At 37.8% G+C, this 51,390-nt stretch carries 44 protein-coding genes, 1 tRNA gene and 1 pseudogene; 30 read left to right on the forward strand and 16 right to left on the reverse strand.

The genetic code is table 11. The annotated features are described in order from the left end of the window. Nucleotides 1-1,482 precede the first annotated feature (1,482 nt). Nucleotides 1,483-1,785, forward strand: coding sequence for a helix-turn-helix domain-containing protein (locus ACYUCW_RS12730; protein ID WP_004243781.1), 303 nt, complete (start codon nucleotides 1,483-1,485; stop codon nucleotides 1,783-1,785). A gap of 574 nt (nucleotides 1,786-2,359) precedes the next feature. On the opposite strand, the gene phsC is transcribed toward ACYUCW_RS12730, so the two are convergent. From phsC to ACYUCW_RS12760, 6 genes are all read right to left on the reverse strand, one after another. Then, the gene (gene phsC, locus ACYUCW_RS12735) at nucleotides 2,360-3,127 is read right to left on the reverse strand and encodes a thiosulfate reductase cytochrome B subunit (protein ID WP_004248413.1); all 768 of its coding nucleotides are present in this window, start codon (nucleotides 3,125-3,127) and stop codon (nucleotides 2,360-2,362) included. Further along, nucleotides 3,124-3,675, reverse strand: coding sequence for a 4Fe-4S dicluster domain-containing protein (locus tag ACYUCW_RS12740; RefSeq protein WP_151252924.1), 552 nt, complete (start codon nucleotides 3,673-3,675; stop codon nucleotides 3,124-3,126). Before ACYUCW_RS12740 ends, phsC begins: the two co-directional genes overlap by 4 nt. Before the next feature lie 41 nt (nucleotides 3,676-3,716). Beyond that, nucleotides 3,717-5,996, reverse strand: a complete 2,280-nt coding sequence (phsA, locus tag ACYUCW_RS12745) for a thiosulfate reductase PhsA (RefSeq protein ID WP_196559085.1) — start codon at nucleotides 5,994-5,996, stop codon at nucleotides 3,717-3,719. Between the two features lie 781 nt (nucleotides 5,997-6,777). Then, nucleotides 6,778-7,581 (reverse strand): sulfite exporter TauE/SafE family protein, encoded by an 804-nt coding sequence (locus ACYUCW_RS12750; RefSeq protein WP_017827876.1) that lies wholly within the window; start codon nucleotides 7,579-7,581, stop codon nucleotides 6,778-6,780. A gap of 228 nt (nucleotides 7,582-7,809) precedes the next feature. Next, nucleotides 7,810-7,884 (reverse strand) — tRNA-Arg (locus ACYUCW_RS12755). Between the two features lie 326 nt (nucleotides 7,885-8,210). Continuing rightward, nucleotides 8,211-8,906 (reverse strand): fimbrial protein, encoded by a 696-nt coding sequence (locus tag ACYUCW_RS12760; RefSeq protein ID WP_004243775.1) that lies wholly within the window; start codon nucleotides 8,904-8,906, stop codon nucleotides 8,211-8,213. Between the two features lie 1,322 nt (nucleotides 8,907-10,228). Between ACYUCW_RS12760 and mlaA the strand changes: the two genes are divergently transcribed. Further along, nucleotides 10,229-10,972: a phospholipid-binding lipoprotein MlaA gene (gene mlaA, locus ACYUCW_RS12765; RefSeq protein ID WP_004248410.1), complete on the forward strand. Its 744-nt coding sequence runs from the start codon at nucleotides 10,229-10,231 to the stop codon at nucleotides 10,970-10,972. Between the two features lie 75 nt (nucleotides 10,973-11,047). Here mlaA and fadL read toward each other — a convergent pair whose 3' ends face one another. Beyond that, entirely contained in the window at nucleotides 11,048-12,409 is a 1,362-nt protein-coding gene (gene fadL, locus ACYUCW_RS12770; RefSeq protein ID WP_004248409.1) for a long-chain fatty acid transporter FadL, read from the reverse strand. A 345-nt stretch (nucleotides 12,410-12,754) separates the two neighbouring features. On the opposite strand from fadL, the gene ACYUCW_RS12775 reads away from it, so the two are divergent. The 4 genes from ACYUCW_RS12775 (at nucleotide 12,755) to sixA (ending at nucleotide 17,680) form a co-directional block, all read left to right on the forward strand. Further along, nucleotides 12,755-13,051 (forward strand): YfcZ/YiiS family protein, encoded by a 297-nt coding sequence (locus ACYUCW_RS12775; RefSeq protein ID WP_004243769.1) that lies wholly within the window; start codon nucleotides 12,755-12,757, stop codon nucleotides 13,049-13,051. Nucleotides 13,052-13,287: 236 nt separating this feature from the next. Beyond that, a complete protein-coding gene (gene fadI, locus ACYUCW_RS12780) occupies nucleotides 13,288-14,592 on the forward strand; it encodes an acetyl-CoA C-acyltransferase FadI (RefSeq protein WP_004243765.1) in 1,305 nt (434 codons plus the stop codon). Further along, a complete protein-coding gene (fadJ, locus tag ACYUCW_RS12785; protein WP_020945936.1) occupies nucleotides 14,592-16,760 on the forward strand; it encodes a fatty acid oxidation complex subunit alpha FadJ in 2,169 nt (722 codons plus the stop codon). Before fadI ends, fadJ begins: the two co-directional genes overlap by 1 nt. A gap of 434 nt (nucleotides 16,761-17,194) precedes the next feature. Then, entirely contained in the window at nucleotides 17,195-17,680 is a 486-nt protein-coding gene (gene sixA / locus ACYUCW_RS12790) for a phosphohistidine phosphatase SixA (protein ID WP_049203530.1), read from the forward strand. A 42-nt stretch (nucleotides 17,681-17,722) separates the two neighbouring features. Here the strand turns inward: sixA and smrB are convergent, their stop codons facing one another. Together smrB and ACYUCW_RS12800 are read right to left on the reverse strand one after the other, a co-directional pair. After that, nucleotides 17,723-18,265: an endonuclease SmrB gene (smrB, locus tag ACYUCW_RS12795; RefSeq protein WP_460408742.1), complete on the reverse strand. Its 543-nt coding sequence runs from the start codon at nucleotides 18,263-18,265 to the stop codon at nucleotides 17,723-17,725. Between the two features lie 151 nt (nucleotides 18,266-18,416). Beyond that, nucleotides 18,417-18,971 (reverse strand): Dps family protein, encoded by a 555-nt coding sequence (locus ACYUCW_RS12800; protein ID WP_004250672.1) that lies wholly within the window; start codon nucleotides 18,969-18,971, stop codon nucleotides 18,417-18,419. A 448-nt stretch (nucleotides 18,972-19,419) separates the two neighbouring features. Here ACYUCW_RS12800 and prmB point away from each other — a divergent pair, with 448 nt between their 5' ends. From prmB to ACYUCW_RS12835, 7 genes are all read left to right on the forward strand, one after another. After that, complete coding sequence (prmB, locus tag ACYUCW_RS12805; protein ID WP_046334445.1) at nucleotides 19,420-20,298, forward strand: 50S ribosomal protein L3 N(5)-glutamine methyltransferase; 879 nt, start codon at nucleotides 19,420-19,422, stop codon at nucleotides 20,296-20,298. Nucleotides 20,299-20,386: 88 nt separating this feature from the next. After that, the gene (gene aroC / locus ACYUCW_RS12810; RefSeq protein WP_460408744.1) at nucleotides 20,387-21,472 is read left to right on the forward strand and encodes a chorismate synthase; all 1,086 of its coding nucleotides are present in this window, start codon (nucleotides 20,387-20,389) and stop codon (nucleotides 21,470-21,472) included. A 170-nt stretch (nucleotides 21,473-21,642) separates the two neighbouring features. Then, a complete protein-coding gene (locus ACYUCW_RS12815) occupies nucleotides 21,643-22,443 on the forward strand; it encodes a sulfite exporter TauE/SafE family protein (RefSeq protein WP_004243750.1) in 801 nt (266 codons plus the stop codon). A gap of 16 nt (nucleotides 22,444-22,459) precedes the next feature. Next, nucleotides 22,460-23,014, forward strand: a complete 555-nt coding sequence (locus ACYUCW_RS12820; protein WP_004243749.1) for an elongation factor P hydroxylase — start codon at nucleotides 22,460-22,462, stop codon at nucleotides 23,012-23,014. A gap of 136 nt (nucleotides 23,015-23,150) precedes the next feature. Then, entirely contained in the window at nucleotides 23,151-23,423 is a 273-nt protein-coding gene (locus ACYUCW_RS12825; protein WP_004243748.1) for a YfcL family protein, read from the forward strand. A gap of 321 nt (nucleotides 23,424-23,744) precedes the next feature. Then, nucleotides 23,745-24,641, forward strand: coding sequence for a hypothetical protein (locus ACYUCW_RS12830; protein WP_004243747.1), 897 nt, complete (start codon nucleotides 23,745-23,747; stop codon nucleotides 24,639-24,641). 101 nt (nucleotides 24,642-24,742) lie between these two features. Beyond that, nucleotides 24,743-25,291 carry a GNAT family N-acetyltransferase gene (locus ACYUCW_RS12835; protein WP_004248403.1) on the forward strand — a complete coding sequence of 183 codons (549 nt, stop codon included), beginning with the start codon at nucleotides 24,743-24,745 and terminating at the stop codon, nucleotides 25,289-25,291. Between the two features lie 87 nt (nucleotides 25,292-25,378). Here ACYUCW_RS12835 and mnmC read toward each other — a convergent pair whose 3' ends face one another. Beyond that, nucleotides 25,379-27,418 (reverse strand): bifunctional tRNA (5-methylaminomethyl-2-thiouridine)(34)-methyltransferase MnmC2/FAD-dependent 5-carboxymethylaminomethyl-2-thiouridine(34) oxidoreductase MnmC1, encoded by a 2,040-nt coding sequence (mnmC, locus tag ACYUCW_RS12840; RefSeq protein ID WP_163748767.1) that lies wholly within the window; start codon nucleotides 27,416-27,418, stop codon nucleotides 25,379-25,381. Between the two features lie 204 nt (nucleotides 27,419-27,622). On the opposite strand from mnmC, the gene fabB reads away from it, so the two are divergent. After that, nucleotides 27,623-28,834 (forward strand): beta-ketoacyl-ACP synthase I, encoded by a 1,212-nt coding sequence (fabB, locus tag ACYUCW_RS12845; protein WP_004243743.1) that lies wholly within the window; start codon nucleotides 27,623-27,625, stop codon nucleotides 28,832-28,834. Nucleotides 28,835-29,402: 568 nt separating this feature from the next. Here fabB and ACYUCW_RS12850 read toward each other — a convergent pair. Beyond that, nucleotides 29,403-30,323, reverse strand: a complete 921-nt coding sequence (locus ACYUCW_RS12850) for a DMT family transporter (protein WP_004243742.1) — start codon at nucleotides 30,321-30,323, stop codon at nucleotides 29,403-29,405. Nucleotides 30,324-30,444: 121 nt separating this feature from the next. Here ACYUCW_RS12850 and ACYUCW_RS12855 point away from each other — a divergent pair, with 121 nt between their 5' ends. The 11 genes from ACYUCW_RS12855 to ACYUCW_RS12905 all read left to right on the forward strand — a co-directional run bounded on the left by ACYUCW_RS12855 (nucleotide 30,445) and on the right by ACYUCW_RS12905 (nucleotide 41,274). Then, the gene (locus ACYUCW_RS12855; RefSeq protein ID WP_004248400.1) at nucleotides 30,445-31,230 is read left to right on the forward strand and encodes an AraC family transcriptional regulator; all 786 of its coding nucleotides are present in this window, start codon (nucleotides 30,445-30,447) and stop codon (nucleotides 31,228-31,230) included. A gap of 148 nt (nucleotides 31,231-31,378) precedes the next feature. Then, a complete protein-coding gene (pdxB, locus tag ACYUCW_RS12860) occupies nucleotides 31,379-32,506 on the forward strand; it encodes a 4-phosphoerythronate dehydrogenase PdxB (protein WP_161741917.1) in 1,128 nt (375 codons plus the stop codon). Nucleotides 32,507-32,550: 44 nt separating this feature from the next. Further along, complete coding sequence (locus tag ACYUCW_RS12865; RefSeq protein ID WP_004243737.1) at nucleotides 32,551-33,561, forward strand: aspartate-semialdehyde dehydrogenase; 1,011 nt, start codon at nucleotides 32,551-32,553, stop codon at nucleotides 33,559-33,561. Next, nucleotides 33,561-34,430: a tRNA pseudouridine(38-40) synthase TruA gene (gene truA, locus ACYUCW_RS12870; RefSeq protein ID WP_004243736.1), complete on the forward strand. Its 870-nt coding sequence runs from the start codon at nucleotides 33,561-33,563 to the stop codon at nucleotides 34,428-34,430. Before ACYUCW_RS12865 ends, truA begins: the two co-directional genes overlap by 1 nt. Before the next feature lie 39 nt (nucleotides 34,431-34,469). Further along, nucleotides 34,470-35,171 (forward strand): DedA family protein, encoded by a 702-nt coding sequence (locus tag ACYUCW_RS12875; protein ID WP_004243735.1) that lies wholly within the window; start codon nucleotides 34,470-34,472, stop codon nucleotides 35,169-35,171. A gap of 296 nt (nucleotides 35,172-35,467) precedes the next feature. Further along, nucleotides 35,468-36,430: an acetyl-CoA carboxylase, carboxyltransferase subunit beta gene (accD, locus tag ACYUCW_RS12880; protein ID WP_004243734.1), complete on the forward strand. Its 963-nt coding sequence runs from the start codon at nucleotides 35,468-35,470 to the stop codon at nucleotides 36,428-36,430. After that, nucleotides 36,423-37,721 (forward strand): bifunctional tetrahydrofolate synthase/dihydrofolate synthase, encoded by a 1,299-nt coding sequence (gene folC / locus ACYUCW_RS12885; protein WP_004248398.1) that lies wholly within the window; start codon nucleotides 36,423-36,425, stop codon nucleotides 37,719-37,721. The genes accD and folC overlap by 8 nt, the downstream gene beginning before the upstream one ends. Beyond that, nucleotides 37,711-38,349 (forward strand): cell division protein DedD, encoded by a 639-nt coding sequence (gene dedD, locus ACYUCW_RS12890; protein ID WP_460408746.1) that lies wholly within the window; start codon nucleotides 37,711-37,713, stop codon nucleotides 38,347-38,349. Before folC ends, dedD begins: the two co-directional genes overlap by 11 nt. 182 nt (nucleotides 38,350-38,531) lie before the next feature. Further along, entirely contained in the window at nucleotides 38,532-39,023 is a 492-nt protein-coding gene (gene cvpA, locus ACYUCW_RS12895) for a colicin V production protein (protein WP_460408747.1), read from the forward strand. Nucleotides 39,024-39,053: 30 nt separating this feature from the next. Continuing rightward, nucleotides 39,054-40,571 (forward strand): amidophosphoribosyltransferase, encoded by a 1,518-nt coding sequence (purF, locus tag ACYUCW_RS12900; RefSeq protein WP_460408748.1) that lies wholly within the window; start codon nucleotides 39,054-39,056, stop codon nucleotides 40,569-40,571. Between the two features lie 121 nt (nucleotides 40,572-40,692). Further along, nucleotides 40,693-41,274 (forward strand): UbiX family flavin prenyltransferase, encoded by a 582-nt coding sequence (locus ACYUCW_RS12905; protein ID WP_163748466.1) that lies wholly within the window; start codon nucleotides 40,693-40,695, stop codon nucleotides 41,272-41,274. Between the two features lie 19 nt (nucleotides 41,275-41,293). Here the strand turns inward: ACYUCW_RS12905 and ACYUCW_RS12910 are convergent, their stop codons facing one another. Further along, nucleotides 41,294-42,199 (reverse strand): TIGR01777 family oxidoreductase, encoded by a 906-nt coding sequence (locus ACYUCW_RS12910; RefSeq protein WP_049211269.1) that lies wholly within the window; start codon nucleotides 42,197-42,199, stop codon nucleotides 41,294-41,296. 64 nt (nucleotides 42,200-42,263) lie between these two features. Next, nucleotides 42,264-42,878 carry a glutathione binding-like protein gene (locus tag ACYUCW_RS12915; RefSeq protein WP_004243727.1) on the reverse strand — a complete coding sequence of 205 codons (615 nt, stop codon included), beginning with the start codon at nucleotides 42,876-42,878 and terminating at the stop codon, nucleotides 42,264-42,266. Between the two features lie 195 nt (nucleotides 42,879-43,073). On the opposite strand from ACYUCW_RS12915, the gene yfcD reads away from it, so the two are divergent. Next, complete coding sequence (gene yfcD / locus ACYUCW_RS12920; RefSeq protein WP_004243726.1) at nucleotides 43,074-43,616, forward strand: NUDIX hydrolase YfcD; 543 nt, start codon at nucleotides 43,074-43,076, stop codon at nucleotides 43,614-43,616. Here yfcD and ACYUCW_RS12925 read toward each other — a convergent pair. Beyond that, nucleotides 43,613-44,659, reverse strand: a complete 1,047-nt coding sequence (locus tag ACYUCW_RS12925; RefSeq protein ID WP_163748471.1) for a LacI family DNA-binding transcriptional regulator — start codon at nucleotides 44,657-44,659, stop codon at nucleotides 43,613-43,615. The two genes, yfcD and ACYUCW_RS12925, sit on opposite strands and share 4 nt — an antisense overlap. A 226-nt stretch (nucleotides 44,660-44,885) precedes the next feature. Here ACYUCW_RS12925 and ACYUCW_RS12930 point away from each other — a divergent pair, with 226 nt between their 5' ends. The 4 genes from ACYUCW_RS12930 to alr all read left to right on the forward strand — a co-directional run bounded on the left by ACYUCW_RS12930 (nucleotide 44,886) and on the right by alr (nucleotide 48,394). Beyond that, nucleotides 44,886-45,329 (forward strand): PTS sugar transporter subunit IIA, encoded by a 444-nt coding sequence (locus ACYUCW_RS12930; protein WP_004243724.1) that lies wholly within the window; start codon nucleotides 44,886-44,888, stop codon nucleotides 45,327-45,329. Between the two features lie 29 nt (nucleotides 45,330-45,358). Continuing rightward, nucleotides 45,359-45,646 carry a PTS sugar transporter subunit IIB gene (locus tag ACYUCW_RS12935; RefSeq protein ID WP_012368108.1) on the forward strand — a complete coding sequence of 96 codons (288 nt, stop codon included), beginning with the start codon at nucleotides 45,359-45,361 and terminating at the stop codon, nucleotides 45,644-45,646. 10 nt (nucleotides 45,647-45,656) lie between these two features. After that, entirely contained in the window at nucleotides 45,657-46,913 is a 1,257-nt protein-coding gene (locus ACYUCW_RS12940; RefSeq protein WP_004243721.1) for a PTS ascorbate transporter subunit IIC, read from the forward strand. 257 nt (nucleotides 46,914-47,170) lie between these two features. Then, the gene (alr, locus tag ACYUCW_RS12945; protein ID WP_017627994.1) at nucleotides 47,171-48,394 is read left to right on the forward strand and encodes an alanine racemase; all 1,224 of its coding nucleotides are present in this window, start codon (nucleotides 47,171-47,173) and stop codon (nucleotides 48,392-48,394) included. Nucleotides 48,395-48,471: 77 nt separating this feature from the next. Here alr and ACYUCW_RS12950 read toward each other — a convergent pair. Both ACYUCW_RS12950 and ACYUCW_RS12955 read right to left on the reverse strand, forming a co-directional pair. Continuing rightward, a pseudogene (locus ACYUCW_RS12950) lies at nucleotides 48,472-50,871 on the reverse strand (membrane-bound PQQ-dependent dehydrogenase, glucose/quinate/shikimate family). A 237-nt stretch (nucleotides 50,872-51,108) separates the two neighbouring features. Then, nucleotides 51,109-51,252 (reverse strand): Hok/Gef family protein, encoded by a 144-nt coding sequence (locus ACYUCW_RS12955; protein ID WP_004247166.1) that lies wholly within the window; start codon nucleotides 51,250-51,252, stop codon nucleotides 51,109-51,111. Nucleotides 51,253-51,390 lie beyond the last annotated feature (138 nt).

Here is a 51,390-nt window from a genome sequence, read left to right on the forward strand (position 1 = left end):
ATTATACGTATTATGGTTTTTATATGGGTTAAAATAAAAATAATTCAAAATTATCCTTTACAGTAAACACCCTTAATATTTTTATGTGGTTTGTAACCAAATTATCTTTTTAATTAAAAATTATTATGTGTTTTTTCTGAAATATCGTTTTTTTTGGTGCTATTTTTTGAACAAAATTTTTATATTAATTTGTTGATTTTAAACGTTTATTTTAATTATTGATTTTTATCAAATCGCTATCCTTATGAATTCAAAAGAAAATGATCTATGCCAATAAACGACATTTTCATTTGTTTAGATGTTGTCTTAAAGGGGGAAATTCCTTTTTTACACGAAAAAAGAGAAAATTGTGTATATAGCAGAAAGATAAATTATATAAAAATATTAATGTTTGCAGAGAGGCAAAAATACACTTTATAAGAAATAAGTATTTACACTTAGGATTAAAGGATTATCTAATTTTGAATTTTTAACAAAATGAGATCATTGTTAAATGGTCATTTAACAGCTTAATATAGCAAATATTTACCCTAAGTTACAATAACTGATAAGAAGTTCTTTTGTTTAAATATGTGGTTTGCGGAAGGTGGCAAAAAGCTATGCTGGCATGTTTTTAGTAGAACATTAGATGTTCTATAAATTAAGAAATGTATTATAACCATATGATATAAAATAGTTTTTATCATTTATTCTTCTTTTTATGGTCTTTTTCTATTTGGATTCTCTTTAATAAGAGAACAAGAAAAAATATAAATAAATAATAATCCATAACTGAAATTATAATTCAAATTATAGTAAATAATAATTGGAAATTTATTTAAATTTAATAAGTACTCTAACGCTAAGTGTTTATGCTTATATAAATTAATTAACAAATGTTTAAAATTAGATCGAGTTCTATTACTTTATGAAAATCATGTAACTAATTGTTTCTATTAGTTTTAATCTGTGTCATTTTGTATTAATTAGAATTTATTGAGATTGCTCAATATTTTTTGTAAAAATGTAAAAAATGTTCTATTAACGAGGTTAATTCACAAATTTAAATAAATTAGACTGAAATTTATTGATTATTTTTTTGTCAATTTGATATATTTATTCGTAAATTATTGCATTGATAGAATATAAATCTAATGCATGAGTAATTCTAAAGATAAAAAAAGACTATATTTATATTTAATATATTATAACCTATTGATTAATATTGGATTTGTGACTTATCCTAGGTATTAATAACTAGTGAGAGTAAAGGTGTAAGTTATTATTGTCATTTTTTGACTGGTTGAAAGTGTTTAAATGCGTAGTATATTATTTACATATGATAAGTGTTGTTATGAATTGTAATACTCTTATCAAGTCAAAATATTATTTTAATAAAATTAAAAAAGGTGCCCATGATATTATATTTTTTCATATATTATTAATGATGGCCCGCACTATTATAAATTAGATATCAATCAAAGTGAAAAGCGAGAACATATTATGAGTAACAAGTATCCAGTTGCTTACGCTGTTGGACAAAAAATAAAATCATTAAGAAAATCTCAAGGTTATACCGTATTTCAGTTAGCAAAAGAAATCGATATTAGTGAACAGCAATTATTTCGCTACGAACGTGGAGTTAATCGTATCGACATTGATTGCTTAGTTAAAGTCCTTGATGTGTTAGGCATTAATATAGGTAACTTCTTTGAAGATGTTATGGGGGGTATGGTTGATGTTCCTGAGAATAATGAACAACATATCCCAGCTCATTTCGACAATAAGGCTCTTTCTATTTTCTGATTGCAAGCTTTTAATTAGAAAGTTAGCTAGTATACAAATAATTAGATAAATAAGATGATTCTTATGAGAGTGTTAATCTAATTATTTAATAATAAGAATTATCTTATTATTAATTTACGCCTTGAATCTAAATAAAATGCCCTTAATGGGCATTTTTATTTTTTAACAGTAATAAGAATATCTAAATTATTCCATTAGTATAATAATATTGACTGTTACCTATAACATATCTTTTTTGTTGCTATTTCTACTGTTATTTATGACTAAAATTTTTTATATAAAAGATTGGTTAATTATATTTTTTAATATATAAAAAATTTCAGTAAAAATAAAATTAAAACTAGCTAGTTCAAAAAAACACTAATTTAGTAGAATATCATCATAAAAAGATTCATTTTTAGAAAATTAAGCTATATCAATTTTGTTCTGTTAATAATAAATAAAAAAATCGTAGTGAATAGGAGAATAATCTGTATTTTTACGTATCAGTGATCTTAGCTAAAAATACCAATACGTAAAAATGCCTGCTCGATAAGCAGGCATGAGGATATTAATAATTATCAACAAGGGATAATCAATTTTTTGTTGTTGTGCTTTCACCATGTTTTTGATGTCGATGATGCCCATCAATCATGCTGTGGAATGTTTGTGTAAAGGTATCGCCTAAAGTACATAAGTAGAAGTGTGCACAAATAAACATGAGTGCAACGATGCCTAATATAAAGTGTACTTTTAACATCCAATAGCCATAACCTAGGACTTCAGGGTATAAGCATAGTACGCCTGTGATAAGAAGTAGTGGAACTAACCCAAACATAACACCTAAGTAAGCAAGTTGTTGGAGAGGGTTAAATTTATCTGTTGCAGTCGCGGCAAAAGGATGTGGTTCACCTTTCATAATACCATAAAGATAAAAGCGAGCTTGCTTGATACAGCGTCCAATTAATCCTTGTGGTCTGACTTTGTAATGTACACCATTATTTGTGGTTAGGTTAATTACAACAAAACCTATCCAAAAAGCGATGAGAATAAAACCACAGATTTTATGTAGTAGTACCATCGATGGAACATTACCGATAGAAAAATGGCCTAACAATCCACTGATTAATAGAAGAATGAACAGTAAGGCATTACCCCAATGCCAAAAACGAATGGCTTTAGAGTATAAGTAAACACGCTCTTCTTCATAGTGACCACTTTGCTTAGGTGCCAGTGCATAACGTAAAAAACCATGTAGCACCAATATGGCTATCATGGCGACAATGATCAAACCTGCTGCAATTAACCATACAGGCCAGTAATCTGGCGTATAATAGAGTTCGGCTCCCCAGATACTTGTCATGCTTTATCTCCCTGATGGATCTCTTTACGGCGGAATAAATTTGGTTTTCCGACATTATCTAATTGGTATTGATAAACGGATTTCTGTTTGATCCAAGCTTGGATCTCGGGTGAGTCAATGCGACCAAATGCCAATGCATCAGTTGGACATACCGTTACACAAGCGGGTAACTCACCTTCTGTTAGTCGAGTATCAGCACAGAAATTACATTTATCGGCAATGTGTGTTAATGGATTGATATATCGAACGTGATAAGGACAAGCACCAACACAGTAATCACAGCCAATACAGAGCTCTTTTTTAACCTGTACAATGCCATTTTCATCAATAAATGAAGCACCTGTAGGGCAGACAGAAACGCAAGGCGCATCTTCACAATGTTGACAGGAAACTCGGAAAAATTGGTAATGTGGATCTCCTGCCTCATCATTATGAGGGCCTTGAATTTGTACTTGTAGTCGGCTGTATCCTTCAGGAATATCATTGATGACTTTACATGCTACGGTACAAGCTTGGCAGCCAATGCAACGTTTTTCATCGTGCAGCATGACAAATTGTTTAGAGTTGCTATTCGTCGTTATTTTTTTCCTTAAGCCAGACTAATTTTGACGCCTGAAGTATGTACATCAGTGCCTGAAACAGGGCTAATTTCATGAGGTAATAAACTACTGCAGTGGATCCCATTTGTGGTTGCTGGCGTTTTTTCGCCGGTCTTAGAGCCTGAACCCATATAGACAAACACTGTGTCAGGACGAATACCTGTGGTAATTAAGGCATGGGCTTTTTCTTTGCCTACGCTATTTTCTAAAATGATCTCATCACCATGCTTAATTCCATGACTTTTTGCAGTATCAGGATGTAACCAGACAGGATTTTTCCACATTAGCTCTGCTAATAAAGGTACATATTGAGTCGCACCATTGGTATGTACTGCGACTTTTCCTTGGATAAAATAGAGTTCATCTTTTTGTTTTAATGGGAAGTTATGGAAACGAGGAATACCATAATTCTCTAATAGACTTTCTAACTCTTCCGAATAGATCTCAATAAGACCACTTGGTGATTTAAAAGAAAGAGATTTTTCCATCATATTGTTACTATCAACATGTTTGATAGCATCTGGGTATTGTGCAACAAAGGCTTTTACATAGGATGGTTCACGTAAAAGTAGCGGAATACCATAAGATAAATAGCCTTTTTGGTGGATCTCTTTATAGAGATTTTCATCCCCTTTAACTTGATAAAGTTGACGAACTCCCATGTTTTCCCAAGGATAATAACTTGCTAACCCCAGTTTTTTTCCTAATTCCATCCAGATTAACCAACTTGGTTTAGTATCACCAATAGGTTCGACAACTTGCTGTCTTAATGCATAAGCTGGATTTAAACCAGAGACATCAGAAATCTCTTCATCTCTTTCTAAATAAGTGCTTTCTGGTAACAGATAATCTGCATAAGATGCACTTTCACTTAAATACACATCACAACTGACAATTAAGTCGAGTTTTTGGGCTGTTTTTTCTAGATCAGGTCGGCAACTTACTGTTTGAAATGGATTATGGCGTGACATAATCCAAGCTTTGGTTTGGTAAGGTACACCATGGAGTGTGGAGTCAATGATAGATTGAACAATACCGCCGCCTTTATTGATATATTTAAATTGAGGCGCTGTAGCATCGACGCGTTTTGCCGTAATTTTAGGCATGCCTTTAACGGTTGGTTTAGCTAATTCAGGGGCAACGTCGATACCCGCTAATTTATTATATTTTGCAGCAGCTTTCTTTTGATACATGCCACCTTCACGTTCAATATTTCCCAGTAGGGCGTTGAAGGTGAAGATCATTCTGCGCATATTAATTTCATCTTTATTAAAGGTTGCGCGATGGCCTGGCATGACTAATGCGTGAGGAGCTTTAGCTGCAATTTCACGTGTTATGCGAATAATATCTTTTGCGGGAACATCAGAGTGAGCTTGTGCCCATTCAGGCGTGGTATCTTGTAATACTTCCACTAATTGAGGGAAGCCGACAGTAAATTTTTCTATAAAATCTTTATCATAAAGATTTTCTTTTACCATAATATGACACATGGCCATTAGAACAGGTAAGTCGCCTCCTGGTCGGATAGCAAACCACTCATTTGCTTTACTGGAAACAACAGACAATCGAGGATCAAAACTGACTAATTTTGCACCACGCTCTTGTGCCGTCATTAATTCATAGGTTTCTGCAACTTCAATTCCTTCATAAAGATTATGACCAAAAGAAAGAATATATTTAGAATTTGCGAGATCCATTTTTAAATCACCACCCATCATTACCGATGCAGCAATGGCTTTGCCCGCAGGACAAGTTGATGCATGCGTAAAGGTGTTTGGTGACCCAAATGCCGCCGCTAAATGAAATAAATGAGAGGAGAGAGAGCCTGATTTTGATGAGAAAAAGATACTTTCAGCACCATAATGTTGTTTGATGCTTGCCATCTTTTCGGCAATTTCTGTATAAGCTTGTTCCCAGCTAATAACTTCCCATTCTCCGGCACCTCTAGGGCCTTTGCGTTTCATGGGCTTTACAATGCGTTTCGGATCATAAATAAGGCTAACACCACTGCCTCCTCTCGCACAGACTCGAGTTTTTTGATGTGGTGAATTTCGGTTACCTTGGATAAAGACAGTTTTGTTATTAACAACCTGAGCTTCTATAGGACAACGGTAAGAACACATCTCACACAAACTTGGTGTTAATTTAGACTGACCCTTAAGAGATGCTACTGGATTAAGTGCGAGGGCCCCTGGTGGTAAACTTCCCACCGTACACCCAACACATCCTATACCCATCCCCTTAATAAAAGAACGACGACTAATACTCATATAACCTCCAGTTTCTTCTTATAGCTAAATATTATATACAGTTGGTTAAATAAATATTTGATGGTGTCTTCAATTTATTCATTAATAAGTGATGAGTTAGTTGGAAATAATAAATAATAGCAACAAAGAAGTTAATAAATATCATAAAATAATTTAACAAATAGAGACAAACTAAAATGATAATTATTTTCTTCTAAGGTATTAGTTAGGGGCTGGTTATTGTTAAAGGAAATGAATTAAGAGTTTTATAAAAAAATAACCATGCCTTTAATATTCATATGGTTATAGGAATGATTTATTCTTTTAAAGTGTATCTATAATATATTATTAAGGTAAGAAAAAATATTGATATAATTTTCAATCGATATGTATTTTTATATATATCGTTGAGGGGTTTAATTGTAATTAAATTGTTATTGAAATAAAGACTAAACAAGTTTTTTAATTTTCTTAAGCTAAAGAAGCTATTTTATTATATTTGCTATAATGTCTTATTTTAATAATGAAATATCTATAAAAGATAGAATTAAATGTCAATTAAGATTTAATTTATCTAAGAGGTAGATAATTATGCCATCATAAAAAAGATAAGATAAATTATAATATATTATTCATTATGTATAATTTTTAATTAATTATATTAATGGTTATTGGGTTGTATCTAGGGTGTCAAAATACGCTACTATTGAGTCGAGTAAATGTAACAATTTCACTTTTGTGTGAAATATTAAAGGCAATACAGATAGATAAGAATTGCCTTGTCCAGAGGTATGTTAGCGGGTTAGTTCAGCATAACGACTAACACCAATATCAATAACAGCGGATAAACTCTCGCATGCCATTTATCCGGTATACGTGATAAAAAACGTTCAGCTATTTTTAATCCTATCCATGTACTACAGATTAGAATAACGGCTGCTTTTATCCAAATATAGCCAACAAATCCAGCGCTATCCCCTAACGGGGTAGTGAAAGACAATAAGATATAAGTGAGTGTTGCCGTTAATGCTAAAGGGAATGTCAATGTGTTTGCCATGGCAGCCGATTGAGTCATTGACATACCTCTACGGCGTAATAAAGGTACGGTCATAACACTTCCACCTACACCTAAAAAAGCTGCAATAATGCCAATAATAGTGCCAGTTAACGCTTCTTTTTTGTTGGTTACTTTTTGTATTTCTTTGCGTGGCGCCATAAATCCGGGGCGAAAATAGCAATCTAAGATAGTCAGAAATAGATAACCAATAAAAATCCATCGGATCCATTCACCTTGGACGGATGAGGCAAGTAAGGCACCGAAGATCCCACCGAATGCAATCCCCCAAAATAAGATCATAATTAATTTCCAATCTATTTTTTTCGCCTTATGGTGTTTTAGGGTCGTAATAATAGCGGAAAACAGCATAATGAGCGCAGAGGTAGCCACAGCAATTTGCATAGCATGTTCACCCGCTAAGCTATCACCTGTCCAAAGTGTAAGAATCAAAGTATAGAGTAGGGGCACAGTAACAAAACCACCGCCAAAACCAAATAACCATGTAGTAATACCTGAAATTAAGCCAAAAGAGATTAGCCAAAGTATCATTTAAATTCTCCTGTCCATAACAGGTGATATAAGCTACCGAATATAGATTTGATTTACTTCTGTGGTGCAGACAGTGAAATAGGAATTTAGGCCAAATTATCGACAATAAAGGTTATTATTTTTGATAAGGCTTTATTAAATCACCAAACTCTCATTGGGTGTTGTTAATAAAGAACCTATTCTTTATAGCAAGAATAAGCAGTGGGTAAAATGATAGGTTGTTATAATTGGCGTTCCCTACAGGAATCGAACCTGTAACTAGCCCTTAGGAGGGGCTCGTTATATCCATTTAACTAAGGGAACATTTTGCGAGAGGGTGCTTAACTGTTTCTCAGTGTCCGTATAGTACCGTTTTTGTGGTGGAGGGATCAAGGTATTTAGTCATTGAGTTAGCAAGGTTTATTTTGTAATCAATGATAATACTGCCTTAATAGCTATTTCTATATTTTTATATTGTCACAGTAGATCGTAATAAAAATGATAAATATAAAATTAGTAGGTTAATTGAATGAGTCATAAAAAATTAAAGCAATAAACGGGAGGGGAATAAAATAAAGAAGGCTCCTACCCGTTTAATGTATACAAGCTAATAGCTTGTTAATATAGTGAGAGTGTTTTTGTTAAACTTTTTAAACACCGAAAGAGAATGTTAATACGGCCTCACCAATAAAATCGAGTCCATTACTAATATCTATCGCTTTTTTAGCTAGCTTATCACGAGAAAGAATAAATGTATGAGATGATATTCCTGGTATAAATTTTGTGGTAAAGATTTCACCTGAGACTAATTTAAGAGATGCGGCGGATACATCCTCTTGTTGCTCTGATGTCCACCCATGAATATTATTTTTAACTAAGACAGATACCCCTACTTCAGCTGTTTTAGGTGTTGCTCGGCTTATAAAAGCCGTTTTTCCGTCAACAGTTGCATCTTTCCAATTAAAAAATGAAGCCCCAACAGCTTTATCTGGGTTGGCTTTATCAACTAAGCGAAACCAAGCACTATCAAAACTAGTATTATAATCAAGATCTACATCACCATATGTGTCAGTAGGTATAAAAGTCAAATAAGTTTTAGCATCACATTCAATACTGATGCTTGTTTCTGGTTTCATATCCACATATTGATAGTTTGAAGATTGTGGTATCAAGCTTGGCGATATGCGGCCATAGTCAAAGACAACTTCTGTATTGTTAGAACTATTGATTGTACAAGTTGGCGGTTTTATATCCCCATTGATCTGTAATTGAGCCGAAGGTGTTACAGCTAGCGCTGATGTTGATATAGCCGCTAGTAAGGTAAAATAGAGAAAATTCTTTTTCATTTTACTCTTCCTTTTCGTGAATGAATAATGAATTATTAAATTAGAGGATTATGATACCCCTTTTAAATTATTATTTAAGTTTTAAAATTAAGTATTTTCTTTTATTTTAGTCTGTTTAATCAAATTATGATGTTATTGAAAATATTTTATTATTTTTCATCTAATTTAGAATATCAAAAAATGTTTTATTTAAAATGAATCGTAAAGCTATTGTTTAAATTCTTATCATAAAAGTATAATCATTTCGTTAATGGTTATATTGTTATTTCTGCCCATTTTAATAATGAGTAATGAAAATTTTAATGCTTTTTGATTTTATATGTAGTGGGGCATCAAAAAGAGATTATTAATAATGGCTTACTTATAATGTGATATTTATTACTCATTTTGTTTAAATGTTAAATTCAAAAACTAAATGTAATAGTAGCTTGCTCTATATAATCTAACTTCTTCAGGAGTATCGATATTTTATTTAGAGGTTTTTTAATTATTTTATATATCAATAAATTACATTACTTTTTGCTCCTCTGGTTTCTAAAGTTACACTAAAGTTTTTTCCATGTGTTAGCTTTATTTTCTACAAACAAATCTGAAACTGTAAATGTTAAAAAAGTATCTACATTACAGGATGTTTTAATATCGCTACGTTGAGAGCCTAATGCATACTTAGCATTTTCAGGAATAATTGATAGTGTATGTTGATGGCTTGATATCTCGATTAATTTGTAACTTAGCTGAAGGTATCTGGTAAAACTTGATGATATAATGGGTCGGCAAGGAAAAATAGAGAAATTTTTCTTCATTATATCCTAATATCGAAAATGATAATTTAGCTATTGATAGCCTAATCATGATATCTTTATTTTATCTATTTATGACTATCTTTAATTTATTCTAAGTTTGCTTATTATAATTAAAAAATATTGATAAATTATTTTTATGTTTTATTTGGATAGGTAAATTTGTATATGTATCTTTATGTTTTTTTATTTTTTGATATAAAGTGGATGAAACTAACAAATAAAATAGCGTATTTTTTATATAGATAGATACTTTAAGGTAAGAAAATTCTTAGCTTGATTATTGCGAATTACTTCTTCTTTGAACTATGTAACTATAGGTGTTTTGCATAAAAAACAATCTAAAATATTTTTGTTAATCGGGCATAGTTAGCTCTATTGGATAAAAATAAATCCCGAATGTTCTTATAAGATTAAAAACGAATAACAGTATCACTTATCGCCTATTGACAGTATTATATGTAAAGATGATGAATAGTGACCTATGCTCTGATTATCATAGGACAGTTAGCGGAGAACATTATGAAGTATCGCCTGTGCGGTGTTGCTCTTTTAGTAGCTTTACTTTCAGGATGTGCAAGCACACCTAACAATGGTGACAGTCGTTCTGATCCCTTGGAAGGGTTTAACCGCCAGATGTTTAATTTTAACTATTATGTTTTAGATCCTTACGTATTACGACCTGTAGCCGTAGTATGGCGTGATTATGTTCCACCACCAGCACGTAATGGACTATCGAATTTCTTAGGTAACCTTGAAGAGCCAGCAAGTATGCTAAATAGCATCTTACGTGGAGATTTTGAAAAAGGGGCTAAGCATTTCGGACGTTTTTGGATCAATACCGTATTTGGTATTGGTGGTTTAATCGATGTTGCAGGAATGTCTAGAGAATCAATGGAAAAAGAAGTTCCTGTAAGGTTTGGTAGTACGTTAGGGCATTATGGTGTGGGATATGGCCCTTATGTGGTATTACCGGGCTATGGCAGCTTTACAGTGCGAGAAGAGGGGGGCGATTGGGCTGATGCCACCTATCCAGTACTGAGTTACCTCACTTTCTGGATGTCTGCGGGTAAATGGGCCCTTGAAGGTATTGAAACGCGAGCTCAATTATTAGATTCAGATGCAATTTTACAAAACTCATCTGATCCATATTTAATGATGCGTGAAGCCTATTTCCAAAAAAATGATTTCGATGCTAATGGCGGGAAAACAGGTGAAAATCCAAACGCAAAAGCGATTGAAGATGATTTAGACTCTATCGATTAATCTGTTTATCTGGTTGTTTAAATAAAAAATGGTCTTTTTTAAGACCATTTTTTGTATTTAAAGTAGCAAATCAGCTTAGAAGCGATAGTTAAAGTTCATACCGTATAACCATGCTTTACCTGATGATTCAAATTCATAAGCCGGCAATGGTAAGCTTTCAGATAGCTTCTCTTTAATCGTCACTTTCTTACCGTGCATATAGGCTAAACCAACATCCACAGACATATCTTTATTAAATGCGTAGGTTGCCCCTGCACTTAACCAGAAGCGATCTTGGTCAGGGATCGAGATAGAGCGTTTATCCGCAGGAACAGGACTATCATCAAAGGCAATACCGGTGCGGAATGTCCAATTATCATCATGGTAATAAGTGGTTCCTAATGCAATACGCCATGCATCACGGAAGCCTTCTTCTTTGTTGAAGAGTTGCTGGCCATCACTTTTACGTGTTGCTCTTAACTCTTTAAACTCACTCCAACTGGTATAAGCTAAATTATAATGGACAGCCCATTTAGGGGCGACACGGTGGTAAGCGGCAAATTCCCAAATCTCCGGTAGGTTAAGATCAAGTTTACCTTTGATTGTGCCACCTTCGGTACCTACGATGGTATTGCCACCAGGAAGAGGGATCGTTTTTAAGTCACTTTGATAATCACCATCTTTAAATTTCACTTTTACTTTAGAGCGATAAGTGAAGCTGATACGGTTATCTTCATCAAACTCATATAATAAACCGGCGTTCCAGCCAAAGCCCCAAGCATCCCCTTTTAATTGTGCAAAGCGATCACTTGGCGATAAGCTTGATAAATAACGGCCTAATCCCTGATAGTTAGTATCTGGATGTTGAGATAAGGTACCACCCAATAGCTTACCGGCTTCACCTACATGGCGGGTAATTTCAGCATCAGCATAGAGCGCATTTAAGCCTAAACCGACACTAAATTGTTTATTAACTCGATAACCTGCACTTAAATTTAAGTTCATGGTTTTTAAATCAGTTTTGCCGCCAATTAAACCAGCAGGGTAATCTTTTTTAAAGTCGGTAGCTAAACCAAAGTTAGTAGTACCTGATGCACCAATTGCCCATTTATCGTTGATAGGCGCAACAAAGTGGATATTGGGGACTAAAGCACTTGGGGCGATATCGCCGGCATTAGTGCTGGCGCCAGAGAGTGGGGATTTACCTTTAATATCAACACTGGGATTAATATGGATAGCACCGACGGAAAACTCAGGACGATCAAACATGGTCAATGCGGCAGGGTTTCGACTACCTACACTCGCATCATCTGCAATAACGCCTTCTCCTGAAAAAGCACGACCTAGTGCTGAAGTTGAATATTCATTTAACTGAAAACCGGCAGCGCTTGCATAAGAGGAAAGTGTTCCTACAATGGCAGCGAGAGCTGTGCGAGTAAACAGGTTTTTACGGTTCATGACCTAAACCCTCATAATTTTTTTAAATAAGTAACTTCTGATTAGAAGCGCTGGATTTTAGGTGCGGTTGTCGCTATGACAAATCAGACCAGTTGCTTAAGTATAAAGATGAATAGTGGTGATGTTGCAAGTTTGTTTTATATATATTTCCAATTTGATTTAAAATTTGGGATTTAGTTAACATTAATTTTACATTAAATGCCAATAAAGATGGTTTTGTTTATTAAACAAACAGTAAAATCAATTTTTTTTGTAAAATTGTAGGTTAATTTGAGCTAACGCAGGTTATTTTATTTTTTTGCTATTATGATAGATAATTAACACTTCTTTTGTTGGGAGACTAAAATGGCAGACGCAATTAATCGTTGTAATGCAGAAGAAACAGCTGCTTGTTGTTGTGTTGATGTTGGTACTATTATCGACAACAAAAATTGTACCGCATCTTATCAGCACGTTTTTGCCGATAAGGCTCAAGCTGAAGCGATGTTAAATGAGCTAACAGCTAAAGCTAATGCCACTGCATCTGAACCTTGCCAAATTAAACATCAATTTGCTGATGTCGAAGGTGGCGTTCAATTAACCGCTGATTTTACTTTCTCTTGTGAAGCAGAAAATCTGATCTTCCAATTAGGATTACGTTAATCCTTTGAAATTAAACTTCTTCAAGGCTATTGAAATTCAGTAGCCTTTTTTATTTTTTATCATTATTTATTCCTTCCTTTTATTGTTTTCTTCGAGTTACAGCTAATTGAATGAAATAATGAGCGCTAACTCCCACTTCTTATAAAATGATGTTTCTGATAAGTGAAAATTTTGTTAACTCTATTAATCAGGTCAGACCTCTTTGGTGTTAGGAATTCATTTTGTCAGGAGTCGTTATGAAGTCATCAGCGAGCAGTACCATAAAAGATCGTGTTGCGATTGTCAGTGGATTGCGTCTCCCATTTGCTAAACAAGCAACCGCTTATCGGGGGATCCCTGCGGTTGAGCTGGGGCGCTCGGTTGTACAAGAATTAGTGATCCGTAATGAAATTCCTCCTGAAATTATTGATCAACTGGTGTTTGGTCAAGTAGTACAAATGCCTGCCGCACCGAATATTGCCCGCGAAATTGTACTTGGCGCAGGGCTAAGTGTAAAAACAGATGCTTATAGTGTAACCCGTGCTTGTGCAACGAGTTTTCAGGCTATTGCTAATGTGGCTGAAAGTATGTTGGCAGGTCATGTTTCAGTGGGTATTGCTGGTGGCGCAGATTCATCTTCTGTATTACCGATTGGCGTGAGTAAAAAATTAGCCGATGTCTTACTCAGTTTAAGTAAAGCGAAAACATTAGGGCAACGGCTTAGTTATTTAAGTCAACTACGCTTTGGTGATCTGCTACCCGTTGCACCCGCAGTGGCTGAGTATTCCACAGGTTTACGTATGGGGGATACTGCTGAGCAGATGGCTAAGACTTATCATATTTCAAGAGTTGCGCAAGATGAATTAGCGCATCGCTCTCATCAATTAGCGGCCAAAGCGTGGGAAATGGGAAAATTAAATGACGAAGTTATGACGGCATTTTTCCCACCCTATAAATCAGGTTTTCATCAAGATAATAATATCCGAAAAAATTCTGTACTTGATTCTTACGCAAAATTGAAGCCCGCCTTTGATAGGCGCCACGGTAGTGTGACAGCGGCTAATAGTACGCCTCTTACGGATGGTGCTGCTGCTGTGCTAATGATGAAAGAGTCTGTTGCCAAAAGTTTAGGCTATCAACCTTTAGGTTATCTACGTAGTTATGCTTTTACCGCCATTGATGTCTGGAAAGATATGTTGCTGGGGCCTTCTTATGCGACTCCGTTAGCACTATCAAGAGCCGGCCTTACTTTGAGTGATTTAACACTAATAGATATGCATGAAGCTTTCGCTGCTCAAACTTTGAGTAACTTAACCTTATTTGCAAGTGATAAATTTGCTCAAGAGCAACTTGGACTGTCAAAAGCAATAGGTGAAGTTGATATGGATAAATTCAATGTTCTTGGTGGCTCTATTGCTTATGGACACCCCTTTGCTGCAACAGGGGCGAGAATGGTGACTCAAACATTACATGAACTGAAACGCCGAGGTGGTGGCTTTGGTTTAACAACAGCTTGTGCTGCGGGCGGATTGGGTGCAGCGATGATTTTGGAGGTGGAATAATGGCGACTCAACAAAGGATACAAACCTCATCAGAGAAATCACCGGTATTCCAGTTTTCAGTGCGTCCCGATAAGGTAGGAATTATCACCATTAATGTTGTAGATGAAAAGGTCAATACACTGAAAGCTGCTTTTGTTGAACAGTTTCAAAATGTATTAAAACAGGCTCAGCAACATTCAGGTGTAAAAGGATTAATTATCACCTCAGGTAAACCTGATAATTTTATTGCTGGTGCTGATATATCAATGATTGCAGATTGCAAAACCAAAGAAGAGGCCACCGCATTAGCAAAAGCAGGACAAGATCTTTTTACTCAATTAGAAAATTATCCTTTGCCTGTCGTCGCAGCCATCAATGGCGCCTGTTTAGGTGGAGGATTAGAACTAGCATTAGCCTGCCATGGGCGAATTTGCTCCGATAACAGTAAAACACGTTTAGGCCTTCCGGAAGTTCAATTAGGATTACTACCAGGTTCGGGGGGAACCCAAAGATTACCACGTTTAATAGGGGTTACGATCGCTTTAGATATGATCTTAACTGGACGACAAATTAATGCCAAACGGGCTTTCAAGCTTGGCTTAGTTGATGACGTTGTACCACAAGCTATTTTATTAGATGTTGCAGCCCAATGGATTTTAACAGCTAAAAAAGCTGCTAAAAAACAGACTATTATGGAGCGTTTTTGGGCAAATACCACATTAGGAAGAAATATCCTCTTTGATCAAGCTAAAAAGCGCACTTTAGCTAAAACCAAAGGTCATTACCCAGCGGCAGAGCGTATTCTTCACGTTATTGAACGAGGCTTAGAGAAAGATATTCAAACAGGTTTTAAAGAAGAAGCTAATGCGTTTGGTGAATTAGCCATGACCCCGGTTTCATCTGCATTACGGCATCTCTTTTTTGCCTCAACAGCATTGAAAAATGAAACAGGATCATCTGCAAAGCCAGATAACTTACACCATATAGGTATTTTAGGTGGGGGGTTAATGGGGGGCGGTATTGCTTTTGTGACAGCAACAAAAGGTAATTTACCCGTTAGAATTAAAGATATTAGTGATAAAGGTATTGCGCAGGCACTTAACTATAGTTGGAAAGCGTTATCAACTAAGGTCAAGAAAAAACGGCTCTCTGCTCGTGAACGCCAAAGACAAATGGGGTTATTATCAGGGACATTGGATTATAGCGGTTTCCATCAAACTGACCTTATTGTCGAAGCTGTTTTTGAAGATTTGGCTTTAAAGCAAAAAATGGTGGCTGATATTGAAGCCTTAGGTGAAGGCAAGATCATCTTTGCTTCAAATACTTCTTCTCTTCCTATCCATAAAATTGCTGAAAAAGCACAATATCCAGAAAAAATAATTGGGCTGCACTATTTTAGTCCCGTTGAAAAAATGCCCTTAGTTGAAGTGATCCCTCATGAAAAAACGGATGCTAAGACAATCGCCACAACCGTTGCTTTTGCTAAAAAACAAGGCAAAGTTGCCATTGTGGTAGGAGATAAACCCGGTTTTTATGTCAATCGAATTCTCGCCCCTTATATTAGTGAAGCCTTAACCTGTTTGGTTGAAGGGGAAACGATAGAGAATATTGACAAAGCATTAGTTCAATTTGGCTTTCCAGTCGGCCCCATTCAACTTTTAGATGAAGTGGGAATTGATATTGGTACTAAAATAACGCCTATTTTAGTCAATGAGTTTGGTGAGCGTTTTGCATCTCCTCCTGCGGTGGATGCGATTATTGCGGATGACAGAAAAGGGCGTAAAAACGGTCGTGGTTTTTATCTCTATAATCAGCATGCCTTACCTTTCTCTTTAGGAAAAAATAAAAAGCGTGCAGATCCGATGATTTATCGCTTATTACAGGTTAAACCTAAAAATCAGTTATCGGCTTCAGAAATAACTGAACGTTGTTTATTGCTTATGCTTAATGAAGCAGTTCGTTGTTTAGATGAAAACATTATTCAACAACCTAGGGATGGTGATATTGGTGCTGTTTTCGGTATTGGTTTTCCTCCCTTCTTTGGTGGGCCATTCCGGTATATAGATAGTATGGGAACAACAAAAATAGTCGATAAGCTTAATCAATTAACTGAAAAATACGGTGAAAAGTTCCAGCCATGTGAGCGATTAGCGGCAATGGCCAAGTTAAATGAACGATTCTATAGCTAACTATCTATTCTATAATGCGATGAGTAGAAAGGATGATTAAGGCGCTTATGCGCCTTTTTTTGTATCTGTATAATTGATGTGCAGTTCACACATTGGGCGAGGGTTTATGGGCGTTTTTCGCTAAATTAAGCTCTGATTAAACAAGGTTTTATTATTAATGAAAAATCGGCTCATAAATGTTAATGATAGCTGAGTGAAAAGTGTTTTTGGGGGATAATAAACGCCAATGGTATATTCTAAAGACAGTTTGTTTTAATAAGAGATTAAATATAATTTTTTGGTGTTAAAATATACCAAATAGAGCAAATTTACTGGATAAAATAGCGTATTATTTGTTAGGGGTTTTTGGTCAAAACTAGATATTTGTTATTCTTACTTGCTTTATGTATTGATACCCTTAGAAATGATAACAACAAATTAGGTTTATATTGATTATGCAAATTTTTATTATGCGCCACGGTGAGGCTACTTTTGATGCGCCCAGTGATGCACTACGATCTTTAACAGAGCGTGGTGAATATGAATCATTAACCATGGCGAATTGGATGACACAGCAAGAGCATAGTATTGATTATGTTTTAGTTAGTCCTTATTTGCGGGCACAACAAACACTGAATGTTGTGCAACAAGGCTTAGTATTACCCGCTAAGATAGAAACCGATGAAGGGCTTATTCCTGGGGGTAATCCTGATCATATTGCACATTATTTAAGGGCATTAGGGGAAGTGGGATATCACAATATTCTAGTTATATCACATCTACCTTTAGTGGGGTATGTCGTGGCAGAGCTTTGTCCAACAGTGAGTGCTCCGATGTTTTCTACCTCAACGATTGCTTGTGTTGATTTTGATTTATCAACAGGCTCGGGGAAATTGCTGTGGCAAGTCTCCCCAGCAAACTTAAAACAAATTACCGAATAAAGTCTATATGTTATTTATATTGTTCTGATTTATTCGGTGATGTTAACGACGCGCAATATCATCATTTTCGACTAACAGCAATAGTGCAGCATCACCTCCCCACTCTTTTGGTGCTTGATGAAAAGCAATAATATCAGGGTGTTGAGCTAACCAAAGAGGGGTTTGCTGTTTTAAAATATGTTTACCATGCCCATGCATAATACAGGCACAATACACATGCTCTCTTCTACAGGCCGCGATTAAGGCACCAATTTCTTGTTTGGCGATTAATTGTGTTAATCCATGTAAATCTAAAAAAAACTTTGGTACATAATCACCACGACGCAATTTTTTTAGCTCGTACGCATTTGCTCCTTCTCTTAAATAACGCATCGGGCCTTCTGTTGCCAAGTTAGGTTGAAACTCATCGGAGAAATAGTAAGAAGCATCTATTTGCTCTTGCTGTAATCGCTCTGTTGGATAATGAGTCACTTTTTTTCGCGGTGTTTTGTGGCGTATTTTATCTTGTGGGAGCTTTTTGGTGCCTTTTATCATCTCCTGAAATAATTCTATTTCTGAAGGAGGTAATATGAATTTTTTGTTCATTTTTAGCGTTCTTCATCATTGCTATCATCTATATCTATAAATAATAGTACCTTAAATATAAAGGGAGATAAAAAACTATTGTTAAATAGATGAAACAAAAAAGCAGGGGGGATCCCTGCCAAAATAGTCACATAGCTAGCAAATAGATTAATTAGTGCCCTGATGTTTCTGCACGTCGACAAGCTTCAAATAAGAACCAAGTACGACGCTCTGTTTCATCGATCCAATTTTCAATTAAGCTTGCGGTAGAGATATCGTTATTTTCATCACAGACAACATGTGCTTTTCTCAGTTCTGCTGCAAGTAATTGATTATCTTGACATAGCTCAGCTAACATATCTAAAGGCTCAACAAATTCAGCATCATTATCTTTAATACGTTGCATTTTTGAGATCTGGCCTATAGAGCGTAATGTCATGCCACCAATTTTACGTACACGCTCGGCAATAGGATCTGTCATGGCAAAGAGCTGATCACCTTGTTCATCTAACATTAGATGATAGTCACGAAAATGAGGACCGCTCACATGCCAGTGGAAGTTCTTTGTTTTTAGATATAAAGCAAACACATCCGCAAGAATAGCATTCATCGCTGCACTAACTTCTTTTGTTGCTTTAGGTGCTAAATCTGTAGGGGTAGATAGAGGACGGGTTTGGAGTTTATGTGCATCATTAACTTCAGCAGGGGTTAGTTTTTTACTGCTCATTTTCATCTCCTAATAAATCGAAAAAGTATTATTGAGAGAACAACATCGTAAACAGAACAACCAATTGCAGAACAAGATGTTATTGATATTACTGACTGTTCAGTTCAATAATAAATCACATGTAAATAAGTATGGATCGATTTCTTATAATTACTAGTTAAAGTGATAAATATAATTATTTGTTCTGGTTTTTTGTTTGTTGTTAGTTGATTGTATGGTTTTTGTGTGGTTAATTTGGTTTATCTGGCTAATATTGAATTTGTTTCGTCATAAAGATAAAACGAAATGAATTTAATAATATTGTCTTTTTTTATTATCTAACGCTGATTTATCACGATCTTCATGGCAAACTACAGACTTTCTATTTCGTCAGATCCGTCAGAGGACAACAGTTTTGGATATCACAGCAAAAGAAGAAGCCGTAGCTGATTTAAGCACGATCTTAGATATGTTACGTTGGGCTATGAGTCAGTTTAATTCATCAGATATTTATTATGGTCATGGTACGGATAACGCATGGGATGAAGCGTTACAGCTTGTTCTGCCTACACTGGCTCTTCCTTTAGATATTCCTGATGCTCTTTTATCAACCAAACTTACAACCTCTGAAAAAATGGAAATCATTCAACTTATTGAGGTTCGTATTGAACAAAAAATTCCTGTGCCTTATTTAACGCATCGAGCGTGGTTTTGTGGACATGAATTTTATGTTGATGAACGTGTCTTGATCCCTCGTTCTCCCATTGGTGAATTGATTAATAACCATTTTGCTGGACTGATTGGGCAAGAGCCAACCCGTATCCTTGATTTATGTACTGGCAGTGGATGTATCGCTATTGCTTGCGCCCATGAATTTCAAGAAGCAGAAGTCGATGCAGTCGATATTTCAGCTGATGCATTAGAAGTTGCCGAGTTTAATATTGAAAATCATGGTTTAATTCATCGTGTTTATCCAATGCAATCTGATCTCTTTGAGGCAATTGTTCCTACACCATACGATATTATCGTGACGAATCCACCTTACGTTGATGCTGAAGATATGGGGGACTTGCCTGATGAATACCATATCGAACCCGAACTCGCATTGGCTTCTGGTGTGGATGGCTTAGATATCACCAGACAAATTTTACTAAAAGCGCCTGATTATTTAAGCGAAAAAGGCATTCTTGTCTGTGAAGTCGGTAATAGCATGGTGCATCTTATCGAACAATTTCCTGAAGTTCCTTTTACTTGGCTTGAGTTTGAAAAGGGAGGCATTGGCGTCTTTATGTTAACGCGTGAGCAACTTGTCGAATTTTCAGATAGCTTTGCTAGCGATAAACGTTGATGTCAATGTGATGAAACGGTAGATTGTTATGGTTGCAAATAACATATTAATAACATCACACAGTCAGTCATAAGATAGGAATTGAGGGATGGCGGGAAACAGTATCGGGCAATTATTTAGAGTAACCACTTTTGGTGAGTCTCATGGCACAGCGTTAGGTTGCATTGTGGATGGTGTTCCTCCCGGACTACCTTTAACGCAAGCGGATCTACAAGTTGATTTAGATAGACGTAAACCGGGAACTTCACGTTATACCACACAACGTAGAGAGCCTGATCAAGTGCGTATTTTATCGGGTGTTTTTAATGGTGTAACAACGGGAACCAGTATTGGTTTATTAATAGAAAATACGGATCAGCGCTCTCAAGATTATAGCGAAATTAAAGATGTATTCCGCCCAGGGCATGCAGACTACACCTATGAACAGAAATATGGTTTACGTGATTATCGTGGCGGGGGACGCTCTTCTGCTCGAGAAACCGCCATGCGTGTCGCAGCGGGTGCTATTGCCAAAAAATACCTTAAACAAAAATTTGGTATTGAAGTAAAAGGTTACTTATCTCAATTAGGGCCGATTAGTTGTGAGTTAGTTGATTGGTCAATTGTAGAAACCAACCCATTCTTTTGCCCAGATCCTTCTCGCCTAGATGCCCTTGATGAATATATGCGAGCGCTAAAAAAAGAGGGTAATTCTATAGGTGCCAAAGTTACCGTGGTTGCAGAAGGTGTACCCGCAGGATTAGGCGAACCCGTTTTTGATAGACTTGATGCCGATTTGGCTCATGCGTTAATGAGCATCAACGCAGTAAAAGGCGTTGAAATCGGAGATGGTTTTGATGTGGTGACCTTAAAAGGGACTGAAAACCGCGATGAAATTACCAAAGAAGGTTTTAGCAGTAATCACGCGGGAGGGGTATTAGGTGGCATTAGTAGTGGTCAACCTATTATTGCACACATTGCTTTAAAGCCGACTTCAAGTATTACTATTGCTGGTAAGACGCTTAATCGACAAGGTGAAGAAGTCGATATGATCACCAAAGGGCGACATGATCCGTGTGTCGGTATCCGAGCTGTTCCTATTGCAGAAGCTATGATGGCTCTTGTGTTACTTGATCATGCATTGCGTCAACGGGGTCAATGTGGTGATGTTATTCCTCCATTAATGCAATGGTGATCTTAGCTTACATCAATAATACAGCGAATAATCTGTAGTAAGTTTGCTATGAGTTTTTAAAGGTGTGAGCGCCTTATTATTCTATGCTCAGATAGTGTTACTGTTTTTATTTAAAATAATCAAATAAAGCAGTAACACACGCCCCTCATTTCTGATATTCGGATAGATAAATGGATTGGCTATTTTCAGATGGCATCTACCTTCTACTCTTTTTTGTTGCTGTATTAGCAGGCTTTATTGACTCTATTGCTGGCGGTGGTGGGTTGATCACTATTCCTGCCTTGCTCTCTGCGGGGATATCACCCGTACAAGCGTTGGCAACAAATAAGCTTCAATCAGTGGGCGGTTCTTTTTCAGCCACACTCTATTTTATTCGTCGTCGCGTCATTGATTTAAAAGCACAGCGCTTTGCCATTTTTATGACTTTTATTGGTGCTGTTTCTGGTGCGATGTTAGTACAATTTATTAATCCTGAATTACTAAAACAAGCGCTACCTGTTCTTACTATCGCAATCGGTCTCTATTTTTTATTAACACCATCTATCGGGGCTAAGGATAGTAAGCAACGTCTTGGCTATTATACTTTCGGGGTTATTATTGGCGGTGGTATTGGCTTTTATGATGGTGTTTTTGGTCCTGGAACGGGATCTTTTTTCGCTTTAGGTTATGTCATGTTACTTGGTTATAATCTCTCAAAGGCGACAGCACATGCTAAATTACTCAATTTCACCTCTAATTTTGGCTCTTTGCTATTTTTTATTCTTGGTGGACAGGTAATTTGGACCATAGGTTTAGTTATGTTATGCGGGCAGTTTATTGGTGCTCGCTTAGGTGCAGGGTTGGTGTTAACCAAAGGACAAAAATTAATTAGACCAATGCTGGTCATTATCTCCTTTTTGATGAGCATCAAACTCATTCATGACAATCATGGTGATACTATTGCACTTTGGTTTTCTGCACTTTTTAATTAGGAAAGATAATTTTTAAATGTCAGCACATCATTATCAGCAGTTAATTGATATTTTTAATCAATGTTTTAGCGATAGTTACCAAACACGTTTAGTTAAAGGTGATAACGAGCCAATTTATTTGCCTAAGAGTGAAGAGATACCTTATCACCAAATCATTTTCGCACATGGATTTTACGCGAGTGCATTACATGAAATATCGCATTGGTGTATTGCTGGGGACGCGCGTCGTCAGCAGGTTGATTATGGTTATTGGTATTGTCCTGATGGGCGAGATCAAGTGACTCAAGAGCAGTTTGAACGAGTTGAAATCAAGCCTCAAGCTCTTGACTGGTTATTCTGCCAAGCAGCCAATTATCCATTTAACGTGAGTTGCGATAATTTAGACGGGGATTTTGAGCCAGACCGTTACCAGTTTAGAAACAAGGTGAGAGAGCAAGTATTAGCTTATTTGCGCGATAAAAATATCCCGCCACGTGCACAGCTATTTATTAATGCGTTACATTTGTTTTACAATACACCTGAGTTAACGCCGGAACAATTTCCTTATCAGGAAAATCCCCTCGTTAATTAAGGATGACGAGATAAACTATCCTCGTCTATCCACTGCGCAGGTTTTAGTAAACCAATAAAGCCTGAGGTAATAAGGTTGCTATTGAAACATCGAGTGACTTAAATCTGATAGCAACATTATATATTGAGGATAAATAATGCTTTCTGAGTATGAAACGTACTTATTAGATAAAATTGATAGCCGTGTTGAACATGCTACGGATGATGAATTATTTGCTGGTGGATATTTACAAGGCCACATCACTTTAGCGATTGCGGAGCTTGAGCAAGAAAACAATACGCAATTATCAGCATTAAAATCCCGTGTAGAAGAGAGCATTCAAAAAGCTATCAAAGCAGGAGAGCTTTCTCCTCCTGATCAAATATTGGTTTTATCGACGTGGCATGATTTAGTTAACTCGATTAATTAGTATAAATAACCTATATTGAGAACAACCGATATTATCGGTTGTTTTTCTTTGATTGCTAACGATTAACCACATCGAAAACCTTGTTTAAGACAGTTGAGCTTGAAAAAGAAAGGATTTTATACAAAAATTCTCCTTACTATTTATCAATTGTTTTTATTTGATTTTTCAAAGTCGATGTCTCTTTCATTGATTAAAGCATAATAGTGCTATCTTTTGTTACTCCTTGCCATTTCTGCCAAATTACTTTTAAATGTTTTTTAGGAATGTTTCTCGGGATGCAAATGATTTGCATAAAATATTTATGATAAGGATAACAATACGATGAAAAATTTCTTTAAAATAAGCCTTATTGCTAGCACGGTATTGGTTTTATCTGCCTGTGATCAACTTGATTTAGATAATAAAAAAGATAAGTTTTATTACAGTAATCCCAGTGAAAAAAGTATGAGCTTTGTTGTTGATGATAAAACATATCAGGTTGAGCCGGGTAAAAGTGGTTATTTAACACTCTCACCGGGCGAACATAGTTTACAAGATAGTGCAGGTAATAAATCCACTTTTATGGTGTATGAAAACAACAATGGTGGAATTTTAAATCCTGATAATTTTATGTATTACCGTTTATCTGAAGTCTATGCCGTACAAGGTAAGGGAGATCGCTTTAAACCAACAGAATATAAAGTGGTTATTAATGGCTATCAGTTAGAAATGCCATTACAAAGCACGAATGCTACCTTGATTGATGGCAATGTATTTAAATGTACTTATACGTTAGGTGAACCTTTCCCCAGTGAAATTAAAAGCCATAATAAAAACGAAATGGGGAACATCAAAACCAAATGTTTTGATAAACCTGAATTAATCCAATATATTATGACTGATTATGGTCAAGATCTAAAACCGCTTTCCCCTCAAGATGAGTATAACGATACTGTTAATCTAGCGTTAGACTACAGTTTACCTCAACCACAATTTACTGATCCTGATATTCAAGCAGAGGCAGAAAATTGGGTTGCCTTGCTTGATCAAATTAAAGAAAGTAATGATCCTAATATCCATAAACAGCTTAAAACACCATTACATGAAGCAATAAATAAGTTATCAAAAGCCGATAGTGAAAGAGCAGTAAAAAACTCTGTTGAAGATAATAAATACTATAATTCTTTTATTCACCAAGCGAGCCAATATCAATCTTATGGGATCTTACCTAGAGATTAAATTTTTGGTAGAACGGATAAAAAGCCATCCTTATGGATGGTTTTTTTATAGGTAATTGATACTCTTAATAAGCAAATAGCAAGTTATAAAAGAGATTATTTATGACCAACGCATCAAATAAAATCGCCACTCACGAGATCACTATTCGGCCAACTCAATTGGCTGATGCCAACCAACTACCGAAGATTGAACAATCGGCAGGAGAGTTATTTAGCAGCATAAAAGAATTAAGTTGGATCAGCGAAAGTGGTGTACAAAGTGTTGAGGCGCATATTCAATTTATCCATCAACATGCTCACTGGGTTGCTGTTAATCATGACAATCATCCCGTTGGTTTTATCATGACGCAACAATTACCTGAAAGTGTATTTATTCATGAATTATCGGTAAGTAAAGATTGGCAAAATAAAGGAATTGGTAAATTGCTGATCCAGACAGTAAAAAATGAAGCTAAATTACAGCAATTTAATGCGGTAACGTTAACGACTTTCCGCGATGTCCCTTGGAATGCTCCCTATTATCAGCGTTTAGGTTTCCATATCTTACTTGAGCATCAAATACCCTATTCTTTACAACAAATTTTAGATAATGAAGTAGAGCATGGGGGATTTGCGAGAGAAATGCGTTGTGCGATGAAGTGTGAAATTTAAATACTATAATTTAAATACTATAAAGATATTTAAGTAACCAATAAACAATAGTTACTTAAATATCAACCGTAATTTCAGTGACTGATCCTATGATTTTAATTCAATAGCTTTTCCGCGTAGTAATGGTCTTACCCAGAAACGATTTGGATGTAAGGCATTTAACACACTATCTTCTACAGGAAATGGCTCATCAAAGATTTGGCTTGCTAAGATCTCCGCAGATAAAGGTGCAGAGCATAAACCACGTGAACCTAATGCACTAATAATATAAAGCTGATGATAACTCGGTGCCAAAATAGGTGTTTGCTTTCTACGCTTAAATCGATCTAAATGCGTATAGGCGACAACTAATTTTTCAAAATCGGGTACTTCACCTAATAAAGGAAGGTGATCTCTTATTGTACAGCGGATCCCGACACGCGCATCGTTATCACTAAAATCTACCTGCTGTGCCCAAGGTGATTGTGCTAAACAGTGCGTGAGGTGCCATTGATTATTTTGTTGCTCTTCAATTGAAACATTTAAATCTAGTCGATCACGACGAAAGCTTGCCCCAACACAATGCAGATTATCTTGAGGATCAACCGGCGTAAAATAGCCATCATAGCAGAGCACCGCTTTTAATTGTGCGATATCAGGTGTCGTTGAAATATGGCTAACTTGACCCCTTACTGCACTGATAGGCAGTTTTTCACTTTGTATAAAATCAGTAATACGGTGCCCATTAGCTAAAATAACGCAATCATGTTGTGTTTTATACGTTGTTGCTTGGTGAGTCACCTCTAACTGCCAATGCTGTTGTTGTGAGATTAATTGAGTGACTTGATGTTCAAAGAGTAGCTTGAGACCTTGTTGTTGTGCGTATTTTAATGCATTGGTGGTTAACTCTGTGGGAGAAAGCCAACCTGCTTGAGGATAAAAAAGACCATCTTGGTTGATGGCTAATCCACAAAGTGAATTCATTTCATCTTGATGGACATAATGAGCGAGTTGAGAAAAAGGTGTGGAATGCTCGATTATTCGCGCTATTTTTTTGCGCACTTTTTCATTATAAATGACTTGGGCAACACCGGACCATTGATGTGAAAAGTTGACGCCATTATGGTTTAACTCATCATAATAACGGCGGGCATATAAAAAAGCGCTAGTGAAAAAGTGTTCTAACTCATCAGATTTACCATTAAGTAATGGGTATAACACACCCTGCCGATTGCCTGAGGCATTTGCCGCAGGATGTGTATCTTCACAATAGAGCGTGACTTTGGCGCCTCTTTTTAAGCAGGCGAGCGCAGTTAATGCACTGGCGATCCCCCCACCGATAATGGCGATATCTTTTGTTTGTGTAGCACAAGGTCTGGCGTAGTAGGGAACAAATGCATTGGCAGGAGGATGGGGAAATACCCCTGTTAACATTTCTCTTTTTTGACCAAAGCCTTTTATTTTCTTTATTTCAAAACCAACATGTTGCAATCCTCGTTTTACTACCCCAGCTGCGGTAAAGGTGGCAAAAGTGCCATTTTCACGCATCGAGTCTGCCATTGCTTGAAATAATGTTTCACTCCACATTTGTGGGTTTTTACTTGGTGCAAAGCCGTCAAGAAACCACGCATCAACTTTATTATGTAAAGCTTGGCGAGTTTGTGGCAGTAATGTATTGATATCACCGAACCATAAATCAAGCGTTATCGCGCCATTAGCAAGAATAAGACGATGACAACCGGCAATAGGTAAAGGCCACTGTGCACAAAGCGCTGTTGAATATTGTGCTAGTTCTGGCCAATGGCTATGGGCTGTTTGCAAATCAGCTTTAGTCAGAGGAAATTTTTCAAAACTGACATAATGTAAACGCTTTAATGGCGCATCAGGTGAGTGATGACGAAATTGCTCGAAGGCTTGCCACAGTGTTAAAAAGTTTAATCCTGTGCCAAATCCGGTTTCTGCTATAACACACTCAGAGCGTACATGTGTACCAAAACGAGATGGAAAATGATTTCCATGTAGGAATACATGTCGAGTTTCTTCAAGACCATCTTGGTTGGAAAAATAGATGTCATCAAACTGTTTTGAAATCGGAGTACCAAGTTCATTCCAACTTAAAGAGGCGGTATTTATAGCAGTGTTATTCACGGAACTACCTGTATTTTACCAAAAATAATGGGCTATCTTAACGCTGTTCTTAAGCATCTTCCACCTTTTGAGTACGCAGAGATTTTTCATATTATCTGCATTTTTGTAAAAAAGATCCTGATCGGACTTGTTCAGCGTACAAGTGTACGCTAAAGTGCTATTCAGAAATCCCGCAGCTACAACTATTATTGTAAAGAGGTATAAATGAAGCGCGCAGTGATCACGGGTCTGGGTATTGTTTCGAGCATTGGTAATAACCAGCAAGAAGTGCTGGACTCTTTAAAAGAAGGCCGTTCCGGGATAACTTTCTCAGAAGAATTTAAAGAGATGGGGCTACGTAGCCACATTTGGGGTAATGTTAAGCTTGATACTGAAGGTCTTATTGACCGTAAAATCCGCCGTTTTATGAGTGATGCATCGGTTTATGCCTATTTATCTATGCAACAAGCGATTGAAGATTCAGGTCTAACAGAAGATCAAGTTTCTAACATTCGTTCTGGTTTAGTTGTCGGCTCCGGTGGTGGTTCTCCTCGTAACCAAGTACAAGGTTCGGACGGCATGAGAGCTAAAGGTCTACGCGGTGTAGGTCCTTATATGGTAACTCGTGCAATGGCGTCTGGTGTATCAGCTTGTTTAGCTACTCCGTTTAAAATTAAAGGCGTTAACTATTCAATTAGTTCAGCTTGCTCAACATCAGCACACTGTATTGGTCATGCGGTTGAATTAATTCAATTAGGTAAACAAGATGTGGTTTTCGCCGGTGGTGGTGAAGAGCTAAGTTGGGAGATGACCTGTGAGTTTGATGCTATGGGGGCACTTTCAACAAAATATAATGATACACCAGCCAAAGCTTCTCGTACCTATGATAAAAACCGTGATGGTTTCGTTATCGCTGGTGGTGGCGGTATTGTGGTTGTTGAAGAATTAGAGCACGCATTAGCACGTGGTGCGCATATCTACGCTGAAATTGTCGGCTATGGTGCAACATCTGATGGTGCTGACATGGTTGCTCCATCGGGAGAAGGTGCCGTACGTTGTATGCAAATGGCAATGCAAGGTATTGATCATGTCGATTATATCAATACTCATGGCACATCAACGCCTGTGGGTGATTTAAAAGAGCTTGAAGCGATTGCTGAAGTTTTTGGAACTAAAACACCGGCTATTTCTGCAACTAAGGCAATGACAGGTCACTCATTAGGGGCTGCAGGTGTTCATGAAGCCATTTACAGTTTACTGATGTTAGAGCATGGTTTTATCGCACCAAGTATTAATATTGAAGAGCTTGATGATAAAGCGGATGGTATGAATATCATTACCAAACCAACAGAGCAAAAACTAGATACAGTGATGTCAAATAGCTTTGGTTTCGGTGGCACTAATGCTTCACTTGTGATGAGTAAGTATAAGAAATAGTTAGTTATACTTAGTTTTCCTTGTATAAATGATAAAGGCAGTTGCTTATAATAAGTGACTGCTTTTTTATTTTTTGTATAAATAAATTTGTTCTGCAAAATAAATAAAGATCCTTTTGGTTTTATAGAAAACTATGTTAAAAAAATGCTGTAAATATTATTAAAGCACAATCTTATTGATTGTCATTTTTTTATCATACAGAACCAATAGATAAAATAACTATCTAATTGTTTAAAATTAGTTGTTTTCACTATAGTTTTAAATCAATCATTTAATTAAAAACTAATTTTATAGATTAAATCCTTTATTTTATAAATAGTTAACTTAATGAAAATATCGATAGCATTAAAAAGGTGAGGGGAAAAATTGATCTGGATTATTTTATATTAAATAAGCAGGAGATATTTAATATAAAAGTTGGTAATGTTTGCAACGGATACTTGTATTACTTTATATTTTATACTTTGATTTTCTTGCCTTGGTTTTTATTTATAAAAACTAGGGGAGCAAAGTGACCGGCTAATTGCTTAGCCGGTATTTTTTTATTTATAGTCTAGCTGACATTGACTCACATCTCCTGCTGACAATCTGCTTTTTTTGTGACAGATTGACGACGGAAATTCAGTGGTGCTCTTAGTTTTTGTACTAAGAATATTCCCAATAAAATAACGCCTCCGCCAATAAAATGATAACTGTGCATCTCTTCACCTAGCACCGCTACAGCGATCATTGCGGTAAATAGAGGAATTAAATTCATAAAGATAGAGGTTGTATTTGCACCTAATTTCATTACACCTAAGATCCACAGATAAGGCGCTAAAATAGAGGCGCCAACCCCTGCAAAAATAACTAATCCAACATTATCTTTTGTTAATGCAATACTTTCTGCGGTAAGAAAATTAGGTATTAGTAATAAAACACCAAAACCTATTTGTACATATAGAGACTGCCAATTAGGTAAAGGAATTGACCAACGTTTGGTAAGTACTCCGTAAAATGCATAGGCAGTTGATGCGATAAACATCATTAATTCACCACGTCCTAAACCTTGAGAAAGGAGTTGTGAAGGATCACCGTGGCTGACTAACCAGACAAGCCCACTAATAGATAAAATAGTTCCGAGTGCAATCCCTACAGTAGGCACGACACGCAGTACAAAAATACTAATAATAACGGTTAATAATGGAATAAGTGAATTCAATATTCCCATAAAGGTTGCTGTCACATAATAAGCCGCATAGTAAGCTAAACTTTGATATAACCCCATACCTAATGCGCCGAGAATAAATAATTTCCACCAATATTGTTTTACGGTTTTACGATGATGCCAAACAGGGACTAACAGAAACGGCGTCATCAGTAAAAATGCTAAGAACCAGCGATAAAATGAGATAGCGGCTGGATCTATCACAGATGTTGCCGCTTTATTGACAACCGCATTAATTGACCAAATAAGTACCGCTAACAGCGGGAAGATTATACTTTTCATTATTCTCACATCTATTTTTAAACCAGATGGCTATTGTAAGCCTGTCTGATTAGATATATATAATGAAAAGCAGACAACCGATAGACCAATAAAGACAAAACGATAAAAGAGCAACATTAAGATGACAATTGAACAACAAAAAGAGATGCAGTGGTTACTCTCTGATCCAGATACGGTCCGTTTTCGTGATGAGCAATTGCTTGCAGAAACTGAATTTCGTTATCATCAACATGAGTTTGGTCAATTGCTTTATGTGATCTCTGGAGTAATGGATTTAGAAGCTGGCGGGCAGCGTTTTTTAGCGCCACCTGAATTTAGTGTATGGATCCCTGAAAAAGTAGGGCACGCAAGCTACAATAAAAAAACCTTATCTTTTAAGGTGCTAGATATTGCACCCAGTTGGTGTGAAGGTTTATTGGATAAACCCTGTCTTATTCAACTAAGTCCTATTTTTTCGACGATTTTTGCCGATTTCTTCCGTCGTGGCGTTTGTAAACCGCAAACAAAAGAAGATCTACGTTTATCTCAAGTGTTAATAGACCAACTAAAAGTATCTCCTATTCACCATACCTATTTACCTTCCTCAAAAGATAAGCTGTTAGCACCCGTTTTGGCAGCATTAGAGCAAAATCCTGCTGATAATACCTCATTAGAATTATGGGCAAAAAAACGTTATACCTCAGAAAGAACCTTATCACGTCGTTGTCAGCAAGAGTTAGGCATGTCTTTTAGTGAATGGCGTAAGCGATTACGTTTTTTACATGCTATCTCTTTGTTAGAGCAAGGAAAAAGTGTTAATGATGTGGCCTTTGATGTTGGATATAGCTCATCATCCTCATTTATTGCCATGTTTCAGCAATTTGCTGGAACAACACCAGAAAGATTTCGTCGCTTACCCAATGGTTAAGGTTTCTTTTCATATATTTACTTAAAATAGCGTCAGTTTTTATCGTCAATAATAGGCTTTACTTGGAATAAGTGGCAAAATAGACCGCTTAATTTTATTTTTGATCCTTTGTTTACACACATAAAAAACAAATCAGTGAGATAACACCGTGAAAATTCTGGTTGATGAAAACATGCCTTATGCGCAGCAGCTTTTTTGCCAATTAGGCGAAGTAAAAGCTGTACCGGGTCGCCCTTTACCTATTGAAGAGCTTGATGATACTGATGCATTGATGGTGAGATCGATTACTAAAGTCAATGCATCACTATTAGCGGGCAAACCGGTAAAATTTGTCGGCACCGCAACGGCAGGTTTTGATCATGTTGATACAGCATGGCTAGAGCAACAAAAAATAGCGTTTTCATCTGCGCCAGGTTGTAATGCGATCGCTGTTGTTGAATATGTCTTCTCTGCGTTGATGGTGTTTGCTGAGCAAGAAGGATTTCAATTAACAGATAAAACCGTTGGCATTGTTGGCGTTGGCAATGTTGGAGGGAGACTGGCAAAACGCTTACGCGCATTAGGTGTGAATGTACTACTTTGTGATCCGCCTAGAGCTGACAGAGGGGATGATGAACAATTTCATTCTTTAGAAACGCTATTAAAGCAGGCAGATATCCTGACTTTCCATACACCGTTAAATAAATCGGGTCGTTATAACAGTTACCATTTAATTAATGAGAGCAACCTCGATATTTTACCTGAAGGTCGTATTTTAATTAATGCAAGCCGTGGCGAGATTATTGATAATGCTGCATTATTATCAGCCTTAAACCAAGGTAAAAAGTTACGCGTTGTTCTAGATGTTTGGGAGCCAGAACCCGATCTTTCTCTTGAGTTATTAAATAAAGTTGATATCGCAACACCACATATTGCCGGCTATACCTTAGAAGGGAAGGCGAGAGGAACAACGCAGGTTTATGAAGCTTATTGTGATTTTATTGGTCAACCTCAACACGTTGAATTATCAACACTGTTACCAAAACCGTTGATCTCCACAATTTCTGTACAAGGTGAATTAACTCAAACATTACTCAAACAGCTTATTCATCTTGTCTATGATGTACGTCGTGATGATGCACCATTGCGCAAAGTTGCCGGTATCAAAGGGGAGTTTGATAAGCTACGTAAGTTTTACCCTGTCCGTCGTGAATGGTCTTCATTACAGGTGGTATGTGATAACCCGACAACGGCGAGCTTACTCAATGCTATTGGGTTTAATGCAACACATAAATAAGACGTGACATTATTTAAACATTTTACTGTATTGGAGGATATTTTATGGGAGAGGGTTGGAATATTGCGCTTGTGGGCGCAACAGGTGCTGTGGGTGAAGCTATTTTAGAGCTTCTGCAAGAGCGTGATTTTCCTATTGGCGAATTAACGGCGATCGCCAGTGAAGACAGTATTGGCAAAACTATCCGTGTAAAGGGTAAAAGTGTTGCAGTACAAGGTATTCATAATATCGAATGGGCGGATATTCAACTCGCTTTTTTTGCCGCGCCAGTTGAGATTAGTGCGCAATACGCACAACTTGCAGCAGATTCAGGTTGTATTGTTATTGATTGCAGTGGTTTATTTGCGATGGAGTGGGATGTACCTTTAGTTGTACCAGGGGTGAATACATCTATGCTGGCAGAGTATCGTAACCGCAATATTATCGCTATTGCTGATAGCATGGTAAGCCAACTGTTACGCGCTATCTATCCATTAACCGAAGCCGCAGGCTTAACTCGCTTGAATGTGACAAATTTGATGTCAGTATCTCGTTTTGGTAAACAAGCTGTTGATGAATTAGCGGGGCAAAGTGCGCGTTTACTGAACGGTGTTCCTCCAGAGCTTGGTCGCTTTAATAAACAACTGGCATTTAATATTTTACCATTGTTAGTTGATAATGAAGGTTCTATTCAAGAAGAGCGCCAAATGGTTGATCAGATCCGTAAAATCTTGCAAGACGATGGACTACCTATCTCAGTAACCACATTACAAGCGCCTGTTTTCTATGGTCATGCACAATCTGTGCAGTTGGAAACATCACGTCCAATGGGAAGTGAAGAAGCACGGGAAACATTACAAGAACATGACTCCCTCAATATTAGTGATGAAAATGATTTTCCAACTCAAGTCACCGATGCCTCCGGTAATGTTAGCTTGAACTTAGGTTGCTTACGTAATGATTATGGTGTGCCTGAAGCGTTACAATTTTGGTCTGTTGCAGATAACGTGCGTTTTGGCGGAGCATTAATGGCTGTAGAAGTGGCTGAAAAATTAGTGCAGGAGCAGTTTTACTGATGAACGACCAAGAGAGTGCTGATGTGATAGCGCAGTCAATCAGTGAGCCTGCGATTGTGGCAGAAAGTACACCATTAAAGATAGCGCTAGGCATTGAATATGACGGTAGCCACTATTATGGCTGGCAACGTCAAAATGAGGTTCGTAGTGTCCAAGAAAGGTTAGAAAAAGCGTTATCTCAAGTAGCAAATGAGCCTATCTCTGTTTTTTGTGCCGGCAGAACTGATGCCGGAGTTCATGCAACCGGGCAGGTTGTGCACTTTGAGACAACGGCTCATCGCAAAGATGCGGCATGGACGATGGGGGTTAATACCCATTTACCACAAGATATTGCCGTTCGTTGGGTAAAAACGGTAGCGAATGATTTTCATGCTCGATTTAGCGCAACCGCAAGACGTTATCGTTATGTGATTTTTAATCATCGCTATCGTCCTGCTATTTTATCCTCAGGGGTAACGCATTTCCATTACCCTCTAGATGCACAACGAATGCATCAAGCTGCCCAATGTTTATTAGGCGAGAATGATTTTACCTCGTTTAGAGCCGTACAATGCCAATCTAGAACACCTTGGCGTAATGTGATGCATGTGAATGTTTCACGCTATGGTGATTATGTGGTGGTAGATATAAAAGCCAATGCTTTTGTCCATCATATGGTAAGAAATATTGTGGGGAGTCTATTGGAAATTGGCTGTGGTAATCAGGCTATTACTTGGATGGCTGAATTATTAGCCTTAAAAGATAGGACTAAAGCAGCAGCAACTGCAAAAGCAAATGGTTTATATCTTGTTTCGGTTGATTACCCTGAACGTTTCGAACTTCCTAAACCTGCAATGGGGCCGCTATTTTTAGCAGATAACCCATTTTAAATACTTTAAACATAAAATTACCCCGTTTTCTGAGGATTTATGGAATTATTAACGCAATTTGCTGATTTAATAAAATTTCTAATTGATTTTATTTTACACATTGATGTCCATTTAGCCGAGTTAGTCGCTCAATATGGTACATGGGTATATGCCATTCTATTTTTAATTATTTTTTGTGAAACGGGGCTTGTTGTCACACCATTCTTACCGGGCGATTCGTTACTGTTTGTTGCGGGGGCTTTATCTGCGTTAGATACCAATGATGTTAATGTTCACCTAATGGTTCTCTTACTGCTTTTCGCTGCGATTTTAGGTGATGCGGTTAACTATTCTATTGGGCGCATTTTTGGTGAAAAACTCTTTAGTAATCCCAATTCACGTATCTTTAAACGAGAATACTTAGATAAAACCCATGCTTTCTATGAAAAACATGGTGGTAAAGCGATAATTTTGGCAAGATTTGTGCCGATTGTCCGAACTTTCGCGCCATTCGTTGCAGGAATGGGCAAAATGTCATATCGTCATTTTGCTTTTTATAATGTTACGGGTGCCATTGCATGGGTACTGCTATTTACTTATGCTGGATACTTTTTTGGTGACTTAGATATTGTTCAAAAGAACTTAAAATTGCTAATTGTTGCCATTATTGTTATTTCTATTTTACCAGGTGTTATCGAGGTGATACGCCATCGTAGAGCGAGTGCAAAGGCCAAAAAAGAGAGTGATAACCAAGAGGTTTGAGCAGTTATCATTAGCTTTTGCCGTAGAATAGCAATAATAAAGAGATGCGCTGAAATTCAGTAAGCGGTATCATCATAAACTTTGCTAACCACATAGCCAGTATATTGTGAGTTAACATGTTCACAATAATCTGCTCTAAATAATTAGGGTTGTAGCTAGGCGATAAGTGAATGCAGCACGAAAAGCACACCGACAAAGTAGGTGACTTGTGCAATTAAACGCAGTCAACATGCTGCAACTTAAAATATGACGAGTATAAACTGGCGAAGGTCAGATTCAGACGAAAAGGTCCGTTAATGAGCTGGATTGAAAAAATTCTTAATAAAAGCAATATCACGAGTTCACGTAAAGCCAATATCCCAGAAGGGGTTTGGACAAAATGTGATAGCTGTGGGCAAGTACTTTACCGCGCAGAATTAGAGCGTAATTTAGAAGTGTGCCCCAAATGTGATCATCACATGCGTATTTCAGCACGCCGTCGCTTAGAAACTTTTCTTGATACAGGAAGCACGACTGAGCTGGGCAGTGAGTTAGAGCCTAAAGATATTCTGAAATTCCGCGACTCTAAAAAATATAAAGACAGAATTGCTGCGGCTCAGAAACAAACCCATGAAAAAGATGCCCTAGTGGTGATGAAAGGTACGTTAAAAGAAATGCCTGTTGTGGCCGCATCTTTTGAATTTGCATTTATGGGCGGCTCCATGGCGTCTGTTGTGGGTGCGCGTTTTGTTCGTGCGGTTGAACAAGCATTAGAAGATAATTGTCCACTGATTTGCTTCTCTGCAAGTGGTGGTGCACGTATGCAAGAAGCATTGATGTCATTAATGCAAATGGCAAAAACCAGTGCCGCATTAGCTAAAATGCAAGAGCGTGGTTTACCTTATATCTCAGTGATGACCGATCCTACTATGGGTGGGGTTTCTGCAAGTTTAGCAATGTTAGGTGATATTAATGTTGCTGAGCCGAAAGCCTTGATTGGTTTTGCCGGTCCACGTGTTATTGAACAAACTGTACGTGAGAAATTACCCGCGGGTTTCCAACGTAGTGAATTCCTGCTAGAAAAAGGGGCGATAGATATGATAGTTCGTCGTCCTGAAATGCGTGATGAGCTAGCTGAATTACTGGCTAAGCTGACTCAGTATGATTTAGCGAAAGACGAAGATGAACTGCTAGGCGAAGAAATGATCGCTGATGACATCGAATCTTCTGACAATGAGCCAGAAATTAACATCGAAACGAATAAAAAAGAAGATGTCTAATATCATAACTGCTCCTCAAGCCACATCGCCTTTGTCGGTGTGGCTTTCTTATCTTGAACACTTACACTCAAGTGCTATTGATATGGGACTTGAGCGCGTGGGCAAGGTAGGTCAATTACTGAATGTATTACGTCCTGCCCCTAAAGTTATCACTGTATCGGGTACTAATGGTAAAGGAACCACTTGCCATATGCTCGAGTCAATTTTGATGGCTTCAGGATTGAAAGTGGGGGTTTATAGTTCACCTCATCTTGTCCATTATACCGAGCGTGTTCGCATTCAAGGTAAAGAGCTTTCACCAGCTGATTTTTGTCAAGTATTTGCTGAAATAGAGCAAACCAGAGGCGATATTTCGCTGACTTTTTTTGAATACGGTACACTCGCGGCATTGAAACTATTTCAACAAGCTCAACTTGATGTGGTTATTCTTGAAGTTGGGTTAGGGGGGCGTTTAGACGCAACCAATATTGTTGATGCTGATATTGCAGCTATCACCAGTATTGCCCTTGATCATACCGATTGGCTAGGGGCTGATAGAGAGCATATTGGTCATGAAAAAGCCGGTATCTTCCGTAAAAATCACTATGCTGTTGTAGGCGAGCCAGATATGCCACTTTCTATTGCACAAGTCGCGCAGCAGAAACAGGCTAAATTATTTCGTCGTGGTGTTGATTGGTCATTTTCTATTGATGGTGATCACTGGCATTGGCGTAGTGCAGATAAGCAGTTTGAAAAACTTCCCATCCCTAATATTCCCTTAGCCAACGCAGGTACGGCAATGGCAGTGATACGCTGCTTATTGAAAACCAATGATAAAGTGAGTCAAGGGATCACCCATCAAAGTATTGTTGAGGGAATGAGTAAAGCTCAGTTGCCGGGACGTTTTCAGATAATTTCGCAGCATCCATTAGTTATTTTTGATGTTGCTCATAATCCGCATGCTGCTGGATATTTAGCCGAAAAACTGGCGCAATTACCGCGTTATTCTGATACCAAAGTGCGCATTGTTGTTGGTATGCTGGGTGATAAAGATATTGCGGGTACATTAGCGTGTTTATCCCCTCAAGCCGATCAGTGGTATGTTGCGCCATTGAATGAGTTTCGTGGCGCATCAGCCCAGGTATTAGCTCAGCACCTCGACTATCCGGCAGTATTTGATAGTGTCGAGCAAGCATGGCAACAAGCAATATCTGAGGCGCAAAAAAATGATATTGTGGTTGTATGTGGATCATTCCATACCGTTGCTCATGTAATGGAACTATTGGAAAAGGAGAGTGCGAGTGGCAAGTAAATTTCAAAATCGCTTAGTCGGAGCCGTTGTTCTTGTGGCGGTAGGGGTTATTTTTCTTCCTACATTATTTGACGGCGATAAGAAATATAACGAAGACCAATTTGCCTCTATTCCTTTAGTCCCCAAACCCGGTGATGAGCAAGATATTGAATCAATAGCGCCGATTGAGCAAACCACAACACCGTCAACGCCATCAGAGGGTGCTTCTGAGGCGATGATCTCTGAAGCGGTGACGGGGGTTGAACAGCCTCAAGTTTCTACTCCTGAAGTATCGGAGCCTCAAGTAGCGCCATCAACACCGGTTGTTGAGCCACCTAAAGTGGTTAATCCGCCTGTAGAGCCACCAACTACTCCGCCACCGGCGGTATCAGAAACAACCGCGCCGAAAGGTGAGGCTTGGGTTGTGCAGTTAGGTGCCTTGAAAAATGCGGCGAAAGTTGAAGAAATTATTGCAAAAATGCATCTCTCCGGTTATCCAGTATATACCGTGCCTGCTCGCCCTGTTTCAGGAAAAGTGACACGTATCTATATTGGGCCTAATGCCTCAAAAGCAGAGTTACAGGCGATGTTACCTCGCCTTAAAAAGCTAACAGGCCTGCAAGGTGAAGTAAGAGCCTATAAACCATAACTATGTTGATGAGACATCAGATGAGTGAAGTAACAAGGTGTTAACTTATTGCGGCGATTATGATTTTTCATGTCGCCGTAAATTATTTTAAAATTATCGAAAATTAGGGTTACGCAAACGTTTTCGTTTTCTGTTAGAATGCTACCGTATTAATGCGGGGCATCGTTATTGGATAGAGATTTATGGTCTGGATAGATTACGCCATTATTGCCATTATCGGTTTTTCTGCATTAGTTAGCCTGATCCGTGGCTTTGTTCGTGAAGCATTATCACTTATCACCTGGGGTTGTGGTTTTTTTGTTGTAAGTCAGTTTTATCCTTATCTAGCCGTCTATTTTACTCGGTTTGAAGATGAGCTGGTTCGTAACGGGATTGCGATTGTCACACTGTTTATTGCAACGCTAATTGTCGGTGCGGTGATTAATTATGTGATTAGCTCTCTTGTTCAACGCACAGGGTTATCAGGTACAGATCGTGTGTTGGGGATCTGTTTCGGGGCTTCAAGAGGTGTGCTGATTGTATCAGCGTTACTTTTTGTCTTGGGTGCTTTTACTCCTATGGCAGACAGTGCCGATTGGCAACGTTCTGAGCTTATTCCTCAATTCAACCATATTATTAGGTGGTTCTTTGACTACCTACAAAATGCGTCAAGTTTCGTGTCGGAGAAAATGTAACCTCTCCGTCTGGCTGATGAGGATCTTTTCATGTGCGGTATTGTCGGTATCGCTGGAGTTAATCCAGTAAACCAATCGATTTATGATGCGTTAACGGTGTTACAACACCGAGGTCAAGATGCAGCAGGCATTGCAACAATTGATGAGAATAACGGTTTTCGTCTACGCAAAGCAAATGGGCTGGTGAAAGATGTCTTTGAAACGCGTCATATGTTGCGTTTAAAAGGAACTATCGGAATAGGACATGTACGTTATCCAACCGCGGGCAGTTCGAGTGCATCAGAAGCGCAACCTTTTTATGTTAACTCACCTTTTGGGATCACACTTGCACATAATGGTAATTTAACCAATGCGCATTTGCTGCGTCGTCAATTATTTGAAACTGCTCGTCGACATATCAATACCACCTCAGACTCCGAAATTTTACTCAATGTGCTAGCGTATGAATTAGATCGCTTCGATCATTTTCCGCTAGAGCCAGATAATATTTTTACCGCTGTTGCGGCTATGCATAAAAAATTACGTGGCGCTTATGCTTGCGTTGCTTTGATCATCGGCCACGGCTTATTAGCTTTTCGTGATCCTTATGGCATTCGTCCTTTAGTGTTAGGCAAACGTACTTTAGAAGATGGACGCAGTGAGTATATGGTTGCGTCTGAAAGTGTCGCTCTAGATACACTAGGATTTGAATTCTTGCGTGATGTAGCACCCGGTGAGGCTGTTTATATCACAGAGCAAGGACAACTGTTTACCCGTCAATGTGCTGAAAATCCGCAATTAGTGCCTTGTCTATTTGAGTATGTTTATTTTGCGCGCCCAGACTCTTTTATTGATAAAATTTCCGTATATAACACCCGTCTACGTATGGGGCAAAAGCTCGGCGCTAAAATTGCTAAAGAGTGGGAAGATTTACAAATAGATGTGGTGATCCCTATTCCTGAAACTTCTTGTGATATTGCATTAGAAATTGCCCACATCTTAAATAAACCTTATCGACAAGGTTTTGTGAAGAATCGTTATGTTGGACGTACTTTTATTATGCCCGGCCAGCAAGAGCGTCGCAAATCAGTACGTCGTAAACTAAATGCCAACCGTGCAGAATTTCGCGATAAAAATGTGTTACTTATCGATGACTCTATCGTACGTGGCACAACATCAGAGCAAATTGTTGAGTTAGCGAGAGAAGCGGGGGCTAAAAAAGTTTATTTTGCCTCAGCCGCTCCAGAAGTGCGTTTCCCTAATGTTTATGGTATTGATATGCCTAATGCCAATGAATTAATTGCTCATGGGCGTGAAGTGGATGAAATACGTAAACTGATTGGTGCTGATGGACTTATTTTTCAAGATCTCTCTGATTTAATCGCTGCTGTTCAAGAAGAAAATCCAGATATCAACCAATTCGAATGCTCTGTATTTGATGGTGTCTATATCACAAAAGATATTGATCAAGGCTATTTAGATTACCTTGAAAATTTACGTCGTGATGATGAACATAAAATTCGTGATCAACATGAAGCTGAGAACTTAGAAATCTATAACGAAGGATAATTTTCCGTTAAAATAGTCACCTTTATCAAGCGTCGATGCTAGCGTAACACTACATCGGCGCTTGTTTTTTGAGGGTTAATCATCATAATGATTAACAAAGATATATATTCTGAGGATTATAATGAAAAAGCTGATTGTCGGGCTAACAGGTGCCAGTGGCGCAATTTATGGTATTCGTTTATTAGAAATACTTAAATCCGTGCCATCCGTAGAAACTCACTTGGTGATCAGTCAAGCGGCGCGTCGTACCATTTCATTAGAAACGGATTATTCTCTCAAAGATATTCATGCTTTAGCTGATATTATTTATGACGATCGAGATATAGGGGCGACTATCTCTTCAGGCTCGTTTCGGGTCAATGGTATGGTTATTTTACCTTGTTCGATTAAAAGCCTCTCCGGTATTGTACATAGCTATACTGATACGTTAGTGACACGTGCCGCTGATGTCGTGTTAAAAGAAGGACGTAAATTAGTGCTGTGTGTACGCGAAACACCGTTACATTTAGGGCACTTACGTTTAATGACTCAAGCTGCAGAGCTTGGTGCCATCATTATGCCACCAGTACCTGCATTTTATTTTCAGCCTAAAACGATCGATGACATTGTTAATCAGACAGTAAATCGAGTGCTTGATCAATTTGACATTGACTTGCCGGATGATCTTTTTCAGCGTTGGCAAGGGGATAAATCTGCCCGTTGATCCCCTGTGTGACGAGTGACTATTTTTTATGGCGAATAATATCTTCTAAAGCGCCTTCCAGTTGTGGGTAACGAAAGCTGAATCCTGCATCGAGCAGTTTCTTAGGAAACGCTTGTTGCCCACCTAAAACTAATGTGGCACTTTCTCCCATCATTAATTTTAATATTGTGGCAGGAACCGTCATAAATGCAGGGCGTTTCAGTACGTGAGCTAAAGTCGTGGTAAATGCTTTATTTTGTACTGGATGAGGGGCTGTCAGATTAAAGGCGCCTTGGGTATTGTTATTATTAAGTAAAAATACGATGGCATTGACCATATCATCAATATGTATCCATGGCATATATTGCTTACCATTACCTAATTTTCCACCTAAACCTAATTTAAAAGGCGGGCTCATTTTAGGTAATGCCCCTCCTTTTGTAGAGAGTACAATACCAGTACGTAGCAAACACACCCGTGTTAATGGCGTTTGTGCATCGAGTGCAATATTTTCCCATTTGGCACAGAGTTGATGAGTAAATTCATCCTTAGGTGGCGTCTCTTCAGTGACATTATTTTCACCTTGATCACCATAAAAACCCACCGCAGAGCCAGAAATTAAAACACCAGGGGGAGAGTCGCTGGCTTTTATTAAATCCACCAGCTTTTGGGTTAATTTGCATCGACTATTAACTAACGTTTGTTTTTGCTCCGGTGTCCAGCGTTTGTCTGCAATTGGTTCTCCAGCAAGATTAATCACTGCATCAAATTGGTTTAAGTTTTCTTTATCATCTAAATGAGTCCAACACGCCATTTCATTACAGAAATGAGAGTAGACTTTCTGTGGCGAACGGGAAAGTACGGTAATATTATGTTTATCTAATGCGAGTTGGCAGATAAGTGCTCTGCCAATTAATCCGGTTCCACCTGTGATAAGTATGTTCATCACCATCCTCCTGATTACTCTATCCTAATTAAGGTTGTATCATCCTGATAGGTGAGATTAGTCACTAACCAAACAGTTTTTTGGCTGCTGGACGTTGGCTTATTGTATTTAGCCATTTTTCTACCGCAGGATAATCTGCTAGATCAATATGATGTGTGTCATGGTAACGAGCCCAAGTATAGGTGGCTATATCAGCAATGCTATAATCGTTTCCACCAAGATAAGGAGATTGAGCGAGTCGGCTCTCTAACACCTGATATAAACGCTCGGTCTCTTTTGTATAACGATCGATTGCGTAAGGTACTTTTTCAGGGGCGTAACGCGTAAAGTGATGATTTTGTCCAAGCATAGGACCAAATCCCCCCACTTGCCAAAATAGCCACTGTAGTTGGGTCATTTTTTCTCGCAGATCATGGCTAAGTAATTTGCCACTTTTTTCTGCTAAATAGATAAGAATAGCACCTGATTCAAAAATAGAGAGTGGTTCACCACCGTCAGCGGGAGCATTATCGACAATAGCAGGAATTTTATTATTGGGTGAAATAGCTAAAAATTCGGGTTTAAATTGATCACCTTTGCCAATATCAACATGATGCAAAGTATAAGGCATGGCGACTTCTTCGAGGAAAAGCGTAATTTTTTGGCCATTCGGGGTGTTTGCATAATAAAGATCGATCATAAAACCTCCGCAATAAGGTGATATTCAATAGCGTATATTTTACAGTCTGCCTAGTAACATCATAAAAAGCAAAAAATCGCAAGATGAATAAAGCAAATTACCTATGATTATTATAGTGGTGAAATATGGTGATTTTGGTATATTCAGGATAAAAATTACGATCGTTTAGCATCGATTAAAAAAGGTTTGTTGAGGATGGAACAAGAAAATACGGCAGTGGTCGAGTGGGTTGATATTGTTGATGAAAAAAATGAAGTTGTTGCACAAGCAACACGTCAACAAATGCGAGCAGAAAACCTACGTCACCGAGCAACTTATATTGTCGTGCACGATGGCATGGGAAAAATTTTGGCACAACGCCGTACTGAAACAAAAGATTTCTATCCAGGTTGGTTAGATGCAACCGCGGGTGGTGTAGTACAACAAGGTGAAAATGCACTCGAAAGTGCACGTCGTGAAGCAGAGGAAGAGCTAGGTATTGCCGGGGTTCCTTTTGCCGAACATGGACAATTCTATTATGACGATGAGAGTTGCCGCGTTTGGGGAAGCTTATTTAGTTGTGTATCACATGGACCATTTGCATTACAGCCAGAAGAAATCGAGGAAGTATGCTGGCTTACTCCCTTAGAAATCACTGAACGTTGTGATGAATTTACCCCTGATTCACTTAAAGCACTCTCTCTATGGTTAACGCGAAATAATAGTACTCGCTTGGACACAAAAGAAACCACTGACTAAGGGGTACTTTGTCCGAGTTCTAAACGATAAGCATAGTTGATAACGGTATTTTCAAACATAGCGTTATCAACCTCATCACGTAAATGTTGCAATAGTGCAATTAGGTGCTTACCTGCCTCTTTACCTATTTTATGGTAATTAAAATGTATAGATGTCAGGGAAGGTGCTATTTGGGCGCTATTTTCAGAGCCTTCTAAGCAGGCGATAGCGAGATCTTGGGGAATTTTAATTAATCTTCGTTGGCACTCAAACATCATTCCCAAAGCAATACTCTCATGGCTACAAATAACGGCATCTAGTTCGGGCTGATGTAATAAAATCTCTGTTAATGCTTGTCGACCATATGCCATAGAAGCGGGGTCGGGCGTAGTAACACTTTGCTCAGCATTTAAATAATTTTTTAATAAAGCACGCGACCAACCAGTAATTTGCTGGTGGTGTAAACGCTGTCCTTGCAGCGCACCAACATAGCCGACACAACGTTTACCTTGCTGAATTAAATAATGGGTTAAATCAAACGCTGCCTTTTCATAACCGCAATCAATACTTATTGCAGATTGCTCATTAGATTGACTCGCGACACTGACAACAGGCACATTGGCATTACTGATATGTAAGAACTGTACATCACTTAATTGGGAGCCAAAGGCAACTAATGCGGCAGGGTTACTCTGTAATAGCATATTAATCACATCAGTTGCTTTATGGAGCTGATATTCATAACATCCCACTAATATTTGATAATGATGACGGCTGAGGATCTGCTGCAATGATTGCATAAAATCAGCACTGGCTTTATCAGTAAAAGAGGGCAGTAGTACAGCAATAATATGGCTTTGAGCGGAAGCTAAGGCCCCTGCTGAGGCATTGGGGATATATCCCAACTCTGCCACTGCTTGGTTAACTTTTTCTCTTAATTTATCCGACACTAATTCAGGTGTACGCAATGCGCGAGATACGGTCATTGAACCGACTCCGGCATGTTTAGCAACTTCTTGTAAAGTGACGCGACCTGTATTTCGGCGTTTACGTGTTTTTATCATCGTGATCAGATTTATTCGGCTTTATTTTTAATTCGCAGATCCTACCTGAAATTTTCTCACTCTGCAGAAACAATACAGTGTCAATTGTTGCACTTGTTCGCAATTAACATTTCATCAAAATGATAGCGCTATCACAATTACACATAATCTATCTAGATAGCGCTACCATTAGTGATTATTATCCTTAATACAGAGATCAAAAAAGCACCTTACTGAGGTTATAAATATGCTTAAAACATTATTAACACCGGATGTGGTACAAGTGATCCCACAAGTCAAAGATTGGCGTGAAGCAATTAAAATCGCCTGTCAGCCATTAATTGACAAAGGTTGTATTGAGCCTCGTTATGTTGATGCGATTTATAAATCACACGAGCAAATAGGCCCTTACTATGTATTAGGACCAGGTATTGCTATGCCTCATGCACGTCCTGAAGAAGGGGTTAATCAGCTCTCTTTAGCATTAACTATCATCGAAAAAGGGGTGGAATTTGGTGCTGATGAAAATGATCCGGTGAAACTTTTAATTGTTTTAGCGGCAACAGATAACGATAGCCATATTAATGCCATTGTGAAATTAGCTGAACTTTTTGATAACCAAGATGATATAGACACTTTGTTGCAAGCAAAAAGTAAGGCAGAAGTATTGGCTGTTATTAATCACTATTAATTCAATTTTAAATAACCAAGGGGAATATGATGAAAATTACCGTTGTATGTGGAAATGGTTTAGGCAGTAGCTTAATGATGGAAATGAGCATCAAAAGTATTTTAAAAGATCTGGCCGTCAATGCTGATGTTGATCATGTCGATTTAGGTTCGGCAAAAGGGACACCGAGTGATATTTATGTGGGAACTCGTGATATTGCGGAACAACTTAATGCTCAAGCGGTTAATGGCAAAATTGTTTCTTTAGATAATATGATTGATAAAGTCGCGATGAAAGAGAAACTTTCGACCGCATTACGTGAATTAGGCGCGCTATAAGGAGCCTAGTATGGACTTTTTCCGCTTTCTAATGAGCGATGTGCTTTCAGAGCCTGCTATATTAGTGGGTTTAATCGCATTGATTGGTTTAATTGCTCAGAAAAAACCTGCGACAGAATGTATTAAGGGCACCGTTAAAACCATTATGGGTTTTGTTATTTTAGGTGCGGGGGCAGGTTTAGTCATTAACTCGCTTGGTGATTTCTCAACGATTTTCCAACATGCATTTGGCATTCAAGGTGTTGTACCTAATAACGAAGCCATTGTCTCTATTGCACAAAAAAGCTTTGGTAAAGAGATGGCACTGATTATGTTCTTTGCCATGTTAATCAATATATTAATTGCACGCTTAACACCGTGGAAATATATTTTCTTAACGGGTCACCACACTTTATTTATGTCGATGATGGTCGCGGTGATTTTGGCAACAGCGGGTTTAGAAGGGGCGGTATTAGTTGCAGTAGGTTCATTAGTTGTTGGGGTATCAATGGTATTTTTCCCAGCCATTGCACATCCTTATATGAAAAAGATCACCGGCTCTGATGATGTCGCATTAGGCCATTTCTCTACTATTTCCTATGTTGTATCTGGTTTTATTGGTAGTAAATTTGGCAATAAAGCGCATTCAACGGAAGAGATGAATGTACCTAAGAGTTTACTCTTTTTGCGTGATACGCCAGTTGCGATCGCTTTCACCATGGGCATAATTTTTATTATTACGTGTTTATTTGCCGGTGACACTTTTGTTCGTGAAGTTAGTGGTGGTAAAAACTGGTTTATGTTCTCCTTAATGCAATCCATCACCTTTGCGGCAGGTGTTTATATTATCCTACAAGGTGTGCGTATGGTGATTGCAGAGATTGTTCCTGCATTTAAAGGCATTTCTGATAAGTTAGTCCCCAATGCAAAACCTGCGCTTGATTGTCCCGTCGTATTTCCTTATGCACCTAATGCCGTTTTAGTCGGTTTTCTGAGTAGTTTTGCAGCGGGTGTCATTGGCATGTTTATTCTTTATGCTTTAGATTGGACTGTCATTATACCTGGGGTGGTACCTCATTTCTTTGTGGGTGCAACTGCAGGCGTATTTGGTAACGCCACAGGGGGACGCCGAGGTGCTATTTTAGGTGCTTTTGCTCAAGGTTTATTGATTACTTTCTTACCCGTATTTTTATTACCTGTACTTGGTGATATTGGTATTGCCAATACCACATTTAGTGATGCAGACTTCGGTGTGATTGGTATTCTATTAGGGATTATTGTTCGTTAATATTACCGACGTTGATATTACTTATTAGTGGAATTTTAATAAATGCTCGACTTTTTAACCAGTCGGGCATTTTTTTGGTAGAAATAGTGTATTTAAATCCTCTCTCTTACTTGGTATTTATGCAGAGATGAATTTTTATATTTATTATCTGAATAATAATGCTATTATCCTAAGTGAATATTCACTATGTGTATATTTTTGTGCCTAATTAATTATAAAAATAGGTTTAACATCATAATCACTAAGGAAGAAAGAAGATGTCTTTAGCTATTCGATATCTTGCGTTATTACCACTTTTCGTTATTACTGCTTGCCAACAGCCTGTAAATTATAATCCACCAGCAACTCAAGTGGCTCAAGCTCAGCCTGCTATTGTCAATAATTCATGGATTGAAATTTCACGAAGCGCACTCGACTTTAATGTAAAAAAAGTCCAATCATTATTAGGTAAGCAATCCTCTCTTTGTGCAGTGTTAAAAGGAGATGCTTATGGGCATGATTTATCGTTAGTTGCCCCAATTATGATAGAAAATAATGTGCAATGTATTGGTGTAACAAATAACCAAGAATTAAAAGAAGTACGTGATTTAGGATTTAAAGGCCGTTTAATGCGAGTGCGTAATGCAACAGAACAAGAAATGGCACAGGCAACCAACTATAACGTAGAAGAGTTAATTGGTGATCTTGATATGGCAAAAAGATTAGATGCTATTGCCAAGCAACAAAATAAAGTCATTCCTATTCATTTAGCATTAAATTCAGGTGGCATGTCTCGTAATGGTTTAGAGGTCGATAATAAATCTGGGCTTGAAAAAGCAAAACAAATTTCTCAATTAGCTAACCTAAAAGTGGTTGGTATTATGTCTCATTATCCCGAAGAAGATGCTAATAAAGTAAGGGAAGATCTGGCTCGTTTTAAGCAACAATCTCAGCAAGTGTTAGAGGTGATGGGATTAGAGCGTAACAATGTCACATTACATATGGCAAATACCTTTGCGACAATTACCGTGCCTGAGTCATGGCTGGATATGGTACGTGTGGGAGGTATTTTTTATGGTGATACCATTGCGAGTACAGACTATAAACGTGTGATGACCTTTAAATCCAACATTGCTTCAATTAATTATTATCCTAAAGGTAATACGGTTGGTTATGATCGTACTTACACATTAAAACGTGACTCAGTACTAGCCAATATTCCTGTAGGTTATGCAGATGGTTACCGTCGCGTTTTTAGTAATGCGGGGCATGCGTTAATTGCTGGGCAACGCGTACCTGTTTTAGGAAAAACATCAATGAATACCGTTATGGTTGATATTACCAGTCTTAACAATATCAAACCAGGTGATGAAGTTGTATTTTTTGGCAAACAAGGTAATAGCGAAATTACCGCAGAAGAAATTGAAGATATCAGTGGTGCATTGTTTACCGAAATGTCAATTTTATGGGGAGCAACCAATCAACGGGTATTAGTTGATTAAGCTAGGTTGTGAGTGTTAGCAAATAATAAAAAGGCGATTGAAAATAACAATCGCCTGATATTGTTGATAACTTAAAGCTATAAATTATCAGGTAACCCATAGGCCACTAAGCTATCGCCCATTTTAGTACCAAATGAACCATGTCCGCCGGCCATAATGACCACATATTGCTTGCCTCCAATAGAGTAGGTCATTGGCGTTGCTTGTCCACCTGCGGGTAATCGTGCTTCCCATAACATTTTGCCATTCGTCACATTAAATGCTCGAATATAATTATCCTGAGAAGCAGCAACAAACATCACATTACCTGCGGTTGAGATAGCGCCTCCTAGCCCAGGAACACCAATTTTTAATGGTGGTAATTCCACTAAATTAGGCAAACTATCCCTAATGGTGCCAAATCGTTGTTGCTAAACAAGCTCATTTTTTGTTAAATCAACACCAGCAACAAATCCCCAAGGGGGTTGTTTACAAGGTAATCCTAGTGGTGATAAGAATGGATGAATATCAACACTATAAGGTGTTCCCGTCATGGGTTGTAAACCTTGCTCTCCGTGGCCTGCGTCAATTGCTTGACTGTCTTGAGGATCTTTTAAATAAAGTTTTGAGATAAAAGGCAAGGTAATAAAGTTCATTACCGCGACTTGTCTATCTTGATTAACAGAAATACCGCCCCATTCAAAAATACCGAGGTTACCAGGAAAAACAAGCGTACCGTTTTCTGATGGTGGAGTATAAATTCCCTCATAATTTAACTGATGGAAAGCGATACGACATAACAGCTGGTCTGCCATTGTGCCACCCCACATATCTGAACCTTGCAACTTATTTTTTGGTGCTAAATTAAGTGCTGAAAAAGGCTGAGTGGGTGAGTAATGCTCACCTTGTGTTTGTGGACCATATTTGACACTAGTAGGGACCGGTTTTTCTGTTACGGGAACAATAGGTGTACCGTCTCTTCTATCAAGAACAAACACATTCCCTGTTTTCGTGACGATATAAATGGCAGGTATTGTTTCATTTTTATCAGTTTTGATATCAACCAGTGATGGTTGCGAAGGAACATCCATATCCCATAAATCATGATGGGTGGTTTGGAAATGCCACAATAGCTCGCCTGTCGACCCTTTTAGTGCTAAAACTGAATTAGCGTAACGCTCTTTTAATGGATGACGATCGCCTCCCCAAATATCGGGTGTACCTACTCCTGTCGGAATATAGACCACATCCGTTTGTGCATCATAAGCTAAAGGCGCCCATGCATTAGGGGAGTTATGAACAAATTGAGTCTCTTTACCTGGCATCGCATTGGGATCTTCTGCGCCAGTATCAAATACCCATATTAATTTTCCGCTATTAACATCATAGCCACGGATCACACCAGAAGGCTCTTGAGTTGATAAGTTATCAGTAACAGAGCCACCAATGATAATAGTATTACCGGTGACGATTGGGGGAGATGTTGGGTTATATCCACCCAAATAAGCATAAGGCATAGAAGCTAACAGATTGATTTCTCCATTCTGACCAAAATCACGGCATGCATTACCCGTTTGCGCATTAACTGCGATTAGGCGGCCATCATTGACTGGAAGAAAGACTTTTTCAGGACATTCATCTGATATGCTTGGTTGGCGAACGTCGAGGCTTTTGGCAAATTCGGCACTATTATTTTGATTATAATAGGCAACCCCTCGGCAAGTCATATGCTGGAAGCTTTTGTTATATTGCAATTTAGAATCAAAACGCCACTTCTCTTTACCTGTTGCGGGATCTAAGCTAATTAAATATTGGTGAGGTGTACATAGAAAGAGATTATCTTCAATTTTTATAGGCGTAACTTCGTTGGTTATCTCAACGGCATCATTAGCTCTTTTTTCATCACCGGTATGAAAAGTCCATTTCTCAACTAACTTATCAACATTATCACTGTTGATTTGAGTTAATGGTGAATAGCGTATTCCGGCTTGCGTTCTGCCATAAGCGGGCCAGTCATTATCATTTACTCCGATAGGAGATATAGAGTTGGTGGGTTGTTGTTGTGTAAATTGACCATTAATGGCATGAGGATCGGTTAGTGAACTACCTAATATAATGATAAGTGTAGTGGCTAATAGTGTGAATAAGCCAATTTTATTGGTACGACAAGTGTAAACATTATTATTGAGTGTGAAAGGAATAAGGAGTAAGCCTAGAATAAAGATAATATCTAAGCGAGGGGCAAGTGCCCAAAAATCAAATCCTGACTCCCAGATACTCCAGACAATCGTTATTAAAAATAGAAAGTTAAAGAGTAATAGGGTGCTTTTCCTTCGACTTAAAAAGCAAGCTGCAATAATAAGAAGCATGACACCGGTAAAGAGATAAAAAGGCGATCCTGCTAATGAAACTAAATACCCTCCGAGTACAGTAAAGTAAAGAGCCAATATTGTGAGTATGATGAATACTATCCATCGATAGAAATGTGATATTTTCATAATGCTATCGTCCTATTCTTTCTTACCATCTTATAAATAGAATAGACAATAATTTATTAGCTCACCTATTTGTCTCTAACAACCATTGCATTAATATGCATTTATGAGAAATTTTAATATAAAACACTAGCATTAGTATTGAATGTAAGTGATATGATTATTTAAAGTAGGGTGCTTGTGAACACAAGGCGCAACAACGTTGGGCGAGAAATTGTGGGGGAAAATTCCCCCACAAAGCTATTTATCGCAAGATAAATTCGCTTGAACTAGGGTGTTACCACTACTGATATTAAAAGAGCACAATCTTTCATGTCTCAGTAGAGTAAAACACAAAACTGTAATACATACAGTAATCAGCCCAATAAGGGCAAGCTTAGTCATTTCTCTTGACACTCCTTGTTAAAAGAGACAGAATCAAGTTGTCTGGACTTGAGACTGCCTCGAATTTTATGTAAATAGAATTCGGGGCTTTCGTCTTTTTGGTCCTTGCAAATGCTTGAACCAAAATGATCCAAGCAC

The sequence above is a fragment of the Proteus sp. MB838 genome (assembly GCF_054767435.1).

Coding starts and splice junctions, on each gene's coding strand:
- ACYUCW_RS12730 (WP_004243781.1), top strand. CDS start 1,483: ATGAGTAACAAGTATCCAGTTGCTTACGCTGTTGGACAAAAAATAAAA.
- phsC (WP_004248413.1), bottom strand. CDS start 3,127: ATGACAAGTATCTGGGGAGCCGAACTCTATTATACGCCAGATTACTGG.
- ACYUCW_RS12740 (WP_151252924.1), bottom strand. CDS start 3,675: ATGCTGCACGATGAAAAACGTTGCATTGGCTGCCAAGCTTGTACCGTA.
- phsA (WP_196559085.1), bottom strand. CDS start 5,996: ATGAGTATTAGTCGTCGTTCTTTTATTAAGGGGATGGGTATAGGATGT.
- ACYUCW_RS12750 (WP_017827876.1), bottom strand. CDS start 7,581: ATGATACTTTGGCTAATCTCTTTTGGCTTAATTTCAGGTATTACTACA.
- ACYUCW_RS12760 (WP_004243775.1), bottom strand. CDS start 8,906: ATGAAAAAGAATTTTCTCTATTTTACCTTACTAGCGGCTATATCAACA.
- mlaA (WP_004248410.1), top strand. CDS start 10,229: ATGAAGTATCGCCTGTGCGGTGTTGCTCTTTTAGTAGCTTTACTTTCA.
- fadL (WP_004248409.1), bottom strand. CDS start 12,409: ATGAACCGTAAAAACCTGTTTACTCGCACAGCTCTCGCTGCCATTGTA.
- ACYUCW_RS12775 (WP_004243769.1), top strand. CDS start 12,755: ATGGCAGACGCAATTAATCGTTGTAATGCAGAAGAAACAGCTGCTTGT.
- fadI (WP_004243765.1), top strand. CDS start 13,288: ATGAAGTCATCAGCGAGCAGTACCATAAAAGATCGTGTTGCGATTGTC.
- fadJ (WP_020945936.1), top strand. CDS start 14,592: ATGGCGACTCAACAAAGGATACAAACCTCATCAGAGAAATCACCGGTA.
- sixA (WP_049203530.1), top strand. CDS start 17,195: ATGCAAATTTTTATTATGCGCCACGGTGAGGCTACTTTTGATGCGCCC.
- smrB (WP_460408742.1), bottom strand. CDS start 18,265: ATGAACAAAAAATTCATATTACCTCCTTCAGAAATAGAATTATTTCAG.
- ACYUCW_RS12800 (WP_004250672.1), bottom strand. CDS start 18,971: ATGAGCAGTAAAAAACTAACCCCTGCTGAAGTTAATGATGCACATAAA.
- prmB (WP_046334445.1), top strand. CDS start 19,420: ATGTTACGTTGGGCTATGAGTCAGTTTAATTCATCAGATATTTATTAT.
- aroC (WP_460408744.1), top strand. CDS start 20,387: ATGGCGGGAAACAGTATCGGGCAATTATTTAGAGTAACCACTTTTGGT.
- ACYUCW_RS12815 (WP_004243750.1), top strand. CDS start 21,643: ATGGATTGGCTATTTTCAGATGGCATCTACCTTCTACTCTTTTTTGTT.
- ACYUCW_RS12820 (WP_004243749.1), top strand. CDS start 22,460: ATGTCAGCACATCATTATCAGCAGTTAATTGATATTTTTAATCAATGT.
- ACYUCW_RS12825 (WP_004243748.1), top strand. CDS start 23,151: ATGCTTTCTGAGTATGAAACGTACTTATTAGATAAAATTGATAGCCGT.
- ACYUCW_RS12830 (WP_004243747.1), top strand. CDS start 23,745: ATGAAAAATTTCTTTAAAATAAGCCTTATTGCTAGCACGGTATTGGTT.
- ACYUCW_RS12835 (WP_004248403.1), top strand. CDS start 24,743: ATGACCAACGCATCAAATAAAATCGCCACTCACGAGATCACTATTCGG.
- fabB (WP_004243743.1), top strand. CDS start 27,623: ATGAAGCGCGCAGTGATCACGGGTCTGGGTATTGTTTCGAGCATTGGT.
- ACYUCW_RS12850 (WP_004243742.1), bottom strand. CDS start 30,323: ATGAAAAGTATAATCTTCCCGCTGTTAGCGGTACTTATTTGGTCAATT.
- ACYUCW_RS12855 (WP_004248400.1), top strand. CDS start 30,445: ATGACAATTGAACAACAAAAAGAGATGCAGTGGTTACTCTCTGATCCA.
- ACYUCW_RS12865 (WP_004243737.1), top strand. CDS start 32,551: ATGGGAGAGGGTTGGAATATTGCGCTTGTGGGCGCAACAGGTGCTGTG.
- truA (WP_004243736.1), top strand. CDS start 33,561: ATGAACGACCAAGAGAGTGCTGATGTGATAGCGCAGTCAATCAGTGAG.
- ACYUCW_RS12875 (WP_004243735.1), top strand. CDS start 34,470: ATGGAATTATTAACGCAATTTGCTGATTTAATAAAATTTCTAATTGAT.
- accD (WP_004243734.1), top strand. CDS start 35,468: ATGAGCTGGATTGAAAAAATTCTTAATAAAAGCAATATCACGAGTTCA.
- folC (WP_004248398.1), top strand. CDS start 36,423: ATGTCTAATATCATAACTGCTCCTCAAGCCACATCGCCTTTGTCGGTG.
- cvpA (WP_460408747.1), top strand. CDS start 38,532: ATGGTCTGGATAGATTACGCCATTATTGCCATTATCGGTTTTTCTGCA.
- purF (WP_460408748.1), top strand. CDS start 39,054: ATGTGCGGTATTGTCGGTATCGCTGGAGTTAATCCAGTAAACCAATCG.
- ACYUCW_RS12905 (WP_163748466.1), top strand. CDS start 40,693: ATGAAAAAGCTGATTGTCGGGCTAACAGGTGCCAGTGGCGCAATTTAT.
- ACYUCW_RS12910 (WP_049211269.1), bottom strand. CDS start 42,199: ATGAACATACTTATCACAGGTGGAACCGGATTAATTGGCAGAGCACTT.
- ACYUCW_RS12915 (WP_004243727.1), bottom strand. CDS start 42,878: ATGATCGATCTTTATTATGCAAACACCCCGAATGGCCAAAAAATTACG.
- yfcD (WP_004243726.1), top strand. CDS start 43,074: ATGGAACAAGAAAATACGGCAGTGGTCGAGTGGGTTGATATTGTTGAT.
- ACYUCW_RS12925 (WP_163748471.1), bottom strand. CDS start 44,659: ATGATAAAAACACGTAAACGCCGAAATACAGGTCGCGTCACTTTACAA.
- ACYUCW_RS12930 (WP_004243724.1), top strand. CDS start 44,886: ATGCTTAAAACATTATTAACACCGGATGTGGTACAAGTGATCCCACAA.
- ACYUCW_RS12935 (WP_012368108.1), top strand. CDS start 45,359: ATGAAAATTACCGTTGTATGTGGAAATGGTTTAGGCAGTAGCTTAATG.
- ACYUCW_RS12940 (WP_004243721.1), top strand. CDS start 45,657: ATGGACTTTTTCCGCTTTCTAATGAGCGATGTGCTTTCAGAGCCTGCT.
- alr (WP_017627994.1), top strand. CDS start 47,171: ATGTCTTTAGCTATTCGATATCTTGCGTTATTACCACTTTTCGTTATT.
- ACYUCW_RS12955 (WP_004247166.1), bottom strand. CDS start 51,252: ATGACTAAGCTTGCCCTTATTGGGCTGATTACTGTATGTATTACAGTT.